The organism is Collinsella sp. HCP3S3_E11, assembly GCF_052067375.1.
In the GTDB taxonomy this organism is placed as follows: Bacteria; Actinomycetota; Coriobacteriia; order Coriobacteriales; family Coriobacteriaceae; genus Collinsella.
Genome location: NZ_JBQHQI010000011.1, coordinates 1 through 56,092, shown reverse-complemented (window position 1 = coordinate 56,092; position 56,092 = coordinate 1). Strand labels below are relative to the sequence as shown.

41 protein-coding genes, 1 tRNA gene and 1 pseudogene are annotated in these 56,092 nt (G+C 60.6%); 16 read left to right on the top strand and 27 right to left on the bottom strand.

Annotation, left to right across the window (positions count from 1 at the left end):
- Positions 1-272: 272 nt before the first annotated feature.
- The 6 genes from ACTM86_RS07125 to recJ all read right to left on the bottom strand — a co-directional run bounded on the left by ACTM86_RS07125 (position 273) and on the right by recJ (position 9,579).
- Positions 273-359: transfer RNA gene (locus ACTM86_RS07125), tRNA-Leu, on the bottom strand.
- Positions 360-398: 39 nt separating this feature from the next.
- Entirely contained in the window at positions 399-1,832 is a 1,434-nt protein-coding gene (locus tag ACTM86_RS07120; protein ID WP_441017250.1) for a transglutaminase-like domain-containing protein, read from the bottom strand.
- A gap of 253 nt (positions 1,833-2,085) precedes the next feature.
- Entirely contained in the window at positions 2,086-2,952 is an 867-nt protein-coding gene (gene fba, locus ACTM86_RS07115) for a class II fructose-1,6-bisphosphate aldolase (protein WP_154517212.1), read from the bottom strand.
- Positions 2,953-3,146: 194 nt separating this feature from the next.
- Positions 3,147-3,830, bottom strand: coding sequence for an MBL fold metallo-hydrolase (locus ACTM86_RS07110; RefSeq protein ID WP_441017253.1), 684 nt, complete (start codon positions 3,828-3,830; stop codon positions 3,147-3,149).
- 86 nt (positions 3,831-3,916) lie between these two features.
- The gene (locus ACTM86_RS07105; RefSeq protein WP_154517206.1) at positions 3,917-6,277 is read right to left on the bottom strand and encodes a RelA/SpoT family protein; all 2,361 of its coding nucleotides are present in this window, start codon (positions 6,275-6,277) and stop codon (positions 3,917-3,919) included.
- 14 nt (positions 6,278-6,291) lie between these two features.
- Positions 6,292-9,579 (bottom strand): single-stranded-DNA-specific exonuclease RecJ, encoded by a 3,288-nt coding sequence (gene recJ, locus ACTM86_RS07100; protein ID WP_154517203.1) that lies wholly within the window; start codon positions 9,577-9,579, stop codon positions 6,292-6,294.
- A gap of 275 nt (positions 9,580-9,854) precedes the next feature.
- Here recJ and ACTM86_RS07095 point away from each other — a divergent pair, with 275 nt between their 5' ends.
- Positions 9,855-10,853, top strand: a complete 999-nt coding sequence (locus tag ACTM86_RS07095) for a bile acid:sodium symporter family protein (RefSeq protein WP_441017256.1) — start codon at positions 9,855-9,857, stop codon at positions 10,851-10,853.
- Positions 10,854-10,883: 30 nt separating this feature from the next.
- Here the strand turns inward: ACTM86_RS07095 and ACTM86_RS07090 are convergent, their stop codons facing one another.
- The 9 genes from ACTM86_RS07090 to ACTM86_RS07050 all read right to left on the bottom strand — a co-directional run bounded on the left by ACTM86_RS07090 (position 10,884) and on the right by ACTM86_RS07050 (position 19,939).
- Entirely contained in the window at positions 10,884-11,681 is a 798-nt protein-coding gene (locus tag ACTM86_RS07090; RefSeq protein WP_427796206.1) for a DUF4931 domain-containing protein, read from the bottom strand.
- A gap of 3 nt (positions 11,682-11,684) precedes the next feature.
- The gene (locus ACTM86_RS07085) at positions 11,685-12,362 is read right to left on the bottom strand and encodes a copper homeostasis protein CutC (protein WP_427719718.1); all 678 of its coding nucleotides are present in this window, start codon (positions 12,360-12,362) and stop codon (positions 11,685-11,687) included.
- A 123-nt stretch (positions 12,363-12,485) separates the two neighbouring features.
- Positions 12,486-13,199, bottom strand: coding sequence for an ABC transporter ATP-binding protein (locus ACTM86_RS07080; protein ID WP_229770701.1), 714 nt, complete (start codon positions 13,197-13,199; stop codon positions 12,486-12,488).
- Positions 13,200-14,060 carry an ABC transporter ATP-binding protein gene (locus ACTM86_RS07075; RefSeq protein ID WP_154517194.1) on the bottom strand — a complete coding sequence of 287 codons (861 nt, stop codon included), beginning with the start codon at positions 14,058-14,060 and terminating at the stop codon, positions 13,200-13,202.
- Complete coding sequence (locus ACTM86_RS07070) at positions 14,050-15,129, bottom strand: branched-chain amino acid ABC transporter permease (protein ID WP_427719716.1); 1,080 nt, start codon at positions 15,127-15,129, stop codon at positions 14,050-14,052. The genes ACTM86_RS07075 and ACTM86_RS07070 overlap by 11 nt, the downstream gene beginning before the upstream one ends.
- Before the next feature lie 9 nt (positions 15,130-15,138).
- Positions 15,139-16,020, bottom strand: coding sequence for a branched-chain amino acid ABC transporter permease (locus tag ACTM86_RS07065; RefSeq protein ID WP_154517188.1), 882 nt, complete (start codon positions 16,018-16,020; stop codon positions 15,139-15,141).
- A gap of 139 nt (positions 16,021-16,159) precedes the next feature.
- Positions 16,160-17,347 (bottom strand): ABC transporter substrate-binding protein, encoded by a 1,188-nt coding sequence (locus tag ACTM86_RS07060; RefSeq protein ID WP_441017259.1) that lies wholly within the window; start codon positions 17,345-17,347, stop codon positions 16,160-16,162.
- Between the two features lie 270 nt (positions 17,348-17,617).
- Positions 17,618-18,046 (bottom strand): ABC transporter substrate-binding protein, encoded by a 429-nt coding sequence (locus ACTM86_RS07055; protein WP_441036928.1) that lies wholly within the window; start codon positions 18,044-18,046, stop codon positions 17,618-17,620.
- Positions 18,047-18,451: 405 nt separating this feature from the next.
- Positions 18,452-19,939 carry an ATP-binding cassette domain-containing protein gene (locus ACTM86_RS07050; RefSeq protein WP_390369504.1) on the bottom strand — a complete coding sequence of 496 codons (1,488 nt, stop codon included), beginning with the start codon at positions 19,937-19,939 and terminating at the stop codon, positions 18,452-18,454.
- Between the two features lie 573 nt (positions 19,940-20,512).
- On the opposite strand from ACTM86_RS07050, the gene ACTM86_RS07045 reads away from it, so the two are divergent.
- Positions 20,513-21,409 (top strand): tyrosine-type recombinase/integrase, encoded by an 897-nt coding sequence (locus ACTM86_RS07045; RefSeq protein WP_441017262.1) that lies wholly within the window; start codon positions 20,513-20,515, stop codon positions 21,407-21,409.
- A 21-nt stretch (positions 21,410-21,430) separates the two neighbouring features.
- Here the strand turns inward: ACTM86_RS07045 and ACTM86_RS07040 are convergent, their stop codons facing one another.
- The 6 genes from ACTM86_RS07040 to ACTM86_RS07015 form a co-directional block, all read right to left on the bottom strand.
- Entirely contained in the window at positions 21,431-21,910 is a 480-nt protein-coding gene (locus ACTM86_RS07040) for a DUF6262 family protein (protein WP_123219222.1), read from the bottom strand.
- Positions 21,894-23,477, bottom strand: a complete 1,584-nt coding sequence (locus ACTM86_RS07035; RefSeq protein ID WP_441017268.1) for a hypothetical protein — start codon at positions 23,475-23,477, stop codon at positions 21,894-21,896. The genes ACTM86_RS07040 and ACTM86_RS07035 overlap by 17 nt, the downstream gene beginning before the upstream one ends.
- Positions 23,470-25,641, bottom strand: a complete 2,172-nt coding sequence (locus ACTM86_RS07030; protein WP_441017271.1) for a tyrosine-type recombinase/integrase — start codon at positions 25,639-25,641, stop codon at positions 23,470-23,472. The genes ACTM86_RS07035 and ACTM86_RS07030 overlap by 8 nt, the downstream gene beginning before the upstream one ends.
- The gene (locus ACTM86_RS07025) at positions 25,641-26,189 is read right to left on the bottom strand and encodes a hypothetical protein (protein WP_441017274.1); all 549 of its coding nucleotides are present in this window, start codon (positions 26,187-26,189) and stop codon (positions 25,641-25,643) included. Before ACTM86_RS07025 ends, ACTM86_RS07030 begins: the two co-directional genes overlap by 1 nt.
- Entirely contained in the window at positions 26,173-27,333 is a 1,161-nt protein-coding gene (locus tag ACTM86_RS07020; RefSeq protein WP_441017277.1) for a tyrosine-type recombinase/integrase, read from the bottom strand. The genes ACTM86_RS07025 and ACTM86_RS07020 overlap by 17 nt, the downstream gene beginning before the upstream one ends.
- 79 nt (positions 27,334-27,412) lie before the next feature.
- The gene (locus ACTM86_RS07015) at positions 27,413-28,153 is read right to left on the bottom strand and encodes an ABC transporter substrate-binding protein (protein ID WP_441017280.1); all 741 of its coding nucleotides are present in this window, start codon (positions 28,151-28,153) and stop codon (positions 27,413-27,415) included.
- 250 nt (positions 28,154-28,403) lie between these two features.
- Here ACTM86_RS07015 and ACTM86_RS07010 point away from each other — a divergent pair, with 250 nt between their 5' ends.
- Both ACTM86_RS07010 and ACTM86_RS07005 read left to right on the top strand, forming a co-directional pair.
- A complete protein-coding gene (locus tag ACTM86_RS07010) occupies positions 28,404-29,747 on the top strand; it encodes a homoserine dehydrogenase (RefSeq protein WP_441017283.1) in 1,344 nt (447 codons plus the stop codon).
- Positions 29,748-29,961: 214 nt separating this feature from the next.
- Positions 29,962-30,711 (top strand): SDR family NAD(P)-dependent oxidoreductase, encoded by a 750-nt coding sequence (locus ACTM86_RS07005; RefSeq protein WP_427796203.1) that lies wholly within the window; start codon positions 29,962-29,964, stop codon positions 30,709-30,711.
- Positions 30,712-31,119: 408 nt separating this feature from the next.
- Here ACTM86_RS07005 and ACTM86_RS07000 read toward each other — a convergent pair whose 3' ends face one another.
- Positions 31,120-32,682: a cation:proton antiporter domain-containing protein gene (locus tag ACTM86_RS07000; protein ID WP_441017326.1), complete on the bottom strand. Its 1,563-nt coding sequence runs from the start codon at positions 32,680-32,682 to the stop codon at positions 31,120-31,122.
- Between the two features lie 184 nt (positions 32,683-32,866).
- Between ACTM86_RS07000 and ACTM86_RS06995 the strand changes: the two genes are divergently transcribed.
- The 3 genes and pseudogenes from ACTM86_RS06995 to ACTM86_RS06985 all read left to right on the top strand — a co-directional run.
- Positions 32,867-36,613 (top strand): phosphoribosylformylglycinamidine synthase, encoded by a 3,747-nt coding sequence (locus ACTM86_RS06995; RefSeq protein ID WP_441017323.1) that lies wholly within the window; start codon positions 32,867-32,869, stop codon positions 36,611-36,613.
- Between the two features lie 100 nt (positions 36,614-36,713).
- A complete protein-coding gene (locus tag ACTM86_RS06990) occupies positions 36,714-37,649 on the top strand; it encodes a DMT family transporter (protein ID WP_427728283.1) in 936 nt (311 codons plus the stop codon).
- Positions 37,650-37,778: 129 nt separating this feature from the next.
- Positions 37,779-38,318: pseudogene (locus tag ACTM86_RS06985) on the top strand (hypothetical protein); the annotation flags it as partial.
- A 306-nt stretch (positions 38,319-38,624) separates the two neighbouring features.
- Here the strand turns inward: ACTM86_RS06985 and ACTM86_RS06980 are convergent.
- Together ACTM86_RS06980 and ACTM86_RS06975 are read right to left on the bottom strand one after the other, a co-directional pair.
- Entirely contained in the window at positions 38,625-39,146 is a 522-nt protein-coding gene (locus ACTM86_RS06980) for a GGDEF domain-containing protein (protein WP_441017329.1), read from the bottom strand.
- A gap of 780 nt (positions 39,147-39,926) precedes the next feature.
- Positions 39,927-40,949 carry a 2-keto-3-deoxygluconate permease gene (locus ACTM86_RS06975; RefSeq protein WP_441017321.1) on the bottom strand — a complete coding sequence of 341 codons (1,023 nt, stop codon included), beginning with the start codon at positions 40,947-40,949 and terminating at the stop codon, positions 39,927-39,929.
- Positions 40,950-41,463: 514 nt separating this feature from the next.
- On the opposite strand from ACTM86_RS06975, the gene ACTM86_RS06970 reads away from it, so the two are divergent.
- Entirely contained in the window at positions 41,464-42,276 is an 813-nt protein-coding gene (locus ACTM86_RS06970; RefSeq protein ID WP_441017318.1) for an HD domain-containing protein, read from the top strand.
- Here ACTM86_RS06970 and ACTM86_RS06965 read toward each other — a convergent pair.
- From ACTM86_RS06965 to ACTM86_RS06955, 3 genes are read right to left on the bottom strand one after another with little or no spacing between them, the layout of a single operon-like run.
- Positions 42,273-43,478 (bottom strand): FAD-binding protein, encoded by a 1,206-nt coding sequence (locus ACTM86_RS06965; RefSeq protein ID WP_441017315.1) that lies wholly within the window; start codon positions 43,476-43,478, stop codon positions 42,273-42,275. The two genes, ACTM86_RS06970 and ACTM86_RS06965, sit on opposite strands and share 4 nt — an antisense overlap.
- Positions 43,479-44,294: an electron transfer flavoprotein subunit beta/FixA family protein gene (locus ACTM86_RS06960; protein WP_441017312.1), complete on the bottom strand. Its 816-nt coding sequence runs from the start codon at positions 44,292-44,294 to the stop codon at positions 43,479-43,481.
- Positions 44,295-44,296: 2 nt separating this feature from the next.
- Positions 44,297-45,898, bottom strand: a complete 1,602-nt coding sequence (locus ACTM86_RS06955) for an FAD-binding oxidoreductase (RefSeq protein ID WP_441017309.1) — start codon at positions 45,896-45,898, stop codon at positions 44,297-44,299.
- A gap of 344 nt (positions 45,899-46,242) precedes the next feature.
- On the opposite strand from ACTM86_RS06955, the gene ACTM86_RS06950 reads away from it, so the two are divergent.
- The 8 genes from ACTM86_RS06950 to ACTM86_RS06915 all read left to right on the top strand — a co-directional run bounded on the left by ACTM86_RS06950 (position 46,243) and on the right by ACTM86_RS06915 (position 55,912).
- Positions 46,243-46,539 carry a hypothetical protein gene (locus ACTM86_RS06950; protein ID WP_154517147.1) on the top strand — a complete coding sequence of 99 codons (297 nt, stop codon included), beginning with the start codon at positions 46,243-46,245 and terminating at the stop codon, positions 46,537-46,539.
- Positions 46,536-47,045: a hypothetical protein gene (locus ACTM86_RS06945; RefSeq protein WP_427728267.1), complete on the top strand. Its 510-nt coding sequence runs from the start codon at positions 46,536-46,538 to the stop codon at positions 47,043-47,045. The genes ACTM86_RS06950 and ACTM86_RS06945 overlap by 4 nt, the downstream gene beginning before the upstream one ends.
- A gap of 87 nt (positions 47,046-47,132) precedes the next feature.
- Positions 47,133-47,735 carry a hypothetical protein gene (locus tag ACTM86_RS06940; RefSeq protein WP_441017306.1) on the top strand — a complete coding sequence of 201 codons (603 nt, stop codon included), beginning with the start codon at positions 47,133-47,135 and terminating at the stop codon, positions 47,733-47,735.
- A gap of 280 nt (positions 47,736-48,015) precedes the next feature.
- The gene (locus tag ACTM86_RS06935; RefSeq protein WP_441017300.1) at positions 48,016-49,407 is read left to right on the top strand and encodes a hypothetical protein; all 1,392 of its coding nucleotides are present in this window, start codon (positions 48,016-48,018) and stop codon (positions 49,405-49,407) included.
- An 87-nt stretch (positions 49,408-49,494) separates the two neighbouring features.
- Positions 49,495-50,211, top strand: a complete 717-nt coding sequence (locus ACTM86_RS06930) for a DUF554 domain-containing protein (RefSeq protein WP_441017297.1) — start codon at positions 49,495-49,497, stop codon at positions 50,209-50,211.
- Positions 50,212-50,299: 88 nt separating this feature from the next.
- Positions 50,300-52,060, top strand: coding sequence for a TerB N-terminal domain-containing protein (locus ACTM86_RS06925; protein WP_441017295.1), 1,761 nt, complete (start codon positions 50,300-50,302; stop codon positions 52,058-52,060).
- Entirely contained in the window at positions 52,053-53,351 is a 1,299-nt protein-coding gene (locus ACTM86_RS06920; RefSeq protein ID WP_441017292.1) for an ATP-binding protein, read from the top strand. Before ACTM86_RS06925 ends, ACTM86_RS06920 begins: the two co-directional genes overlap by 8 nt.
- A gap of 116 nt (positions 53,352-53,467) precedes the next feature.
- Complete coding sequence (locus tag ACTM86_RS06915; RefSeq protein ID WP_441017289.1) at positions 53,468-55,912, top strand: DEAD/DEAH box helicase; 2,445 nt, start codon at positions 53,468-53,470, stop codon at positions 55,910-55,912.
- Positions 55,913-56,092 lie beyond the last annotated feature (180 nt).

Below are 56,092 nucleotides of genomic sequence, written 5' to 3'. Positions count from 1 at the left end.
AGGCCTGTTTGCTTAACGCTCCGCGCGCTCACGCGAGTTCGGCACGAAAAAGGGGGCCTCGACCCCCTTGAACGCTCTTTTGCATGTATGGTGCCCGAGGCGAGACTCGAAGGGCCTTCGCTTCGCGAAGCCCCGGGCTTCGGGCGCATGGCGCCCTCGCCACGCTCCGCTACAAACAGGCCACAGGCCTGTTTGCTTAACGCTCCGCGCGCTCACGCGAGTTCGGCACGAAAAAGGGGGCCTCGACCCCCTTGAACGCTCTTTTGCATGTATGGTGCCCGAGGCGAGACTCGAACTCGCACGTTGTTGCCAACGGTGGATTTTGAGTCCACTGCGTCTGCCAATTCCGCCACTCGGGCACGTATTGCGTGAGTTAGTTTATCACAGCTTTCCGTAGATTAGTCCGAAAATGGAACTTCGAGCATTTCGATGAGTTCGACCGTGCGGAGCATCTCGCGCTGGCGGCATCCGCGACCGTCGACCGAGGCCTCGCCCATCTGGTTATCGTAGGGGTCCTCACGCATACCGTCAAAGACGGGTTCAAACTCTGCCTGGAACCGACAGTTTGCCACCATGCGCCATGGATCGAGGTTGCCAAAGTAGTGGCGGCGGCGCCATTCCTCCCCCATCCTGCGTGCCGAGGATCCAAACGAGACATCGGCGTTAAGCCAACCCGTCTGCGGTGTATAGAACTCCGCCCAGTCATGCGAGCCCACCGAGTCGGGCGCAACGTACAGGCCGCTCTGCCAACGTGCGGGCACGCCGGCGATGCGGCACATGGTGATAAACGTGAGTGCCATAACACCGCAGTCACCGCGAAGCGAATGCGCGCAGTCATCGGCGATAGAGCCCAGAAGCAGATACGGTGGCTGGTATCGATAGTCGATATGATGCGTCAAATAATCATAGATAGCCCGAGCGCGGTCGAGCTGATCCTCGAGACCATCGATAACATGTTCGGTCAGCTGCTGCAGATACGGCGTGAATGCAATATGCGGTCGGTCCTCGGAAATATCCTTGGGCAGCGGCGCGTCCATACACGGATGCGCCGGAAGCGCTCCCCCGTAGATATCGCAATAAGCGGCATCAATCAGATAACGATAGGTCACTGAGAACGATCGATCAGCCGAGGAAACCCACGAGGCGGTACGCGCCAAAGCGTTCGCGGGAGCAAGGACCCCCTCCGGCGTCATATCGAGAATCTCGATATGAGACTGCTGGCGGCAGGCTGCGGCAACGGGAAGCCACGCGCGAACGGACTCCCCCTCCAGAGCACCGGGAACAGACACGGATGCTTTAAGCGTAATGGCACGAGACAGCCCGCCCTGTGATTCCATCTTCTTAAGCATCTGGTTGCGCAGCGCAGTTCCATCCGTAGAATCGGGACGCAGGCCCGGAACCTCCTTGGGATACACACGCAAAGAATCAAGGAAGTTGTCGAGAACGAACAGTTCACCATCGATAAAGCGCCAGTCGATGCGCTTGCGATCGATTAGGTCGTCAAACTGATCCTCGGTAAACTCCGGCCACTCCTCGCGGATCATCGCAATAGCCTGATCGCGCGACACCGAAAAATGAAACGACGTCTCGATCATGCGATACCGCTCGGCACGAACGCAAGCGGCCAACGAGGGATCAGGGCTCTGCTCCAAAAGACGGTCGCAAGCCGCAACAGCCTGCGCCAGGTACCCGGCGTCCTTGAGACGAAGGATCTCAGGTGGCAATCCAATGTCGAGATGACGAAAATCATCGCAACAAACATCAACAGAGCAACCAACGGGGCCCTCGGCAACAACCTTTCCATCGGCAGGCAAAACATTAACGACAGCCATAACCACTCCCACGCAGAACGACAACCCGAGACCATTGTACCGACATAAAAAGAAAGCCCCAACAAGGGAGCCATCAACACCGCTGAGCGGTAGTCAAATAAATAATTCAGCCCAGTAACCCTGTAGCGAGTTAACGAAGGAGGCCCCGTTTCCCCGGAGCTGATTCCATCGCGCGACTTCTGGCGAAGCCAGGTGAGCGCGAGGGAAACAGCGTAGGGGAAACGGGGCCTCCGGCGGGAAGTTAAACCGCTACTTACGCCTTGTTGACGGAGCCAAACTCCTCCATGAGCTCCTTGGTGCGGGCAACGATGGCCTCGCGACCAGGCTTCAGGAGCTTGCGGGGGTCATAGCCCTTGCCCTGCTGATCCTTGCCAGCCTCAACGTACTCACGCGTGGCGGCAGCGAAGACAAGCTGCAGGTCGGTGTTGACGTTGATCTTGGAGATGCCCAGGGAGATGGCCTTCTTGATCTGATCCTCGGGGATGCCGGTACCACCGTGCAGAACGAGGGGCAGGTCGCCGGTCTGAGCCTTGATCTCGCTCAGACGCTCGAAGGAAAGACCGGCCCAGTCGGCGGGATATACGCCGTGGATGTTGCCGATGCCGCAGGCGAGGAAGTCGACGCCCAGGTCAGCAATCTGCTTGCACTCAGCGGGGTCAGCGAGCTCGCCGTTGGAGGTCACGCCGTCCTCGGTGCCGCCGATGCCGCCGACCTCGGCCTCGATGGACATGCCCTTGGAGTGGGCAAGCTCAACGAGCTCCTTGGTGCGATCGAGGTTAAGCTGGAAGGTTTCCTCGTGAGAGCCGTCATACATGATGGACGTGAAGCCGGCCTCGATGCACTTGAAGCAGTCCTCGTAAGAACCGTGATCGAGGTGAAGGGCGACGGGAACGGTAACACCCGTGGCCTCGACGGCAGCCTTGACCATGTCGGCGCAGACCTTGAAACCGCCCATCCACTTAGCGGCACCAGCGGTGCACTGAAGGATCAGCGGAGACTTGGCCTCCTCGGCGGCCTGGAGAATAGCCAGAGTCCACTCGAGGTTGTTGGTGTTGAAGGCACCGAGAGCATACTTGCCGGCCTCGGCCTTCTTGAGCATGTCTGCTGCGTTGACGAGCATAAAAGAAACCTCCTGTAAGGTTGCTCCGATAACGCATGAGATTTTACCACGGCGTACCCGAGCGTAAACGTTCGTTTGTTCACGAATATCGTCCAAACAGACTTTTTTTGACCGTTTGCCCTACGGAATCGGCCCGTTGGGGAAAATATCTTGACGTTTGGACACTTCTCGTGCTTAAGCAGCTGACTGCAAAGCTACATCTGCATGAAAGGGTTCTGCATGAGCTCGCGCGCCATAGTGGTCGAATCACCATGACCCGTTAAACAAACGGTATCGGCTGGAAGCAGCTGGGCGAGCTTGGAGAGCGAGCGCAGAATCGCCGCCTCGTCGCCACCGGCGAGATCGGTGCGGCCGTGGCTGCCCGGGAACAGGGTGTCGCCAACAAAGGCGATGCTTCCCTGCTCGGTGGCGGCGAACAAGACAATGCCACCCGGTGTGTGACCGGGCGTCTCGATCACCTGCAGGCAGATATCACCCAATTCAATCGTATCGCCCTCAGCAAGCAATCGCGTCGGCTCGCCCGGATCGGGCGTATCGATGCCCCACATCGCTCGCTGCTCCTCGATATTCTCACGAGATACCAACACGTCCTTCGCACCTAACTCATATAGGAAACCCTTACCGACGGCGGCTCGCGCTCCGGCAACGCCACCTACGTGATCGGCATGGCCATGGGTGCAGACAGCGCCTAGCACGTGCGCGTCAGGATGCTTGGCATAGATATGTTCCACAAGACGCTCACCTTCCCAGGCCGGATCGATAATCAGGCATTCGCCGCTCGAGATTACGGCGTAACTGTTGGTCTGAATGGGGCCGTTTACAAGCGCCTCGATCGAAGCCGTACCCCGAGGGGTTAAGTCCAAAGCTGCAGTGACCATGAGTACGTCCTCCTTCTACAAGCGTCGAGGCATCAAACGATGCCTCGAACGTAGCCAATATCATTACCGTTGTGCGTTCGTCACGCCTATACGCGACGCTTAAGCTGAGCCCCACCCTCGCCAGGCATCAGACGGCGTGCGTCATAGACCGAGTCGACACTGCTGATGGATGCCAGCAGCGGATCCAGACCGCTCGCGTCCGAAATCTCGACCATAAAGCGCAGGGTCGCAATGCCCTCGCGGTTGGTCGAGGTAGCGGCGGAAAGGATATTTCCGCCTGCATCGCCAATGGCGATGGTGACATCCTTGAGCAAGCCCATACGATCCAAGCACTCGACCACGATCTCGACCTGGAAAAGCGTATCGGCAGCACCATCCCACTCCACGTCAATCATGCGCTCGGGGTGTTCCATGAGACCCTTGACGTTGGGGCAGTTGGCACGATGCACCGAGACGCCTCGACCGCGCGTGATAAAGCCCACGATGTCGTCGCCCGTCACCGGATTGCAGCAATGCGCCAGACGAACCAGCAGGCCGCTGTTGCTCTCGCCCTTGACGATAATGCCGTTACTTGCGCTCTTGCCACGCTTTTGCGGTTTGCGGTTGGAACCGCGGGCAGGCTGCTTGACGACCTCAGCGATGGCTTCGGCCTTGGTGAGCTGCTCCTCGGGCTTGGGATCCAAGATTTGCTCGACCTTATTGCCCACAGCGCGCGGGGCGACCTTGCCCGCGCCAACGGCTGCGAACAGGTCCTCGAGTTGCTTGAAGTTAAACTGCTCCGCCACGGCATTGAGTGCACGCGTGGATCGCGGCGTAGAGATGCCGTACCCGCGCTTGCGCAGGTCCTTGGCCAGCATATCGCGACCGGCAGCAGCGTCATCGTCTTTGGTCGCAGCGGCGAAGTAACGGCGAATCTTTGACTTGGCCGAAGGCGTCTTGACGATCTTGAGCCAATCGCGCGACGGCTTGGAGCTCTTGTTAGTCAGGATCTCGACACGGTCACCCGTCTTGATTTCGTGCGTGAGCGGGGCCACCGCACCGTTGATTTTGGCGCCGACGCAGTGGTTGCCGACCTCGGTATGAACAGCGTAGGCAAAGTCGAGCGGTGTAGAGCCCGCACGAAGCGCCATGACCTCACCCTTGGGCGTAAAGACAAAAATCTCCTGGTCAAACAGGTCGACCTTCAGTGAGTGCAGATATTCTTTGGCATCAGTGATCTCGTCAGAGGCTGCCCAATCGAGTGAGTGCTTGAGCCAGTTAATCTGATCGTCCAGACGCTGTGCGTCGTTGGTCTTGGAGGCAGACGATCCGCCCGATTTCTTATATAGCCAGTGGGCGGCGATGCCGTACTCGGCCTGCTCGTGCATCTCGTAGGTTCGAATCTGAATCTCGAGCGGACGGGCCGTGGGGCCGATAACCGTCGTATGGAGCGATTGGTAGTTATTGACCTTGGGCATGGCGATATAGTCTTTAAAACGACCGGGCATGGGATGCCACAAAGTATGCACGGCACCAAGCGTGGAATAGCAATCGCGCACCGAATGGGTGATGACGCGCAGCGCCACCAGATCATAAATCTCGGAGAACTCCTTGCCCTTGCGCTTCATCTTTTGATAGATGGACCAATAGTGCTTGGAACGACCGTTGATCTGAAAACCCTCAAGGCCAATGCGGTCGAGCTCATCGGTAAGCGTCTTGATAGTCTCGGCCAGAAAGCGTTCGCGAACCTCGCGTGACTCTGCCACCATGCGGGCGATGCGCTGGTAAGCGTCGGGTTCAAGGTAGAAGAAGGACAGATCCTCGAGTTCCCACTTGATAGAGCTCATGCCCAGGCGGTCGGCCAGGGGCGCGTACACATCCATGGTCTCGCGCGCCTTAAACAGGCGGCGGTCCTCGCGCAGGGCGGCAAGCGTGCGCATGTTATGCAGGCGGTCGGCGAGTTTGACGATGATGACGCGAATGTCCTTGGACATGGCGAGGAACATCTTGCGCAGCGTAAGCGCCTGCTTTTCGTCCATGTTGTCGACTTCGATGTTGGTGAGCTTGGTCACGCCGTCGACGAGCTCTGCCACGGTTTCGCCAAACAGACCCGAAACATCGGCAAGCGAGGTATCGGTATCCTCGACGGTATCGTGCAGCAATGCAGCGCACACCACATCGCAGTCCATCTTAAGGTCGGCCAAAATGATAGCCACCTCGACGGGATGGTTAATGTACATCTCACCCGAGCGCCGCTTTTGGTTGCAGTGCTTCTCGGCAGCAAAGCAGTAGGCCTGCTCCACCTTGGAGAAGTCATCCTCACTCATATATTTAAGGCACAGGCGCTCCAGCTTGTCGTAGCTGTCCGCCATAATCTCGGGCGGCAGATCATCGGCATGCGTATAGTGCTCCATCTCCGAAAAGGGCTGGAGGGCGGAATCATGGGCGGTACGGGCTGCGGCATCCATCGAGGTCCCCTTCCCTAGGCCCGCGGTACGATCGGGCGGTTAATTTTGGTAAGCATATCAGAAGCGCACGAATCGAGTGCCCAACTCCGGAAAGCCGAGAACTCCATGCGCGAGCGCAAGCCCTCCAAATAGCGGATCGACCTGCTCAACTGCACGCGCCCGGGGTTTTCGGTCATCGCGATGCGACGGGTATCGTCAAACCCCGAAACGTGACAGAAACCGAGCTCTTCGAAGATTCCCAAGCCGCTTGCCACCGAACGCTCATCGACCGGCGTGCGCGCGTCGATTGCAAGGCACATCTGCGCAATGTCGATATCGCTTGCGCAGAATGAATCGTCCCCCGTCTTGCCACGATTGGAGCGCCACATGGTCTGCAGCGCCCGATAGAGCGTGACAAGCTCATCGCGCTCGGGCGCGTAACAATCGAGCAGGCGCTCATTAATACGAGCGTCACGAGACGAATAGAGCAGGTGAATCACGGCAGGCTGCCCATCGCGGCCGGCACGGCCACTCATCTGGTTAAACTCAATCGCGCCAAACGGCATGTGGTAGAGCACGACATGGCGGATATCGGGCAGGTTGACGCCCTCACCGAAGGCCGAGGTTGAAACGATGCAGCTCAGGCTGCCATCTCGAAACGCCTCCTCGACGCGTCGGCGATCGGAACGCGCAAGCCCGGCGTTATAGAACGCGATATGGGTCGCGCAGTCGGGCACACGTTTGCGCAACGTCTTGGCAAGCGCCACGGACTGGTCGCGCGAGTTCACGTAGATGACGGTCTTCTCCCCCGTCGCAACGATCGAAACCAGGCGATTTTCACGGCTCGCAAGGTCACGATCGTCCTCGAGTTGTAGGTTCTCGCGAACGGTCTCGTCGACCACCGTGCTGGTAATCGGCAATACGCGAGCAAGCTCTGCCACAACTGGAGCCGTCGCGGTAGCCGTTGCCGCCATGACAACGGGGTCGCCCAGGGCTTTAAGAATATCGGGCATATCGAGGTATGCACTCCGGTCACCACCCTTAGCAAGACCGGCATGGTGCGCCTCATCGATAACAACGAAGCCAATACGTCCAGAACGCGCAAATCGATCGCGGTGGATAGACAAGAACTCTGGCGTCGTGAGAACGATACCGGTGCGACCCGAAGCAAGGCCGGCGAACACGTCATCGCGTACGGCCTCCACGGTCTCGCCAGTCAGCACGCCGACACCAATGCCGAGCGCGGCCATCGTCGAGGAAAGGTGATAGGCCTGATCGGCAACGAGCGAACGCAGAGGATAGACAAAAATACTCGCACGCCCGCGAAGAACCGCCTCGCGCGCGGCATGCACATGGAAAATAAGAGACTTGCCACGCCCCGTCCCCATAACGGCCAAAACGCTCTGATGGTCGGCAAGCGCGTCGAGTGCCTCGACCTGCGCGCGATGCGGCTGGTTCGAGCCGATAAAGCTATGGATAAGCGAGCGCGTGAGCTCGGTATAAGAAAGCTGGGCGAGCGTCTCGCGTTTACGCGACTCCAGGCGCAGACCAGAATCCGCCGGTTGCACGCCGCGGCGAAGCTCACATGCCGGATCGTCGATATTGGGCGCCGCGGTATCGCGCACCAAGACATCTTTGATCATGAGCTTGGGCTTCACACGTCCCTGCCAATGCTCGGCCACGGCCTCGAACACCAAGTCGACGGCGCTGTCGCAATTGATGAGCCTATCGATCTGCGGCACGCGGAACATGATGGCCGGCACACTCGCGGCACCATCGGTCGCCACAAAGCGCATGTGCTCGCCGGTTTTGCCCACCACGGCGCGATCGCACATCGTCACGCCCTCGGCGGCCAGAAGCGGCACCTTATTGCCCTGGCCAAACGGCTCAAGACGGGAAATTTGCTCGATGGTCTCGATATTTAGCTCGGAGAGATCAACGGTGGCGGCAACCTCGTCAGTGTCCTCAAAGTCCTCGGCGGGAAGCTCCGATAGCACGGCCGAAAGGCGACGGCGGAACTCATCGAGCTTGGATGCCTCGATGGTCACACCCACCGCACCGGCATGCCCGCCGCGACGAATCAGCAGGTCGGAGCAACGCTCGACGGCGTCGAACAGGTTGATCTTGCCCACCGAGCGGCCCGATCCGCGCGCAACGCCATCCTCGATCGAGAAGAGCAGCGCCGGCACGTGATAGCGATTGGTCAAGCGGCTCGCCACGATGCCCTTGACGCCCTCGTGCCAGCCCTCGCCGCCCACGACGATTGCGCGCCCGCCGTCATAAGTCTCCTCGACCTTCGCCATGGCATCGCGCGTAAGCTCGGCCTCGATCTCGCGGCGTTGGCGATTGATTTCCTCGAGCTCGGCGGCAAGCGCGCTCGCTTCGATGGGGTCGCGGGCAAGCAGCAGGTCGAGCGCCAGCTTGGGATCGGCCATGCGGCCGGCAGCATTCAGACGGGGGATGAGCGAAAACGACAGGCCGTCGGCCGTAATGGTAGAAAGGTCGGCCTTGGCAAGTGCGGCAAGCGCGATATAGCCGGGACGGGCCGTCGCGCGCATCTGCTGGATGCCCTCGGCGACCAGTGCGCGATTCTCGGGCGTAAGCGGCATCATGTCGGACACGGTGCCCAGCGCCGCGACCTCTATCAGCGAACGCCAATACGACGGCTTGCCCAAACGCTCGCCCAGGACCTGCACCAGCTTGAGTGCCACGCCGGCACCGGCAAGCTCGCGCGAGGGACCCTTGTCCTCGAGCTTGGGGTCGGTCAGGGGCACGCCCTGCGGCACCTGGTCGGACGGCTCGTGATGGTCCGTGACCACCAAATCGATCCCCAGGCTCTCCAGATAGGAGGCCTCTTCCTTGGCGGCAATGCCGTTATCGACGGTCACGATCAGCTGGGGGCGAGCGAGCTCGTTAACGCGGTCGAGCGCCGCACGCGACAGGCCGTAGCCCTCGTCAAAACGATGCGGAATAAACGGCGTGACGTTGGCGCCAAACGAACGCAGCGCCTCGGTCAACAGACAAGTCGACGTAATGCCGTCGACGTCAAAATCGCCAAAGACGGCGATGCGCTCGTGGCTGCGAATAGCACGCTCAACGCGGTCGACGACGACCGCCATACCCGGAATAACGAGCGGGTCCGCCCAGTCGCGATCGAGCGAAGGCGTCAAAAAAAGCTGGCCTTCCTCGATGGATGTAATGCCGTGCGCAACCATAATGCGCGCCACCAGCCCGGGTATGCCCAGGCCAGCCGAAAGCTCCTTTTCGAGCTCGGGGTTTTGCTGAGCGACCGCCCAGCGATGCGTTGTCTTAAGCGATGACATAGGCGCCCACCCCCGATAGGGGCAGGTCGCCGCGATACCTCTCACGGTTCATAGCGATGAGTCCTCTGTGTATGCCCGCTTCGGCAGGCAGATCTGTTGAACGGATTTATTATACCGTGCGGCGCGGACGCACAACGTCCAGCACGCCGTGGTTTCGATAAACGAGGGCGGTAATAGCCTCGAAATAATCGGGCGTTTCAGCCACACGGACGCATGCGAGCGTCTAGCATATCCATTCAAAACGGATTCACGAGCAAAGGGAGTCACAAGCGCATATGAAGCAATGGGTTGGACTGGGTAAGTTCCTCGCGGGGCATATGCAGATCATCGTTCCGATTTGCGTGACGCTCGGCGTGCTCTTTCCCCAGCAGATCGGCGTACTCAAGCCCATCGTCCCCACCCTGTTTGCCTTTATGACGTTCCAAGGTGCCCTCAGCAACACCTTCCATCAGGTAGCCGAAGTATTCCGCCGTCCGCTGCACCTGATTTTGGCGCTGCTGGTCTCGGCGGTGCTTATTCCCATAACAGCCTATGCCATGGGGTCGCTGTTCTTTGGCTCCAACCCCAACCTAGTCTGCGGTATCGTGCTCGAGTACAGCGTACCTGTGGCAGTCACTGCCTTTATGTGGATTAGCATGTTCGGCGGCAACGGCCCGCTCGCGCTCACCATCATCCTGACGTCCTCGGTTATCTCACCCGTTACGATTCCGCTCACGCTTAAGCTCTTGCTGGGCGCCACCGTCTCGATCGACGTGCCGGGCATGATGCAGAACATGGCCTTCATGATCGCTATCCCCGCCCTGCTCGGCATCGTGATTAACGAACTAACGCGCGGATGGGGACACGAGAAGCTCTCCCCCGCGCTCTCGCCCGCCTGCAAGTTCATGATGATGGGTGTTATCGCGTCGAACTCCACCGCCATGAGCGAGTACGTGCTGCACATGAACGCGGTGCGCTTGGAAGTCGCCCTCTTTATTTTGATCTTCGCCATCAGCGGCTTTGTCATCGGTATTCTGGTCGCCCGCGCACTGCATCTGCCGTATAGCGAAACGACTACCATGTGCTTTACCTGCGGCATGCGCAACATCTCTTCGGGCGCCGTCATCGCCACGCAATACTTTCCGGGCGAAGTCGTATTTCCCGTCATGTGCGGAACGCTGTTTCAGCAGGTACTTGCCTCGCTTATCGGGCATCTCTTTGAGCGTCTAACCGGCGAGGAGCGCGCTGCTCAGCGCAAGCGCGTCGAGGCCGGCCGCGACGCCATGGCACGCTAGGCTGTCCGCATTACGCGGGTGTTAGTCTTGCTATACGAGCGTTTCCAGATGCGCGCGCAGGCGCTCAGCATCGATATCGAGCGTCGTCTCGGCATTGACCTGGGCCAAACGATAGCCGACAAAGTAGGGCGAAACCACCCAACGCGGCAGCGCCTTGGCAATGGTCCGACCGCCCAGGTGATAGAAGAACAAGTTGTACGACTCTGCACGGCCACCGTGGTGCTCGTTTAGGATATAACGCAGAGCTACCTGGATCGCATCGGCGAAGAGATCCGCCTCGGCTTGGTCCCGCGTGTCATCGCTGGCGGCGATTCCCCGCGGAGCTGAAACGTTGACCTCAAAGAACCCCATAATCGGTTCGGTTGAGATGTTGACCGCAATTCTCCCCTGTTGCCAGACATTGATGCCTTCGAAATTGGCGGAAGTCAGCGAAGCATAGCCATCTTCCTGCTCCAAACCCACAATCTGCATGTGCGGATGAACGAGACTACCGCCCGAGAGCGGACCCTTGTTCTTGTACATGAGCACGCTTCGATACTGCCGTGAATCGATCATCTGCTGCCAGCAACCCAGGGCAAACCGCATCACATGATGCAGCTCGTCCGGCGCATAGGTCACCAGATCTGCGTCGTGGTCGGCCGACTCGATCAGCACGGTTTGACGGGTGGCGCGCAGGGTCTTGAACTTATTCTCGAGCCAGATACAGTCACCGTCGCGCCGGATGATATTGGCGAGTTCCTCGGTATCGCAAAAGGGGCACGCGGTGCCAGGGCGCCGGTTGTCGTCGGGCTTCCCGCTCGCCTGCTGAACGTCAAATACCAGGGGCACGGGTTATACCTCCAGCGGCACGATCTTGGTGCCATGGAGCTCGGAGACGCCCAGTGCCGCAGCCACGGTATCGCGGTTGGCCGCGGAAATGCCGCCGCCGGGAAGGATGGTCAGGCGATCGTCCGCGTAGTCGATAAGGTGCGACAGATGCTCCAGGTTGTCCTCAATCGGCGTGCCGGCGGCACCGCCATGCGTCAGGATGCGCGTTATGCCGCAGTCGGCGAGCGTGTCAATCGCGTCGAGCTGAGCCTCGGGCGAGAGCTGGTCAAACGCCATGTGAAAGGTGATGTCGATGGGCTCGCGCTTGCACTCCTCGGTCGCGCAGCCCGCAGCCATCACAAGGGCGCCCAACGCAAGTTCATCGAGCGCCCATCCGCCGGCACAAGGCTTGCAGCAGCCAAAGACCAAGCCATCGACGCCGGCGCTTACGGCAAGGCCCAAGTCCATCTCCATCATGCGCAGCTCGTCCTGGTTGTAGTGAAAGTCGCCGCCACGCGGACGGATCATGCACATCACCCGTGCATCGTGCTCGCGAGCATAGCTGGTCGTAGCGCTGATAACGCCGGCCGAGGGCGTGGTGCCTCCAACCGCAAGGTTGTCGCACAGCTCAATGCGTCCCGCACCGGCCGCAATGGCCGCCGGCACCCGCTCAAAGTTCTCGGCACAAAACTCGTACAGCATAGATAGACCCCCAGATGACACTTCTATTTCCACACGGCATTGTCGCACTTTAAATACCAAGCCAACGGATCATTTCAAAAGGGGCGCTGACCGAGTTGGTCAGCGCCCCTATTACTGGATGGATTAACCACCAAGATAAGCTTTGCGGACGTTGTCGTCGTGCAGCAGCTCTTGGCCGGTGCCGGTCATGGTGATCTTGCCGGTCTCGAGCACGTAGCCGCGTGTGGCGATGGAAAGCGCCATCTGCGCGTTCTGCTCGACCAGGAGCACCGTGGTGCCGGCCTTGTGCAAATCCTCGACAATCTGGAAGATCTGCTCGATCAGGATCGGCGCCAGACCCATGGAGGGTTCGTCGAGCATGAGCAGCTTGGGGTTACTCATAAGGGCACGACCCATAACGAGCATCTGCTGCTCGCCGCCCGAAAGGGTGCCGGCCACCTGGCGACGGCGTTCCTTCAGGCGCGGGAACTGCTCGTAAACACGTTCGAGGCCCGGGGCAACCGTGGACTTGGGCTGTGTATAGGCACCCATCTCCAGGTTCTCCTCGACCGTCATCTGCAAAAAGGCACGACGCCCCTCGGGTACCTGAGACAGGCCCTTGCCAACCAGCTTGTCGGCGGGCGTATGGATAATGTCCTCGCCCATAAACTTGATGGAGCCGGTCTTGGAGCGCAGCAGGCCCGAGACAGTCTTGAGCGTCGTGGACTTGCCGGCGCCGTTAGCGCCAATCAGGGCCACGATCTCGCCCTCGTTAACGTTAAAGGAGATGTCCTTAATGGCGTGGATGGCGCCGTACCAGACGTTGATGTTGTAGACGGAAAGCATCGGCTCTGCCATTTAGTTCTCCCCCTTATCCTGCTTGCCCAGATAAGCCTCAATAACGGCTTCGTTGTTCTGGATTTCCTCGGCCGTGCCCTTGGCGATGACCTTGCCAAAGTTAAGCACGCAGATACCCTCGCAAATATTCATGACGAGCGACATGTCGTGCTCGATGAGCATGATGGCAATGCCAAAGGTGTCGCGAATCTTGACGATGTTCGCCATGAGCTCCGCAGTCTCGGACGGGTTCATGCCGGCGGCAGGCTCGTCGAGCAGTAGTAGCTTGGGATTGGTGGCAAGCGCGCGGACGATCTCCAAACGACGCTGAGCGCCGTAAGGCAGCGAGCCGGCCTGCTCGTTTGCCAGATGTTCCATATCAAAGATAGACAGAAGCTCCATGGCGCGCTCATGGGCGGCCTTCTCGTGCTTCCAATACGTCGGCAGGCGCAGCACGCCCTCAAAGCCGGAGTAGCGCTCCTGGTTGTGCAGGCCGACCTTTACGTTGTCCTCCACCGTCATGGTGTTGAACAGGCGGATGTTTTGGAAGGTACGAGCGATACCCATGCGGTTGACCTGGTAGACGGACTTGCCCGAGGTGTCCTCACCGTCGAGCAGGATGGTGCCGTGCGTGGGCTGGTACACCTTGGTGAGCAGGTTGAAGACCGTGGTCTTGCCGGCGCCGTTGGGGCCGATGAGACCGGCGATCTCGGTCTTACCGATGGTCAGGCTAAAGTCGTCGACCGCCTTGAGGCCGCCGAACTCAATGCCCAGGTGGATGCACTCGAGCGCCGGGCGCTCGCCCAGGTCGCGGTCGGGAACGATGGCGCCAGAAGGATACGGGACCATCTTGCCCTTGTTGAACTCAAAATTACTGGGCATCGGTTGCCACCTCCTTCTTGGAAGCAAAGCGGTCCTTAATGCGCGCGAAGAACGCCTTGAGCTGCGGGTTGTTAGTAAAGACCATGACCAGAATCAACACGATGGCGTAGATGAGCATGCGGTAGTCCGAGAACTGACGGAGCAGCTCGGGGAGCACCGTGAGCAGCGCCGCCGCGATGACGGAACCGCGCATGTTGCCCAGACCGCCCAGGACCACGAACACCAGAATGAGAATCGACGTGTTGAAGTCGAACTTAGTGGCGGAGAGCTGCGAGAAGTTACCGCCGAAGAGGGCTCCGGCAGCACCGGCGAGAGCGGCGGAAACCACGAAGGCGATCATGCGGTACTGGGTGACGGAGATACCCACGGACTCGGCAGCGATCTTGTTATCGCGCACGGCCATGATGGCACGACCGGTGCGGCTGCGGACCAAGTTGAGCACAATCACGAGCGCAACCATAACCAGGATGGCGCCAGCAAGGAACGTCGAGTAGGTCGAAACACCAGATGCGCCCTGGGCACCCTTGATGATAGCGGTGCCGTCTTCGAGCAGGTGTAGGTCGTCGATCGTGGAATTGCCCGTGATGTTAAAGATCACGTGCAGGCCGCGGGAATCGACGCCCACAATGAGGCAGGTAACAATCTCTTTGATAATCTCGCCAAAGGCCAAGGTTACGATGGCCAGGTAGTCACCGCTCAGGCGAAGAACCGGAATACCGATCAGGAAGCCCAGAATGGCAGCGGCGATAGCGCCGACCACAATGCTGATGATCAGACGCACCGGGTCGGACGGAACGGCGCTCTCCAGCGCGACGGCGGTGACGATTCCCGTATAGGCGCCGACGCTCATAAAACCCGCGTGGCCCAGCGACAAGTCGCCCGCGATGCCGACGACGAGGTTGAGCGAGATGGCCATGACGATATAGGCCGTGATGGGAACCAGCTGACCGACAATCATGCGCGGAATCATGTGGTTAGACTGCATAAAGAACACGATGGCGAACGCCACAACGCACATGGCGTACGTGACAAAGTCGTGACGCGTCTGCTTGTCTGTAAGAAACTTCATAACGCTCACCTACACCTTCTCGGGTACGTACTTGCCCAAGAGGCCGGCAGGCTTGACGAGCAGGACGATGATCAAAACGCCAAAGACGATGGAGTTGGCAAGGCTCGTGGAAATATAAGCCTGCGCCATCGCCTCGATGATGCCGATGAGAATGCCGCCGACAAAGGCACCGGGGATGGAGCCGATGCCGCCGAAAACGGCAGCGTCGAAGGCCTTGATGCCAGGCATGGCGCCCGTGGTGGGCTGCAGAACCGGCGAGTAGGAGCACAGGAGCACACCGGCGATGGCGGCAAGGGCGGAGCCGATGGCGAACGTCATCGAGATGGTGCGGTTGACGTTGATGCCCATGAGCTGAGCGGCGGCCTTGTCCTCGGACACGGCGCGCATTGCCTTGCCCATCTTGGTCTTACCTGTAAAGATCATCAGACCGGCCATGATAACCAGGCAGGCGACGATGGTGACGAGCGAGACGGCACTTACGTTGAACTTGGCCAAGAACTCCGGCACCGGAAAGGTGACGAGCGAAGTGAAGTTCTTGGGCGTGGCGCCCCACAGAAGCTGCGCGGCATTCTGCAGGAAGTAGGACACACCGATGGCCGTGATCAGAACGGCCAGCGGGCCTGCTTGGCGCAGCGGCCTATAGGCCAGACCCTCAATGAGAACACCGAGAACCGTGCAGACCACACAAGAGAGAACTACAGATGCCCAGCCCGGGAGGCCGAGATACGACGTGGCGCAGAACGAGACATAGGCACCGACCATGATGACATCGCCGTGAGCGAAGTTGAGCATCTTGGCGATACCGTAGACCATGGTGTAGCCCAACGCGATGATGGCGTAGACGCTGCCCATGGACAGGCCGTTGACCAGGTATTGGATAAAGACCGTCATGTTCCACATCCCCCTTTCGAATAGGTTTCCAGTTGATGTATGAAACAGGGACGTTACGTTGTCCCCAGATACCAAGCAAGCAGGGAAGGCGAAAACCTCCCCTGCTTGGGATCAAAACCGCTCTATATAAGGCGGCCTATTAGGCCAGTACGTACTTGCCGTCGGTGATGACATACGCCGTAGGATCCTTCTGGACCTGGCCCTTGTCGTTCCAGGAGAGCTTGCCGGTCAGACCGTCAACGGTAATCTTGAGCATAGCCTTGGGCAGCTTCTCGGCGACCTCGGACGGGTCGGCGTCGACACCAAGACCGGCCTCCTTGAGGGCCTCGACCACCGCGTGCACGCCGTCGTAGGCATCGGCGGCAAACTGGTCGGGGGTATCGCCGTACTTATCCTTGTAAGCGTTGACAAAGTCGGCGTTCTTCTCGTCGTCGGCGGAGAACGGGGTCATGAGCAGCAGACCCTCGGCAAGAGAGGTGTCGAAGCCCTCGACGCCCAGGATGCCGTCCATGCCGTCGCATCCCATCATCTTGACGTCGTAGCCCATGTCCTTGGCGTTCTTGAGCAGGACGGACGCCGGCGTGTAGTAGATCGGCGCAAAGATCATGGTGGCGCCGGCCTGCTTGGCCTTGGTCAGCTGGTTGGTAAAGCTCGTAGCGGAGTCGTCCTTAAAGGTCTCCTCGTCAACAATCTCGAGCTTAGACTCAGCGGCCTGAGCCTTAAAGGAATCTGCAATGCCCGAAGAATAAGCGTCGCCGGAGTTATAGAACAGCACGAACTTCTCGTCCGCATACTTCTCTGCCAGGAACTTGGCAGCGTTGACGCCCTGGTTGGGGTCGGTAAAGCAAACCTGGAAGACGCAATCCTTTCCGTCGGTGACGTCCTCGGAGGACGCGGACGGGGTGATCATGAATGTCTTGGGGTCGTTACTGCACTCTGCGGCAACGGCAACCGACGCACCCGTGGTGGTCGGGCCGACGAGGGCCTGCATGCCCCAGTCGAGCAGGTTATTAAAGGCGTTGACGGCCTTCTCGCCGTCGGCCTGGTCGTCCTCGGCCTTGCTGGCAAGCGGCAGCTCCTTGGTGGAGAAGTCCTTGCAGCCAAGCTCGACGCCCTGGGTAACGGACTTGCCGTAAGACGCGGCGGCACCGGTCAGCGGGCCAATGGTGCCGATCTTAAACGAAGCGTCGCTCGAAGCGGAACCGCTGTCGCCGCCGTTGGAGGAGCAGCCAGCTAGAATGGACATCGCCCCCAGACCTGCTGCGCTCGCGATAACGCTCCTGCGATTCATAACAGGGTTCAATGACTTACCGGTGAGGCTCGACATGCGGCTCTCCTCTCAAATCTCGTCGGGTTTCGGTTACCCGACAGGCCATCCTCCGCCGTCTTCGGCGTTCGCAAAATAGTAGACGCTTTAGTTGAGAAAAGTGGCGATTATTTTGAACTTTTCTTTTGCCTTATCCATTTATCCATAATTATGCGTATTTCTGTCGGTTTATACAGTTTAGCGACTTTATTGTGTGAAAGTAATGTTTCCGTTCTGTTACAAGCTTTCCTGCCCTGAATAACATGGCCCCACCGGTCTCGTTATATGCACTTAGGCGGCGATGTACTTGCCGTCCTGAATCACATAGGCCGTAGCGGGCTTCTCGACTTGGCCCTCGTCGTTCCACGTGAGCTCGCCTGTCAGGCCCTCAATCTTGATCTTGCGCATAGCCTTGGCAAGGTCGCCGGCAATGTCGGCGCCGTCGACCGTAATGTCGATGTCCGCCTCATCGATTGCCTCGACAATCGCGTGGATGCAGTCATAAGCATCGGCGGCAAACTGGTTGGGCGTCTCGTTGTAGGCGTCCTTATATGCCTTGACGAAGTCGGCGTTCTTCTCATCGTCGGCAGAGAACGGGGTCATGAGCAGCACGCCCTCGGCAAGAGAGGTGTCGAAGCCCTCAACGGAGAGCAGGCCGTCCATGCCGTCGGTGCCCATGAGGGTCATTTCGTAGCCCATGTCCTTGGCGTTCTTGAGCAGGACGGACGCCGGCGTGTAATAGATCGGGGCAAAGATAAGCGTTTTATTATGTAATGGCTTAGTGTTATTGAAGACTTACTTACTCACTGTAATCATGTTAGCACACCGACCAAGGGTTTCTATGAGTCCTTATTTGTTTGTCCGTGCTAGATATTTGACGGTGACTTTGATGGGACTTTCATCTTGGTGTCGAACTCCACGACTCTGTCATCACCTTTAAGCCACTTGCAACCACAGGATAACAATAGTCGCTGTCATCACGAGCAAACCGCTTGCGTCCACCCTTTGGCAATAGTCGCTGTCGTCACGAGCAAGCCGCTTGCGACTACCCACGCGGAGTTAAACAATAATTGCAAACTGAAGCTGCAAATCCACCCGACAAGGCTCTTTTATAAAACCCATTGTTTAGACGACCAGCAATCTCATCAGGCTCTCACCTTGAATAGTTTCCCAGCCAATCTGCGTGACTGCCTCCGACAGCTGTCTATCATGCGTAACCAACAGTAACGCGCCAGAGAAACCGCTCAGCATCTCCTGCAGCGCCTCAATAGAACCCACATCAAGATGATTCGTCGGCTCGTCGAGTACGAGGAGGTTGGGATTCGTAACAAGCTGTTCAGCAAGCATGAGTTTGCGGAGTTCGCCAGGACTCAAATCGTCGCCATCGAGCAGTTTGTCAGGGTCGGAGTTCAACCGCGCCACGATGGAGAGGATGCGACCTTTCGTCTCCTGGTCCTGGTCTCGGAGATGCCTCAGTGCTCGCTCGCGTTCCTCTGGCCCGACGTCCTGGGGAACGTACGCAACTTTGACATTATCAGGAACAGATTCGATGACGCTTCGTACCACCAGGCTCTTTCCCGTTCCGTTCGCACCGGTCAACACCACGTGATCCGTTGGCGAGATCCAGAGCTCCGGCACATCTATCGAGAACTCGCCAGCAGACAGTCGCGATGCCTCCAAGTGCGCCACGCAACTTGAGCGCGCAGCGACGCCGAACTCGCCGATACGATGGTCGTATCTTTTCGAGACGGTTTTCTCAGAAAGCTCTGCCTCGGCCTTTGCGAGCCGCCCGCTCATTTTGGACGAGAGCTTCCCTGCAACGCCGTCCTTTCCAGAGACTATGGCGCGTCCGATCTTCTCCCGAGCGTCGCTGTCTTTTTTGCTCAAGCCGCGCTTGCTTCGCTTGCCCTTCTGACGTGCCGCCTCTTCGCTCCTGCGCTGGGCTTCTGCCTTCAGGCGCTTAGCTTCACGAGAGGCTTGCTCGCGATCCCTCATCGCAGAGGCGCGTTCGCTCGCCGCTTGGTCGCTTGCCTTCGAGTACCCTCCGGGTCGCATGGTCCAACGCGCGCCCTCGCACATGAGGCTCTGGCCCACAAGGCCGTCGAGCAGATCCCTATCGTGCGAGATGAGGATGCCGATGCCGCCGAACGAAGCCAGCGCCTCCTTCACGATGTCGCGCGTGGCGGCATCGAGGTCGTTGGTCGGCTCATCCATGATGAGGACATCCGGTTGTGCATAGAGGGCGCATGCGATCTGGATCCGCTTCTGCTGACCGCCCGAGAGCGTGTCGTAGCGCCAGAACCAGTCGTCTTCGATGCGGAGCAGCGCCCTTGCCCGTTGCGCCTCCTTGCCCCAATCCGATGCGAGATCGAAGAGCTTGTCAGGCTCTTGGGTCGAGTCTTGCTCGCAATACGACGCGAACAGATTCGGGCTCACCGTTCCGGAATCGGGCGCAATAGCGCGGGCAGCTATACGGGCGAGCGTGCTCTTCCCGCATCCGTTGTCGCCGATGATGCCCGTCCATCCCGTCGGGAACGTGGCGCTGACGTCTTCGATGGCAGGCGATGCCGTACCGGGGTAGGTATAGTTGATGTGGGTGAGATTCAGTTGCATGGCGAGCTCCTTTGAGAGGAGGTCGCGCAGGGGTCAGGCACGCGATGTATGGATTTGGAACGAGAAGGCACTGAAGCGATGCGGCACCCTGAAGCGCGACCGGATGTACAGAATGGTCGTATGGGGTACCCGAAACGGGCATCGCTAGTTCTTCATCTAACCTGACCTAACTCGAAGCGGCGCTTGCCAAAGGCCCCGCTGGATTATTGATATCTAGGATTATAGCATGGTAATCAGGTGGCAACTCGCCGGCGCGCCCTTGGCTCGTCGCTTCACCCAAGTGCTGATTGGTGCTGAGAGCGGAGAGACTGCGTGGCACTGCTCCCTCTAGCTGGCGCCTGATGCTGGAAAGCATCGCGCAGAAACGCCCGCCCTTCCCGCAACCCGCCAGAGCATGGCCGAAGGCGGCGGTTGGCACTGCAGCCTCCTCCCATGTTATCTTTATTGAAGATAATTAAGAAGGTGGTGCACGATGTGCAGAACATACCCGGGAAAGGAAACGAAACACAGAACCAACTCATAACAGCGACGCAGCAGCCCTCGAGTCCCGTGGCCCTGAGCGCAGACGTTGAGATGCTGCTCGAGCGCTTTTTAGTCGAGGCCGAGCTGGCCGAGACCACGAAGGAGACCTACCGCAGGACCCTGAGGGGCTTCTTCGCGTGGAAGGAGGAGCGAGGGATCGCAGACCTCGCCAGGGGAGACATTCTCGCCTACAAGCAGGACATGCTGGCGCGGGTGCGGCCCTCGACGGCGAGCACCTACCTCACCGCGGTCAAGAGCCTGTTCAAATGGCTCGAGTCCGTGAGAGCCTACCCGAACGTGGCCGCGGACATAAAGACGGTCAAGCTAGTGGGCAACATCCACCGCAAGGACGCGCTGACGCCGGCGCAGGCCAAGCGCGTGCTCCAGGTGCTGAAGGGCGACACGCTGCAGGCCAAGCGCGACTTCGCGCTGGTGAACCTGCTCATCAGAGTCGGCTTACGCTCGGTGGAGGTCACGCGAGGCCGTCTGGGTGATTTGCGCAACAGGGGCGATCAGACGATTCTGCTCGTCCAGGGCAAGGACAGGGTCGAGAAGGACGCGCTCGTGGTGCTGACCGATGCGACTCTAGGACCCATTTACGACTACCTGGCAGCGCGCAGGTGCGAGGGGCGCGAGGTCGTCGGGGAGGACTCGCCGCTGTTCGCCAGCCTCTCCAACAAAACATATGGGAAGCCGCTGTCCACGCGCAGCATACGGCAGATTGCGAAGGAGGCCCTGCGCGCGGCGGGGCTCGATAGCGAGAGGCTCACGACCCACAGCTTCCGGCACAGCGCGGTGACGTTCGCGTTGCTGGGGGGCGCCAGCCTGCAGCAGGCCCAGGCGCTCGCAAGGCACACGAACCTGACGACCACGATGGTCTATGCCCACAACGTCGACCGCGTGAGCCAAGCTCCGGAGCGTTTTGTCGACGGCCTCCTCGACGACTAGGAGCCCGAGGCCGGGGCCGCGTCATGCGAGGGGGATGCCCGAGAGGTCGCTCCCCAGCACCTCCAGGTACTCCAGCAGCTGCTGGTACTTGCCCCGGAGCAGCAGGAGCTGTTGCTGGAGCTCCGCGTTCTCCTCCTTCAGCTTCCTCGATTGCTTCCTGCTCTTGTCGAGGGCGATGTCGAGGTCCTGCAGGCGTGACTGCGCCCTCTGGAGCTCCCTTGACAGCCTGGTTATCTCGGCGTCCTTGTTCAGCTCGCGCCTGCCCTCTTGGCTCACCTTGCCCGTCGGCTTGAACTGGCAGACCCGGTTCTTCGCCAGGAGCTCCTTGACGTGCTGCTGGCTGAACGTCCCCGAGCTCAGCCCCGTGAGCGCCATGAGCTCCTTCTTGGTGACGATGCGGTGGTCCTCTTCGATCTCGTCGATGGCCCCCTGGATGAGGGCCAGCGTCTTCTCGCGCTTCGCCGCGTACATCCTCTGCATGTTCTCACTGGGCTGCTTCATCAGAGACCTCCAGGTCCTCGTCGCTGATAGCGCTCAGCACGCGCTGGGTCAGCGTTTCGTATGCGTCTATCCAAGCACCGCAGAGCTCGGCGAAGACCTCGTTGCCACAACTTAGAGCCTTCTCCTGCTTGCTGCGCCAGTCGTCGAGCTCGCTTTGATAGTAGTCGAGGTCGCCGGCGTCGGGGACGAGGTAGCTGCAGCGGAGGCACCTCGACCTGTCGGCGCTGCAGCCCCTTGCGTCCGAGCACAGGCCGATCCTGTGGACCCTCTTGGCGAAGGGCTTCGACAGGATCCTGTCGAAGCGCGCGGGGTCGTCTGTGTTGATGATCCTGCCCCTGAACACGACGGGGTCGTCCTTGCGCAGGTCCTTGACGGAGGTGTGGGTGTAGCTCTGCTCGATCATCTTGGTGTTGTGGTGGGCGGTGAGCGGCAGCAGGTCGATGGCGCGGAAGAGGCCCGAGTTCATGCGGTCGCTGACGGCGTTGTGGCGGAACTGGTGCGTCGTCGGGGAGTAGGGCTCGCCGTGCTCGTCGACGATTCCCCTGCACTTGCAGAGCCGCGAGAAGAAGCGGTTGCAGCTTCCAAGGTTCTTCGGCTTGAATGCCGACCCGTGAGTCCTATAGCATCTCTCCCCCGTCTTCGGGTCCCTTATGAGCCTGTAGGCCCGCGAGGTGAAAAGCCACCTTGCATTCTCGCCGAGGTGCGCCAGCACCTCGTCCCTCTGGGCTGCCACCAGGTCGACGAGGAGCTTCCCCATGCCCTCGTACCTGACCTCGATCAGCTTGATGTCGCTCGGGACGTAGGGTCCCGCTTGCTTGAACGACGGGATCGTCAGGGTGTAGGTGTCCGCGTCGAGCCGCTTCAGGCACCTGACCGTCATGCTGAGGACCTCCGTGGCGCGGTTGGGGATCAGGCGCAGCATCCAGTAGAGGCACCTGTAGACCAGCGGGATGCCGTCTTTCATGAAGATGACGTCGAGCTGGCCGGCCACCTCGTCGGGGATGTACTTGTCCTCCTTCTTGACGTAGGCGGGGGCCCTCTCCAGCACGAACCTCTGCATGGCGGAGCTGATGTCGGTGAACCCCGACTCCCTCGCGAATGCCTCGAGAGCGTGCCAGTAATGCAGGCGCTTTCTCAGGGAGGTCTTCCGCTCTCCCGAGAAGAGGTAGGCATAGAAGGAGGCGAGCGCCTCCGGCGGGGCTTCTGCGAAGCTCTTGCAATCGTCGGGGATGAAGTCTGCGCAGTGCTTGATGGACATGCAGATGTCTGAGCTGATGGCAGCGGGGTCCCGCCCCTTCACGAGCCTCGTCAGCGCCCATCTCTTGGCCTCCTTCTTGAGGTGTTCGTTCGAGATACCCGTGAAATATATGTTGCGCGAGCTCGGTTTGACGTTCTTGTCGGGCTTCACCTTGTCGGCTTGCCAGACGTCGTCGCTGAAGCTCGAGGCAGAGCAGTAGTCTGAGAGCATCCTGGCCGCCTGCTCGTCGGTGACGGACACGGTGTTGGAGAGGACGACTGGCTCGAGGGCCGCGGACCCGGATGTGGGGAAGAGCAGGCTGTCAGGCATGTTGCGTTCCCTCCTCAATAGCGTCGAGCACGGCCCTGTAGCGCTCGTTCAGGGTTCTCTCCTGCGCGTACTCGGTGTAGCCCTCGTACTCGTCCATCGGGATGTCCAGCTCCGCGTACTTGGCCTCGAACTGCGCCAGCAGCCTCGACGAGTCCTCGTAGAGCTCCTGCCAGCGTGCTTGGAAGGCCCTTCCCGTGCACAGCTTGGGGCAGGACGCGCAGCTGATGTTGCCGAGGTCGGCGCACCTGCCCTCCGAGGGGTGCTTTGAGCACACGCCCAGCTCCACGTTGCGGCGGTTGGTGCAGAAGTCGACGTAGAGCCAGCGGCGCTCCTCCTCCGTGTACAGGTCGAGCCTGCCGCTCTCGATCAGGAGGTTGAACTTCTGCTGGAAGAACTCGCTGTTCAGCTCTGCGAGCCTCCTCATCCTCACCTCGGCGTAGACGCGCTCGGTGGTTCTGTGGTCGACGTGGCCGAGCTGCTTTTGCACGTCTGTAAGCGTGGCACCCGACGTGATGAGCTCGACGGCGACCGTCTTGCGCGTCTGCCTGGAGCAAAACGTGTCGTAACTCTCGTCGATCGACTGCATGCCGTACCGCTCGAGCAGCCTGTTGATCGCTCCGTTGAAGGTCGTCGCGGGGAACTCGGTCTTAACCCCGTTGGTGATGCAGAAGAAGAGCGTCTCGACCCCGTACATCTCCCTGAGGGCGGAGGTCTCCTCGATGTAGGCCTCGATCTCGCCGTGGAGCCCTGGCGAGATGACGGCGAAGATCTTGTCGCCGAGGCGCCGCTTGATCCTGGATGCCGCGGTCTTGGGGGACCTCGCCCTCACCTGCGGCATGCCGCTGGCGGGGTCCTCGGCCGTGATGTCCTCGACGCGGATGCTCTTGATATCGGAGAGGCGCCACCCGGTCTCCATTGCGAGCTTGAGCATCAGCCTGCAGGCGCTCGACCCAAGCTCGTCGACGTGCTCCTCGAGGAACACCAGGATGTCCTCGGGGATCTCCGGGGTCGCCCTCGAGTAGTCAGAACCGCTCCTGACCGTCAGGTTCGCGGTCGGGTCCGTGTCAAGGCGCCCGCGAGCGACGAGGTGCCGGAAGAACCTCCTGCAGCTGGTCAGATGATGCTTGAGCGTGCCGGGTGCATAGCCCTCCTTGCTCATATGCGAGAGCGCGGCGAGGACATGCAGCTCGCCCACGTCCTCTGGGCAGGTGATGCCGTATTCGCCGACGAGGAAGGAGAGCACGGTTAGCAGATCGGCCATCGCAGCCGGGATGCGCGCCAACGCGCGATGGTCAGAGCTCGCGCGTTGGCATGCATCCTGGTAGAGGAACCTCAGATACTCCCTCGCATCCTGCTGGAACAAACCCGTCCCGTCCAGCACGGAGAAGTCGAACCGCCTGCCTGAGAACGTCTCCCCCTTGGGGAAGTAGAACCACACCTCCGACTTGTCGCTGGCCACCTCGTCGGCGTTGCCGTCGAACATGAACCTGCGCAGGCCGGCGATCTTGTTCTCCAGGTGCTCGTCAAAAGCGTTTGCGAGGGTGGGGGTCTGCCGCACCTTCTTGAACGCCGCGAACTTCCTCACGTCCTCGTCTTCCAAATGCTCCTTGAAGTCGCGACGGAATCTGTGGAGGGGCAAGATCGGCCCCCTCGGAGAGTCGGGGGCCAGGTACCTGCCGGCGAAGAACGCATCGTATGCGCCCAGGAGCTCCTCGAAGCTGACGCCGCCTGGCAGTTCCGGTGCCGGCAACTGGGAGTCACCTGCGACAAGCAGTCCAGCAGGGACGGAGCTCTTGTCAACCCGCACAGCTTTCTCGTCGTAATAGGCGCGTTCCTCCGCGCTGAGATCTAGGAATTCATATACGGTGGTCCGGTTAGAGGTCGTAGCGTACGCAGCGTACGTGTAGGGCAACATCTCCCTAGCGATTACTTCATGCAGCCTGCGATAGTCCCACCGCTTGCCGTGCCCCCTCTCTCTGTGCTTTCGGTACCTCCCGACAGGGCGCCAGGAGAACCCGAAGATGTACGCGGTCAGGCGCGGGTAGGTGAAGTGTCGGTAGTTGCGATCGGACAGCCCCGAGGCATACTTCTCTGCCATGTCGCGCACATACGCCGCGAACTCCTCCTCGCCGATCTCCTCGACAACACAGTTGTCGAGCCACATCAGGAAGGAGTCGTGAGCTCTTCTGAAGTATCTTCCGTTGAACTCCTCGCGGACCGCTGAAGGGGTTCCCGATGATTGATGGCCTCGACGGCGCGGTCCCCGATCTGCACCGGGAAGCGGTGATAGGTGTAGAAGCGCTCCATGTACGTCTCGCCAAAGATACGTATCAGGGGGTTAACGCGGTCCCTGACCTGGTAGGTCAACCCGGTTATCACCTTGCAGAGCTTCTTTATGCCGGGCTTTTCCCAGGCTTCCTCGTCCTCGTGCATGGAGACGAGCACGTCGAGGAAGTAGTCGCTCAGCTCCTCCTCCGAGAACATGGAGGTCAGGGCAAGACGACACAGGGTCCCATAGCTATATGTCCCCTTCAGCGACTCCTCCAGGCCCTCGCAGGAGGGCAGCGGCGTGCGCGACTCCACGCAGGCGGCCAAGGCAGCAAAGTCGCTCACCGTCGCCGTGTCTGCGACATGGGTGTAGTTGTTGCTGCGCTTCGCACCCCCGGAGTTGTCCCTGATGTGCTCGAGCGCCTCCTCAGGTTGCCTGATCATCGGCGCGCCTCTTCTCCTTGGCTGCTTCGAGCCTCTTCCAGTTCTCGACGGCGGTCACCCTGTCCTGCCTGTTCTTGTAGGGCTCGGCAGACTCCATGCTCTTCCAGCCCATGATGTCCAGGATCTGGTTGTCGGTGAGGGAGGCGGGGTCTAGGGCCTGCTGCCTGAGGAGCTCCTCCATCTTCGTGCTCCTGCCGGAGTGGGTGCGCACCTTGGCGGGGTCGAGGCCGGCGTGCTTGGCGGCGCGCTTGATGATCTCGAGCGCGTTGTGGTAGGCCATCGGCTTGCCGAAGCTGCCCTCGCGCTCGCGCAGGTTCAGGAAGATCTCGGTCGGTACGAGCACTCCGGAATCGATCAGCTTCCCCTCGACGGCGCTGCGCTCGTTGTAGAGGTACTCCTCCAGCAGGCGCCGCGAGCGCTCCGACAAGACGCAGACGCGCCCCTCGCCCTCGCGCCTGCCCTTGCTGCGGAACAGCTTCAAGGTGCCCTCGTCTGCGCGGTAGAGGTCGATCTGGGCGGAGAGGATCTCGTCGATGCGAAGGCCGTCGAGCGAGAGGGAGAAGACCGCCTTGTCGCGGTAGGTGCGGAGGTTGCTGAGGATGGCGTCGACCTGCTCGTCCGTGTACCACTTCTCGTAGTCCACAGGAGGCTTGCCGCTGACGAAGGACGTCTCGGCGACATAGCGCGGCGACGTGGTCACGATTCCCTGGCCGTAGAGGAAGGAGTGCGGGTTCTCCCCACTTCGCTCCTCTGCGACCTCCATCTTGACCTCCCTGCCCTGGGAGCGCAGGAAGGTGTAGAAGCTGGCCACGACCGTGTAGTAGCCCCTGACGGTGAAGCCGGACCTCTTTCCCTCCACTGCGCCGACGAACGGGATGACGTTTCCGAACTGCAGGAAGCGCAGGAAGCCGGCGAGGTGCTTGGCGGTCGCGTCGGCGTAGCCGATGTGCCAGCAGTCCTGCAGGTAGTTGAGGTACTTGCACAGCTTGTAGGCGTACTGCCTCGCCGTCTGGGGCGAGCCCATGTTCATCTTGTGGAGGAACTTGTTGGCCCAGAAGGGGTAGGCGTCCGGATGGTTGATGATCCAGCCGTCCATCGTTCCCCCGTCGGCCTTCGGGTAGAGGCATTTTTCAACGGCAAACATTTTTTGTCACCTGAACAAACATCAATTCACTGGATAACGCTTAGTTAAACATCACAATAAGTGCTCGACCTATCAACGACTAAAAATAAATCTTAGTATCTGAAATACATAATAAAATGAAGGTGGCGCCGGCCTCCTTGGCCTTGGTGAGCTGGTTGGTAAAGCTCGTGGAAGAGTCGTCCTTAAAGGTCTCGGTATCGACGATATCGAGCTTGGACGCCTTGGCCTGCTCGGCAAAAGCGTCGGCAACGCCCGAGCTATACGTATCGCCGGAGTTGTAGAACAGGGCGATCTTGGCGTCTGCATACTTCTCGGCCAAAAACTTTGCGGCGCTGGCGCCCATGGTGGGATCGGTGAAGCAAACCTGAAAGACCGTGGTCTTATCCTTGGTGACGTCGAGCGACGAGGCTGAAGGCGTGACCATGAGCATATCGTCGGCGATCTCGCCCGAGACGGCGACGGCGGCACCAGTCGTGACGGGGCCGACGAGCGCCTGCATGCCCCAGTCGCACAAGGTATTGAAGGCGTTGATGGCCTTCTCGCCGTCGGCGACGTCATCCTCGGACTTAAGCGAGAGTTTGAGATCCTTGGTCGAGAAATCCTTGGCGGCGAGCTTGGCACCTTTCTCGGCCGAAACGCCATAGGTTGCCGCGGCGCCGGTCAGAGGGCCGATGACACCGATCTTGAAGGTCTTACCGTCATCGGCGGAGCCGCCGTCCGAGCCACCCGACGAGCAACCAGCGAGTGCGGCAGCGCTGCCGAGCGCCGCGGCGCCGGCGAGAAAGTTCCTACGGCTGAGCGTGCTGTTGATGTTGAACATGGTGTCCCCCTTTTTCGCTGGCCGCGGTGCGGCCGTCTTGCGGTACGGGGCAAACCTTATGGCGCAAACGTTGACAGTTTGTTACGGAGTTCCGTTTGTAGCGAGCATGTTTCCAATGTTTCTGCAGCGTTTCGGGGGTGCCGTTTTGTGCGACTCCTGTTGCCTGGCGAGCGCGCACTCTCGGTTCACGCTAGAATGCACTCAACATTACTTGATCAATCAATCTATAAGATGCACGAAGGAGCTATCTATGAGCGAACCCCTGCGCACCGTGAACGTCGGTCTGATCGGTCTGGGAACCGTCGGCGGCGGCGTGGCCCGTCTGATCAAGAGCCACCACGATGAGTACCTGGCCGCCTACGGCATCGACCTTAAGCTGACCCGCGCCTGCGCGCTTGCCTGGGAGCAGGCCGAGGCGGCAGGCATTGAGCGCGAGGCCTTTACGAGTGACTGGCATGACGTCGTTACCGACCCCGCCGTCGATATCGTCGTCGAGCTGATCGGCGGCGAGCATCCCGCGACCGAGATCTTCACCACCGCCTTTGAGAACGGCAAGCACGTCGTCTCTGCCAACAAGGCCCTGTTGGGCCGCCACGTCGAGACGCTTGCCGAGAAGGCGCGCGCGTGCGGCGTGCAGATTAAGTGCGAGGCCAGCTGCGGCGGCGGCATCCCCATCGTGAGCACGCTTGAGCACGACCTGGTGGGCAACAAGATCCTGACCATCGCCGGCATCCTCAACGGCACCACCAACTACATCCTGTCGCGCATGGACGCCGAGGGCGCCGATTACGCCGACGTGCTTGCCGACGCGCAGGCCAAGGGCTATGCCGAGGCCGACCCGTCCGCCGACGTCGACGGCTTCGACGCCGCCAGCAAGACGGCGATCCTCGCCTCCATCGGCTTTGGCACCCGCGTGACCACCGATGATGTGTACCAGCAGGGTATCCGTACCATCGGCGCCGAGGACATCGCCCAGGCCCGCGAGCTCGGCTACACCATTAAGCTGCTCGGCATCGCCCGCAACACCGACGCCGGCGTCGACGTCCGCGTGCATCCCACGCTGATTCCCGCCGACCACATGCTCGCCAAGGTCAACGGCGCCATGAACGCTGTCTACGTGGTAGGCGACGCCGTGGGCGAGACCATGTTCTACGGTGCCGGCGCAGGCTCCTTCCCCACCGCGAGTGCCGTCGTGGGCGATATCCTGTCGCTCTCCGAGCAGATCAGCCGCGGCGTGGCTCCGCTGCCCGAGATTGAGCCCTATGGCCACAACCTCGCCTTTAAGCCCATGGACGAACTCCAGACCAAGTACTATGTGCGCCTGAAGGTCGCCGACCGCGTGGGTGCCCTGTCCGAGACGGTCGATATCTTTGCCAAGCACAACATCTCGATCTCGCTCATCAACCAGGTCGAGGACGGCAAGTCGGGCGTCAGCGATGCCTGCTCGGTCATCTTCCTGACGCACCGCGCGCTCGAGAAGGACGTCCAGGCTGCCGCGGCCGAGCTTGCCAGCGTCGACTGCGTGGCCGAGGTCGCCAACGTCCTGCGCATCGAGAACGTCGAGGCCTGGACCGAAGGCGTCATGGCCAACTAACCCAACGCTCGCCCAGCAATACGCGCTTTGAGGGCTCCCGTCCGATGTGGGACGGGAGCCCTTTTGCCTCCTGCCCTAAGCACAACGGCAGAGCACATTTGCGCGAGCCGCTCATCGGTAACGCGCGCTACCGTTCACCGATATGCAAACGCGGTCGATTTCGGCTACCGCTACGCTGTGCTGAGAGTGTCCGCCCGCGATGAGAGGAAGCACTATGTTGCTCGAGGGCAAGAAAGCAATCGTCACCGGAGGCACGCGCGGTATCGGCTATGCCATCGCCTGCCGTTTTATCGAAGAGGGCGCCGCCGTCACCGTCTTTGGCTCGCGCCAGGAGACTGCCGACGCGGCCGTTGAGAAGCTGGCGGCCGCCTATCCCGACGCCAAGGTCTGGGGCCGCTCCTGCGACCTCACCTCACTCGAGGCCGTGACCGAGGCTTTTACCCAGGCTGCAGCCGACATGGGCGGCCTGGACACAGTCGTCAACAATGCCGGTATCTCCCAGCGCTCGCCGCTTTTGGACTACACGGCCGAGGAGTTCGCCAAAGTCATGGACCTCAACGTCGTCGCCGTCTTTAACGGTCACCAGGCGGCCGCCAAGATTATGACCGAGGCCGGCCACGGCGGCACCATCACCACCACGAGCTCGATGGTCGCCAAGTACGGTCAGCCCTCCGGCGTCGGTTACCCCACGTCCAAGTTTGCCGTCAACGGCATGGTCCAGTCGCTCTCGCGCGAGCTCGCCCCCATGGGCATTCGCGTCAATGCCGTCGCACCCGGCGTAACCAAGACCGATATGGTCGCCAACCTGCCCGAAGAGGTCATCAAGCCCATCATCGCCACCATTCCGCTGGGTCGCATGGGCGAGCCCGAGGATGTCGCCAACGCCTTTGTTTTCCTGGCGAGCGACATGTCCTCCTACGTCACGGGCGCCGTGCTCCCCGTCGACGGAGCCGCCCGCTCCTAAAGGTCGCAAGCCACGACTTCGAACCTCAACGAGGCCCAACGCAAAAGGCGCGCTGCCTGCATCAACCGCAGGCAGCGCGCCTTCTTCTGTTTGTAAGGGAAACAGCGTCCCGGTATTTCAGCTCCGAACGGGACACAGCTTCCCTCAGGGCCATGTTTCGGAAAATGCGCCCCGTTTTGAACGCCAATTCTGGGACGCGCTTTCCTCAAGGCCTTTGATTCGGAAAGCGCATCCCATTTTGAACCTTCAGACTGGGACGCGCTTTCCGGCAGGAGTCCAAAGCGGAAACCGCATCCCACTCTGGGCGTCCATTCTGGGATGTGACTTCCCGATGGGGGCCGATGCGGAAACTGCGTCCCGTTTCGGGTCTTTAAAGCGGGACGCGGCTTCCCCTAGGGAAGCATCTCGTTATTTGCCGTCGTCGTCCTGGGCTTCATCGCGCGCGTAGAGCTCCAGCATGCGGCGGCGGTATTCGCGCACGGCGAGCTTGGCGCGCTCCAGGCGGCGGCGCTCACGCGGAGTCAGCTTGGACGGGTCGATCTCGTCGCCATAGGTCTTCTCAGCCAGCAAATGAGCGGCGTCCACGATGCGGGCATCGATGTGGCCGCTCGCTGCCTCGATCGAGAGGCGTTCAGCAATGGAATCAAGGGTAGGTATGCCGTCGAGCGAACGACCGTGACCATGCGAGGTCAGCAATTCGTGTTCGCGCGCGAGCAGGCTCGCTAGGTCGTGGTGAGCGCGCAGGATATCGAGTGCGTCGGCAGGGTGCTCGGCGACCTCTGCCACGGCAGTGGCCGGCGCGGCATCGACCACGCGATAGAAGAGCTGCGCGAGCAGCGGCATCAAGAACACCGTGATGGCACCGGCGGCTACCATAACCGAGGCGACGTCTTGCGACAGAGCGCCTGCGTTGACGGCCACACTCGTCACGGCAACGATGATCGGCAGGGCCGTAGTGCAGTACAGAGCCACGGTAATGCGGCCATACGCCGAAACGTCACGTGTCGCGGGACAAATGCTCATAGAGACAAGGATCGGCACGGCGCGAATGATCAGCAACGCCGCGATAAAGCCCACGAGCAGACCCGGGCGCGACGCCACGGCCGTCAGGTCAATCTTTGCGCCCGACACGGTAAAGAACACCGGAATCAAAAAGCCATAGGCCAGGCCATCGAGCTTGGTCTCGAGCGTATGGTTGCCCTCGGGGATGATATAGCGCAGGACAAAGCCAGCGGCAAAAGAGCCCAACACGATGTCGAGGTCAAAGATGGCGGAAAATGCCACGAGTGTGACCAGAATGAGCACCGTCAGGCGCACGAACGTCTGCGACGTCGTGTCGGCCCGCTCCTCGACAAACGCAAAGAAGCGGCTGCCGACGCGCTTGGAGCGGCTCGGAACCACGGCCAACAGCACACAGACCAGTGCAAACAAGCCAAGGATCACGAGCGTCTGGATACCAGTACGAGCGGAGAGCAGCACCGACATGGCGAGCACGGGACCGAGCTCTCCCCACGTGCCATAGGCAAGGATGGAGTCACCCACACGCGTGCCGGTCAGCGAACGCTCACGCATGATGGGCACGAGCGTGCCGAGCGCCGTCGAAGTAAGCGCCAGCGTCACGGCGATACCGTCGAAATGGCTGACCGAGAACCACGGGGTAAAGCGCACGGCAAGCCAGGCAATGCCAAACGTGACGACCCACGTCGCCATGCCGTAGCGTCCCTCGACGCCCGTGATGTTCTTGGGGTCGATCTCAAAGCCGGCAAGCAGGAACAAAAAGGCCAGACCGAGCTCGGACACAAGCGATACCTCGGCATCTACATGGATGACGCCGAGCATGTGAGGCCCCAGCACCGCGCCGAACACGAGCAAAAAAACCGTCTCGGGAACGGGCTTTCCGGGAATCGCCGATGCGATAAAGGGGCTTGCGAAGGCCACAAGCGCGATGATGGCGAGCGAAACGAATGCCATGTGATGCCTTTCTCTTGTTTGCGCTTCACTGTAGCACCCTCGCCGTCCTCAATACGCCATGAGCTGTCGTATCATAGTGACGTTTACAAACATGTGGCTCAAGGCGACCGCGAGGCTTGTCCCGCAAACCGACCGCTGCCGCATACCGCACCGTACGCCCAACCGATCAGGAAGGCAGGAACCAATGGTCTCTCGTATTTACGTGGAGAAGAAACCCGGGTTCGACGTCGAGGCTCAGCAGCTCAAGGGCGAGCTGACCGAAATTCTCGGCATCAAGGGCATCGAGGCCCTGAGGATCATCAACCGCTACGACGTCGAGGGCATCGACGAGGAGCTTTTCCGCTCCTGCGTTCCGACCGTCTTTAGCGAGCCCCAGGTCGATGTGACCTACGACGAACTCCCCGCAAGCGATGGCGCCGTCTTTGCCGTCGAATTCCTGCCTGGCCAGTTTGACCAGCGCGCCGACTCCGCCAGCGAGTGCGTGCAGCTCATCAGCCAGGGCGAGCGCCCCGCCGTGCGCTCCGCCAAGGTCTATATGATCTCGGGCGCTCTGGACGAAGCCGCCATCGAGGCCATCAAGCACTACGTGGTGAATCCCGTCGAGGCCCGTATCGCCTCGCTCGACCTACCCGAGACGCTGCACATGGAGACCCCCGAGCCCCAGCCCGTCGAGGTGCTCGACGGCTTCCGCGAACTCGACGAGGCCGGCCTTGCCGCCTTTATCTCCGAGCGCGGCCTTGCCATGGACGAGGCGGACATCGCCTTCTGCCAGCAGTACTTCCGCGATGAGGACCGCGACCCCACCATCACCGAGATCCGCGTGATCGACACCTATTGGTCCGACCACTGCCGCCACACCACCTTCGGCACCGTCCTGGACGACGTGACAATCGATGACGCCGTGGTACAGCAGGCCTTCGACCGCTATATGGAGATGCGCCACGAGCTCGGTCGCGACGCCAAGCCCGTCTGCCTCATGGACATGGGCACCATCGGTGCCAAGTACCTTAAGAAGACCGGCGTCATGACCGATGTCGACGAGTCCGAGGAGATCAACGCCTGCACCGTCAAGGTGAAGGTCGATGTCGACGGCGAGGACCAGGACTGGCTGTTCCTGTTTAAGAACGAGACCCACAACCACCCGACCGAGATCGAGCCCTTCGGCGGTGCCGCCACCTGCGTGGGCGGCGCCATCCGCGACCCGCTCTCTGGCCGCAGCTATGTGTACCAGGCCATGCGCGTCACCGGCGCCGGCGACCCCACCGTCCCGGTCTCCGAGACGCTCGAGGGCAAGCTGCCGCAGCGCAAGCTCGTGACCACCGCTGCCGCCGGCTACTCCAGCTACGGCAACCAGATCGGCCTTGCCACCGGTCAGGTCAACGAACTCTATCACCCCGGCTACGTGGCCAAGCGCATGGAGGTCGGCGCCGTCGTGGGCGCCACCCCGGCAAACCACGTGCGTCGCGAGTGCCCCGCCCCCACCGACAAGATCATCCTGCTGGGCGGCCGCACCGGCCGTGACGGCATCGGCGGCGCCACCGGCTCCTCCAAGACCCAGAACACCGATTCCATCGAAACCTCGGGTGCCGAGGTCCAGAAGGGCAACGCCCCGGTCGAGCGCAAGCTGCAGCGTCTGTTCCGCCGCGGCGACGCCTGCCGCCTGATCAAGCGCTGCAACGACTTTGGCGCCGGCGGCGTCTCGGTCGCCGTGGGCGAGCTTGCCGACGGCCTGTATGTCGACCTGGACACCGTGACCAAGAAGTACGACGGCCTGGACGGAACCGAGCTCGCTATCTCCGAGTCCCAGGAGCGCATGGCCTGCGCCGTCGCCGACGGTGACGTCGAGGAGTTCATGGGTTATGCCGCCGAGGAGAACCTGGAGGCGACCGTCATCGCCGAGGTTACCGCCGAGCCGCGCATGCGTATGGCCTGGAACGGCGTCGCCATCGTCGATCTGTCCCGCGAGTTCCTCAACTCCAACGGCGCACCCAAGCACCAGGTCGCCCACGTGTGTGCCCGTAGCGTGTGGCAACCCAGCTGGGCCGGCACCACGCTTGCCGAGCGCATGACCTCGCTTGTCACCGATCTCAACGTCGCCTCCAACAAGGGCCTTTCCGAGCGCTTCGACTCCACCATCGGTGCCGCTACCGTGCTCATGCCCTTTGGCGGCAAGACGCAGCTCACCCCGAGCTCTGCCATGGTCGCCAAGTTCCCCGTGGACGGCGAGACCACCACGGCGAGCGCTATGGCATGGGGCTTCAACCCCTACCTGATGGAGGCCGACCAGTTTGCAGGCGCCTACCTGTCCGTGGTCGAGTCCATCGCCAAGCTCGTTGCCGCCGGCTTTGAGCACAAGCGCGCCTACCTCTCCTTCCAGGAGTACTTTGAGCGCCTGCGCACCGAGCCCGAACGTTGGGGCAAGCCCATGGCAGCCGTCCTGGGCGCCCTTATGGCCCAGGTCGACCTGGGTGCCGGCGCCATCGGCGGCAAGGATTCCATGAGCGGCTCGTTTGAGGACGAGGCCGGCGAGCTCAACGTTCCGCCGACCCTGATCAGCTTCGCTGTCGCCGTGGGCCGTGCCGCCCGCGCCGTCTCCCCCGAGTTTAAGGGCCTCACGCACCGCGTCGTTCGCATCGCCCCCGCCACCTATGGCGAGGACTACCGCCCCGATGCCCAGCAGCTGCTCGCCGCGTTTGACGCCGTCGAGGCGCTCACCGCTACCGGCGACGCCCTGGCCGTCTCCACGCCCGGCTACGGCTGCGGCGCCGAGAGCCTCTTTAAGATGTGCGTCGGCAACCAGATCGGTATCGAGCTTGCCGAAGATGTGGACGTGGAGAGCCTCTTCACCCCGCTCTACGGCAGCTTTATCGTCGAGCTCGCCGAGGACGCCGAGCTGCCCGAGGTCGCCGACGGCGTTGTCGTCGAGCCCCTGGGTACCACCGTCGAGGGCTATGTCATCGACACCGGCTCCGAAGTCATCGAGCTCGCCGAGCTCCAGGAGGCCTGGGAGAGCGGTATCGAGGGCGTCTTCGCCTACCGCAGCGCCGGCGAGACCCCCGAGGTCGAGGCCATCGACTTCCGCGCCAAGGATATCCACGTGTACGGCGGCGCCAAGATCGCCCGCCCGCGCGTGATCATCCCTGTGTTCCCCGGCAACAACTGCGAGTACGATAGCGCCCGCGCCTTCCGCGCCGCCGGCGCCGAGGCCGACACCTTCGTGATCAACAACCTCACGCCCGAGGCCGTCGCCGAGAGCACCCACGAGCTCGCCCGCCGCATCCGTGCAAGCCAGATCGTCATGATTCCCGGCGGCTTCTCGGGCGGCGACGAGCCCGACGGCTCCGCCAAGTTCATCACGGCGTTCTTCCGCGCTCCCGAGGTCACCGAGGCAGTCCGCGACCTGCTCAAGGCCCGCGACGGCCTGATGCTGGGCATCTGCAACGGCTTCCAGGCCCTGATCAAGCTCGGCCTGGTGCCCTACGGCGACATCGTCGACGCCACGCCCGATGCGCCCACGCTGACGTTCAACACCATCGGTCGCCATCAGAGCCGTCTGGTGCGCACCCGCATCTCGTCCAACCTGTCCCCGTGGCTGTCGCAGTGCAGTCTGGACGACCCCTACACCGTCGCCATCAGCCACGGCGAGGGCCGCTTTGTCGCCAACGATGAAGTGCTCGCCCAGCTGATCGCCAACGGCCAGGTCGCCACGCAGTACGTGGGCGAGGATGGCAAGCCCAGCATGGATCTCTCCGTCAACCCCAACGGCTCCGCACTCGCCATCGAGGGCATCACGAGCCCCGACGGCCGCGTCCTGGGCAAGATGGGCCATGCCGAGCGTCGCGGCGACAACCTGTACCGCAACGTGCCCGAGCATGTCCCCGGCGATAAGTTCATGCCGATCTTTGAGAGCGGCGTAGCCTACTTCGCTTAAATACGTTCCCATCGGGTACAATCCCCTCGGGTAACAACACCCGCCACCGGCACACCCGGTGGCGGGTTCTTTTTTACTTCGCGCATACAGGAAGGACATCATGGAAAGCCGCAAGCCGTATCTCGCCACCCTGCCCGGACTCATCCTGGGCTGCCTCGTCTGCTGCGCACTCTGGGGGTCGGCTTTCCCCTGCATCAAGATCGGCTATGAGCTCTTTGGCATCCCCGCGCACGATAGCGCCTCGCAGCTGCTCTTTGCGGGCTTGCGCTTCACGCTTGCCGGCGCCCTGGTTATCGTTGGGATGAGCGCGGCCCAGCGCTGCCCACTCGTTCCACAGGCTCGCGACATTAAGCCCATCTGCATCCTGTCGCTCTTCCAGACTATCGGGCAGTACTTCTTTTTCTACCTGGGACTCTCGCGCGCCAGCGCCATGTCGAGTTCCATCATCGAGGCCAGCGCCAACTTCCTCGCCATCCTCTTTGCCGCTCTGGCGTTTCGCACCGAAAAGCTCGATGCGACCAAGGTGCTCGGCTGCGTACTGGGCTTTGCCGGCGTCGCATTCGTCAACCTTTCGGGTGCGGACGGCACCTTTGGCTTTACACTCGACGGCGAGGGATTTATCTTGGCTTCCACTATTGCGGGCGCCCTGTCGACCTGCCTCATTGGCATCTTCTCGCGCGAGCATGACGGCGTCTTGCTCGCCGGCTGGCAGTTTTTGGTCGGCGGTTTGGTCCTTACCGCCATCGGGTTTTTGATGGGCGGCGCGCTATTCCCCACCGAAATCGCCCCCGCCATCGCGCTCATCATTTATATGGCGCTCATTTCCGCCGTCGCGTACTCGCTGTGGTCCCGCCTACTCGCCGTCAACCCCGTTAGCCGCGTTTCGGTCTTTGGCTTTATGAACCCGGTCTTTGGCGTGCTGTTGAGCGCGTTGTTGCTCGGAGAGGGCGCTGGCACGAGCCCTGTTACCGTAATTGTGGCCCTGCTCTTGGTCTGCAGTGGCATCATCATTGTCAACAAACCTAAAAAGGCCTAACAAACCACCCCGTTTTGAAAAGGGCAGCTCTCACTTTAGCTTAATGGAGCACACTGTATCTCGTTGATTTCGTACCGAGTCGCGGCGGCAAACGCCGTCTTGCCGTAACGCGCCGGCGACATCGAGGGGATGCAGATGCATAAGAAACTGGTTATGGGAAACCAGGCCTTTGCGTATGCCGCGCTTGCGGCGGGCGTTCGCGTGGTCGCCGGCTACCCGGGCACGCCGTCGACGGAACTTGTCGAGACAGTTGCCAAACTCAAGGCCCAAGGTAGTGCCGAGGGTGTCCACGTCGAGTGGTCGACCAACGAAAAAGCCGCGCTCGAGGTGCTGGCAGGTGCATCGTATGCAGGAGCGCGCTGCCTTTTTACCTGCAAACAAGTTGGACTAAACGTTGCCTCCGACCCGCTCATGAGCCTCAACTACGTGGGCATCAAGGGCGGTCTGGTGCTGTTTGTTGCCGATGATCCCGGCCCCATCTCCTCTCAAACCGAGCAGGATACGCGCCGCTTTGCCGCATTTGCGAAGATCCCCGTGCTCGATCCGCAAAATCTGGAGCAGGGTTACGCGATGATGCAAGAGGCATTTGAAATCTCGGAGCGCTACCATACGCCCGTTATCGTGCGCCCCACCACCCGCGTATGTCACGCCTCAACCTATTTGGAGGTACCCGAGCATACCGTCGCACATCCCGCTGGCACCTTTGAGAAGGATCCCAAATGGGTTATCTTCCCGCGCCGTTCGTTTGCCGCCCATGGCGAGGTTAACGAGCGCCTGCCGCAGATTGCAGACGCCTACTCCAGCGGCAAGGCCGCAGACGCGTTTAACCCCATCGAAAACCATGGCGATGCCACGCCGCGCCTGGTGAGCTACCCCGCTCCGAGAAAAAGACGAGGCGCATCTTCGACAGCCGATACTAGTCCCCGAAAGCGCAGAAGGGGCGCACGACCATCGCAACGGTCGTGCGCCCCTTTTTTAGCGTATCTGGACGCCGGCTTTCTTCTTCTCGCGCTTTACGCGGTAGAGCTCCGCGTCGGCAGCACGGAGCAAGTCTTGCCAGGTATCGACGCCATCACCAACCCGTGCGTAGCCGATGGACATCCGCAACGGATACGGAACCTCGGCGCGCGCGAGCTCGTCGTTGATTGCCGCGCACAGATGCAAGATATCCTGCTCCGCTATCGCCTTTTGAAGCACCACGAACTCATCGCCGCCATAACGCGCGATAAAGCTACCAGACGCCGAGCAGACTTCTTTGAGCGCAGCGGATATGACCTGAAGAGCATGGTCGCCCTCCACATGTCCATAGCGGTCGTTAATCTGCTTAAAGCCGTCGGCGTCCATCACAAGCAGATACACGTCTTCGGCCTGATCCACATTTGAGAAGAGCGACAGTATATAGGTCTCAAAACGGTTGCGATTGTTGAGGCCAGTCAACGGGTCGGTCGAGATGAGCTGCTCCTGGAAGACAATGTAGAGCAGCAATATGCTAATCATTATGCCGACACAAAGGCCGGGCAACGAGTATACAACCTGAAAGGTACCGCCCACCAGGGCCGGAATGGCGAAAAATGCCAAGGTTCGATAGATGGTCTTCGTCTGCAGGCTCTCGACCCTGCGAGATTGCACAAACGCATGTAGGGACGTATGTATAACGTAACAGTAGCTGACAATGGGCTGGATCATATAAGCAGAGCCGCGACTATACACGCCCTGCGAATCGATATAGAACAGGGCGTGCGTCCAGTAACTGGTAAACGCCAGCACGACCACCAGAACCGTAGGCGACGCTACAAGCACCACCCTATAGCGCGAGGCCAAAAGGCGAGAACCCTGCACCGTCTCGGAATAGATAAACCAAATGAGACACACGATGGCAAAGAGCGAAAACGAAACCGCGTTGGAAATCCAGTTGACAGCAATGCCCAACGTGCCGTCCACACCATCCAATAGCACCCAGATCATATCGAATAATATGTACGCGGCAGAGGTGTAGCCAAGCATGCTAAACAATAGCTGCTGGGTGCTCGAGAACAAGGAGCGACGACTCCGCACGGCAAGCCCGATAAGAACAATCATGCTTAGCAGGAATATCTCAATCTTGAGCGCCTTAACCACCAGGCCCATCTCCCCATCATCAAACCGACAGCGCTTCTCCGAGCCGCACGCATCACCATAACTCCCCCAATCCAGAGGGGAATAAGGGAATAATACCAGAGCGCCCGGGCGCTCTCACGGCGCGAGTTGCACGCCAGCATCATTGATAGGCGCCGATGGCTACTCGCCATCGATGTCGGCCGCGACGGCTTCCTCGATGGCCTCGACACCGGCGGGCGACAGGTCTTCCTTGCCCTGGTAGAACTTCTTATCGACCCAACCGGTCAGAATCGGAGCCATGATTGCCGTGATGATGACGGCGGTGGCGATCTGAGCGTATGCGGTGGGCGCAAGATCGGCATAGCGCGGCGCGACCTCGGCAAGAGCAACCGGCGTGGTCATAGCCGTGCCGGCGATGGTGGAACAAGCCACGGCGGCTTTGCCGTTACCGCCGCACAGGCGCTCGAACGCAAAGGTGATGGGACCGACGACAAACAACGTGACAAGGCCCAGCAAGATGCCGGAAATGCCGCCGGTGATAAAGCTCGACAGGCTCATAGACGCACCGAGCTGAAATCCGATGACGGCGATCGCAGGATTGGTGCCGGGAACCAGCAGGTTCTTGATGAACGGGAAGAGGTTGCCCAAAACCATGCCAATCACGAGCGGCAGGATGGAACCGATGATGGTGCCAACGGGAATGTTGGCAAGACCAGAGACACCAAGAATGATCATGGTAACCGCAGGGCCCGCCGTGAAGAACAGGATGCCCACGGCGCCCTGCTCGGACTCGTCGCCAAACTCGCCCATGATGCCCGTGTAGAGCGCCATGTTGCAAAACGTTATGCCGCCGATGATGGAAACCGAGCTCAGGCCCAAAAAGTTGTCGTTAAAGAAATACGCAACGCTCAAGCCCAGCACGGCTGCCACCACAAGCTTAGGAATCAGTACGACGATGCCGGTCTTGATGGCACCCGGCGTGGACTTAAAGCTGATGCCGGCACCCACGAACAACAGGATCGCGGCGACGATGGTATTGGAACCGCCGCGGCAGGCGGCAGTAAAGAAGCCGCCGATCTCGAAGACCTGCGGGCAGAAGGTATTGAGCAAAAGGCCGACGATCATCGGGTAGATCATGATGTCACCCGGAATGCGCGGTACTTTGAATTTCTTTTGCTCGTTGGCGATCGCTTCCTGTGCCATGAAACCCCCATTTCCGCCGACGCAGAACAAAAGCCCACGTCATGCTTTGCTACAGTAAAGTTTGACCATGGTACCAGAAGAAGCAGACCGGCTCGGTGAGAAATCCGATTCGTTGGGCCCGGACGGTAAACGCACCCCACTCCTATACGAGGCTCAAAACGATATAGAGCCCGATACCCGAGACGCAGCACCACAACATCGACTTTGTCTTGATTGCCACCGCAACGACGCCGACAGCCGCTGCGAAAAGAGCAGGCAAATAAAGAGCGATGTGCAGACAAAACCCGCAATAGCGGTGGGGACATCGACAACGGCGCACCTATCGCAACATTGGTAAGCATCACCGGCCAGACGGTTTTAACGATTTTGAGCACCATAGCGTTCCTCGTCCCGACAAGCTTTCCGAGCCGCAGTCGACGACATGGCAGAATCATCGCCCGGCGGCAACCGAGTTCACCTACAATTGCCACCGGATCGAAAGACACAGAAAGACACAGCTTTTTAGGAAGTCGTTATGACAGCTATCGATCGAACGGGGGCAATCGCGGCCTTCAGGACCTACACCGATGCCTACGATGCCGCCAATCCGCGTATCGCGCTCAAAATCGAGCATACGTACCACGTTGCCGAGGCATGCGATGCCGTGGCACGCAAACAGGACTGGGCACCGCAGGACATTGACCTGGCGTGGCTTTGTGGGCTGTTGCACGATATGGGCCGCTTTGAGCAGCTGCGACGCTGGGACACGTTTAAGGATGCCGAGAGCATGAGCCATGCGAAGTTGGGCCTCGAGGTCCTCTTTGGCAAAAACCCTGCAGACGCGCCCGCGGCAACAAGTATCCGCGACTTTATCGACAGCCCGGCAGAAGACGAGCTCATCCGCGCGAGCATCGCCTATCACAGTGACTTTCGCCTGCCGGCACAACTCGACGAGCGTACACGGTGCTTCTGCGATATCGTGCGCGATGGCGACAAAATCGACATTATGCGCACCATCGCCGACAGCACCGTCGACACCATCCTCAAGGTGGATGAGAACGCATTTCTCGCCAGCCACTTCTCGGCGCCGACGTTGGCCGCCTTTGACGAGCACCGCTGCGTCGCACGTGATGAACGCGACGAGCCCGCGGACTACCTGGTAGGACTCATCTGCTTTATGTTTGAGCTCGTCTATCCGGCGAGCCGCGCGCTGGCGCGCGAGCAGGGCGATATCTACCGCCTGCTCGACGCGCCCTTTGGTATTACGCAGCCCTTTACCGACCCCGCCACACAGGCAACCTGGAGCCGTCTTAGGGAAGAGATGCGCGACTGGCTGGCGCGCGCCTAGCGCTCAAGCTGGGCTAGCAGCTCCTCGACGACCTCGACGGCATCACCGACAACCTTGTACTGGGCAGCACCAAAGATGGGGGCATCCGGGTCCTCGTTGATGGCGATAATGCATTCCGCCCCACCGATGCCGGCAAGATGCTGGATGGCGCCCGAAACACCGATACTCACAAGCATCTTGGGCGAAACCGATACGCCCGTCTGGCCAATCTGATGGCGATACTCCAACCAGCCGGCCTCCACGACGGGTCGCGTGCAGCCAAGCTCGGCTCCCAGAGCCTCGGCGAGCCTTCGCATCAGCGGCAGGTTTTTCTTGGAACCAATGCCGCGACCTACCACGACCAGGCGCTCGGCATCGGCGATTGAAGCCTGCTGTCCCCACTCCTCGGCGGGAATCGAGATCTCGACACGAGCCTTAGCATCATCCGCAAGTGCTATCTGGGTGATCGTGCCGGAGCGGCCGTAGTCAAAGTCGGGCGCCTTAAAGATGCCGGGGCGCACCGTTGCCATCTGGGGACGATGATTGGGGCAGACGATGGTGGCCATCAGGTTGCCGCCAAACGCCGGACGCGTCTGTTGCAGCAGCCCCGTCTCCGTATCCATCGAAAGCACGGTGCAGTCAGCCGTAAGGCCCGTCTGCAAACGCACGGCAACGCCGGGTGCCAGTTCGCGGCCAAAGGCGGTCGCTCCGTACAGAATGGCCTCGGGCTTGCGCTCTGCCACCAAATCGCAGATGAGGCGAGCGTAGACCTCCACATCGTTCTGGCGCAGACGCTCGTCGCGACAGATCAGGACCTCGTCTGCACCGGCGCAAACCAGATGCTCGAGGTCACCGAGAGAACCCTCGGGGCCCATGCCGACCAGCGCCACCAGGCGACAGCCGCGTGTATCCGCAAGCTCGCGGCCCTTGCCCATGAGCTCGAAGGCAACGGGAGCCACCGTATCGTGCTCGTCGGTCTGCGCGAATACCCAAATGTCTCGATATGCATCGAGGTCAACCGCGCCGGCGGCCTCGTCGCGCTCGATCGAAATGGCATTGACGGGGCAAGCGTCGACGCACCCGCCGCATAGGATGCAGCCGTCGGTTACGCGGGCGCAACGGTTGGGCCGCTCGCCTTCCACTACGATGCCGCCCGAGGCACAGGCGCGAACGCAGCGACCACAGCCGATACAGGCTTCGCCATCGATAATCAGTCCGCTCATCTATGCCATCCCCTCGATAATCTTGGCAAGTTTCGCCGCCTGCTCGGACGCCGTTCCGTCAACGGCCTCGCACGTTTGGTCGCGGTCGGGCACAAACGATCGCACGACCTGTGTCGGCGAGCCGGCAAGACCGCAGCGCGCGGGGTCGGCGTTCACGTCGGCAGCGTTGACCACGCGCACGTCCGCCTCCTCGGCCGCACGAATACCGGCGATACTCGGCATACGCAGTTGGCCAATCTCCTTGGCAGTCGTCATCGCGCACGGCATCTCAAGATAGACCGTCTCCTCGCCGGCATCGCAGCCGTGAACAAGCGCCAGTGAACCACAGGTCGTAAAGCCCGCACTCTGCACGCAGCTCACGTCGGTCACGCAGGGAATTTCGAAGGCACCGGCAAGCTCGGGACCAATCTGGGCCGTATCGCCGTCCACCGCCATCTTGCCGCAGATGAGCAGGTCGAAGTCCTCGTCGAGCGCCTCGATGCCGCACTTGAGGGCATAGGTGGTTGCCAGGGTATCGGCACCTGCAAAGGCGCGATCGGTTAGCAGCAGTGCGTCATCGGCGCCTCGGGCGATGCAGTCGCGCAATAGCGATTCAGTCGCGGGGATGCCCATCGACGCCACCGTTACGCGCACGTCCATGCCAAAGCCGATAAAGTCGTCCTTCAGCGCCAGCGCGCATTCCAAAGCGCTCGCGTCAAAGGGATTAATGACCGCCTGCTTGCCATCGCGCACGATGGTATTGGTCTTGGGGTCCATCTTGACCTCGGTGCTGCCCGGCACCGCCTTGACGCACACCACCATATGGAAATCGCTCATCTTCACGCGCCCCCTTTCTGGACGAGCTCATCCAAGAGCTTCTCCGAAAACAGGTTACCGCGGCCCAACTGCCCGGCAGGATCGAGCTGGAGCTTGAGCCGCGCCGACTCGACCATGGCCTCGTGACCGTACATCGTCTCCAAGAAGCCCGCCTTGATCTTGCCGACGCCGTGTTCGGCGGAGACGGCGCCGCCCATGGCCGTGACCTCGGAAGCCCACTGGGCAAAGAGCTCTTCGCCGCGGCGGTAATCCTGCGCATCGCGCGGCAGAATGTTCACATGCAGATGGTTGTTACCGATGTGCCCCCAGGCGGCAGATTCAAGCCCACTTTCGGCCAACGTGCGGCGATAAAGGGCGATGACATCGGCCAAGTGTGCGTTGGGCACCGACATATCCGACCCCAGCTTGGTAATGGTGGGGTCTGTGCGGCGACGCTCGTCGATGAGCATGTTGACGCTCTCGGGCACCGCATGGCGGAAGAATCGCTGACACTCGCGATCGACCTCGGTGCGCGCGACCCATGTCGCATCGTCGCTGCCGCCCGCAAGCTCCAGTACCCACCCCAAGTGATACAGCTCCTCAGTCGCCTGGGCTTCGTCGTCGCAGTCGAGCTCCACGTAGACACAGACCTTGGCGTCTTTGTCGAGCGCCGGCAGCGAGGCGAACGCAGTCGACTGCTCGCGCTGACGACGCAGGATATCCAGGGCGCCCGCATCGAAATATTCGATGGCAGCCGCGTGGGACAGGACGGGACGTACAGAATCGGTGAAGGACACGGCCTTGTCTTCGCTGTCAAAGAAGCAGCTCACGCCCCAGACGACCGCGGGCGCCGCCTGCAGGGCAATCTCGAGCTCGGTGATGACGCCGAGCGTGCCACACGCACCGATAAACAGATCGATGGCATCCATATCGTCAGCAACGAAATAGCCCGAAGCATTTTTGGTCTTGGGCATGGTGTAGTCGGGAAGGTCGAGCTCGAGCGTGCGGCCCTTCACCGTGACGAGCGAGAGGCGACGACCCTGTGCAAAAACCTCGCCACGGTGAAGCTCGAGCAGGTCGCCATCGGTCAGCACGACATGAAGGCCCGTGACGTGAGGGCGCATGGGGCCGTAAGCGTAGCTACGGGCGCCGGAAGCGTTGCATGCCGCCATACCGCCCAGGCAGGCAGATGCCTCGGTGGGATCGGTAGGAAAGAATTGCTCGGGAGCTTCCTGGAACTCCTCGTAGGCCTCAAGCGATGCCTGGTCCCAGCCGGCAGTCGGCAGCACTTTCTTGCCCAGTTGCTTACGCAGCTCAGACAGCACGACGCCGGGCGCCACGCGCAAAAGAAAGCGGCCCTGCTCATCGCGGCGAATGCCTAGGTAGCGATTCATGCGGGAAGTATTGAGAATGTGACCGCCATGAGGCACGGCGCCGGCGGCAAGACCGGTCCGGGCGCCCTGAACCGTCACCGGGACACGCTCGGCATGGAGCTTTTCCATAATGGCGCGGACCTCGTCCTCCGTTGTCGGAAACGAGATGCTCGAGGCCTCGCCCGATGTGCGAGACTCATCGCGACCATACTCTTCGAACTCGTCGGTGAAGGGTTTGATGGTTGCAGACACGCGAACTCCCCCTTTAGCTAACTACAGTGTTTGCAGGGAAATGTTACCGCATCGTTTCACCGACATGTTCGAGACCGTCTCCATAATTGACGTTTTTAACGTTCGCGCAATTCGGCGAACGGTGGAATTTTCGAGACAAGCGACGCTTTTGCCACACGTTGCCGCGCAGCCACAACATGTGCATTTATCAGTCAAAAATAGTTGAGATTTTTTTCACATGCTTTTACCTGCGGGGATATCGGCTCGTCAAGCAATTGGTTAGTTATTGGGCAAGTTGCGGCTGATACGGTCGGTATCGACAGCCAAACCAATAGGAGTTTTGGCCCCAGAGCAGGGAGGTTTCCATGGCATATTACTGGCCCCAATACGGTTTCGCCATCGAAGTCGATGACGACCCCTATCTCTTGCCTTTCGACGAAGATGCATTTCCAGGTACGGAGGTCTACCACGTCACCACCGATGTAATCTGCGACCCCGAGTCGTTCTCGGCGCTCGCCCACCACATCGCGCGTATCCACAACATCGAGCTCCCTCACGACTTCGACGAGCTCATCTACTCTCGCCGCCTGATGCTTCACATGCTCTTTGGAGCGGACCCGTCCACGTTCGCACGTGTCTACACCACCAAGGACGCCGCATGAGTGCGAAGAAGCCGCCCCGCCTTGCAGGACTGGGGCGTCGCAAGAAACTCGTCGTTGTCTGCCTGGCTGTCGTCTGCGCCCTCATCGCCGTAGGGCTATACGCCTGGCAGTCGCAGCCCGTGCCCGAAGCGGGCGCCTCAGTCACGACGGCAGAAGGTAAATCGCGCCAAGAAATCCAGGATGAGCTCGACGCCATCGTCCGCGACAACATGATGACGATCTCGGTCGCGCCGGTCGCACAGTTGCAGGAAGGCGGCAAGTTGCGCGTCAACGTGCAAAACGTCCAAGACAACAAGTTTCCCCAGCGCTTCCGCGTGATTCAAAACGACGAGACCATCTATGAGTCCGGTGTGGTCGAAGCCGGCAAGACGGTTGAGACCTGCCCCGCCGGCGATATCCAAGAAGGCGAGGCATATATCGAAATTCAGGCACTCGATGCCAAGACCTACGACACCCACGGCAATCCGACGCGCGTCAAAGTGCGGGTGGCACAGGCAAAAGGCTAGTGGCCGACGCGCTCGCAGGGGCAGCACCCTGTCCCCATTCGTCCAACCATCACGGAAACAGTCCGTGACGAGCAGAAAGGATCGATTATGAACACACCCATGAACCTGAGCGGAGCCAGGGCACTCGCCGTGGGCGCAGGGCTTACGCTCGCACTTGCGATGGGCGCCGCGCCAACGGCGGCCATGGCAGAGGTGCGCGTTGGAACCACCGATGTGACGGTGAAGGCCGACATTAGCAATGTTTCGTTTAAGGCGCCAACGGTCATCCCCTTTGCCGCCAAAGCCGACGGAACGCTTGTAGGACCCTCCGACGAGACGATTACCATCGACAACCTCTCGGCATATGGCATCCACGTCACCAACATGAAGGTCACGGCCAAGAACGACTGGACAATCGTTGCAGACGCAAAGACGGGCTCGGCCCAGAACTCCATCGATTTTAAGGTTGGCCCCGATGAGGCAGAACAGGATGCCAGCTCGGCGACTCAGACTACGGGCCTCGATCTTTCCAAAGACGCAAGCTTCGACATGAAGTACAAGGACATTGCCGACGGAACGGACAAAATTAGGCTCAATGTGAGTGGCCACGTCGCCCGCGTCACGCGTGACATCTACCACGCCACCGGTACGGGAGATCAAGTGGCAAGCATCACCTGGACGGTCGAGCCCGGTGCGCACGCCACGTCCTAAGGCGATTGCACTGGCCGCCATCGTCAGCATCTTGGCGTCCGCACCCGCAATGGCCTTTGCTCAACAAGAGCAAGCGCAGGCAGCCACAGAAGTGACCGTCGATCTTTCGGGCCTTAATCGCGGCAGCTGTCACGAGCCGCTCGTCCAGACGAGCGACACCCGGCAACTCATTGCGGTAGGCGTCGCCACGGTGGGAGCAGGACTGACGTGCCTTGGCCTGCACATCAAACGCAACCAATAGCCAAGCACGACCGGAGTACGCGGAATAGATAGGAGAACCATGGCACCCAAAAACCTTTTGCCCGTTGCCGCGCTCTGCAGCGCACTGGCGAGCGGTACGCCTCTCGCCGCTTGGGCGACGCCCGCCACGGCAAGCTCCTTACCGCAAGCTCTGAACCCCGCGTCGAATTCGTCGGGTATCATCGCCTGCCAACGTTTTTCGCTCGCACATGCCACGGTCCGAACCTCGGGATGCCTTCACCGCAATGCGGTCGACTCGATAGTCGTGGATATCAATCGACCGGACAAGGAGAACGGCCCCCAGACAGGTTGCGCCATCTGCACATGGAAATCGGCTGCAGTCGACGCCGATGGCGACCCATGCGACTTAGAGCTGCGCATCGATATTGCCTCGGTCGATGACTCGGCGAACGGGGCAAAGGTCGTCTTCGACAGCGCGGCCCATGAAGAAGAAGGGGGTGTATGCCTGGGCTGCGTTCCCTCGAATGTCGATGGCGCGCAGCCCATCATCTCCTTTACGGCGTCGCTGCGACTGACCAAGGCGGACACCGAAGCCATCGCAACGGGAGATGCGCCTTTGCTGTTCTACGCTGGCGACGCGGACGACCAAAAGGCTCAAAGCACCAGGCAGAAGGGCTCGCTTAACCTCACGCGCGGATCAGAACCCGCCCCCATCAATATCGATGCCCAGGAGCCGGGCGTGCAGCGCATTCTCGCCGATCCGGCGCTGCTCCAAATGACGTGGCACGGAGTGGGGTCCGTCGAGATTGCCGCTCCTATATCGAGCGATAATGACAAATCCCCCAAAGACGAGGTCGCAGACGCACCGGCACATGTTGACGATGCATCATCAGAAGACAACGCTGCGGTTCCTCTCGAGAAGCCAAGCGGCAGCGCCACCGAACTAGGCGATTCCCAACCGAAAGAGAGCCTGGACTTTGCCGCTCCCCCAGGTGTCGACGAAGGCAACTGTTGCATGATGGTCGCGCTCGACCACACGGAAACCGTCGATGCTGCAAGCATTGAGCCAGTCGCTGCCAATGCGCCCCGCCGCAAAAATATCCTCATCGCATTCCCCAACACCGTCGAGCTCGTCTTTTTGCCTTCGGGCGAAGTCGTCGCGCCTACGGCACTTACAGCAGTGGGAGCAAAGAGCGCATCGAACGATATCCAAGCTATCTCGGCACTTGATGCCACAACGACCGCCAAGTTACACCTTTATTCCGTTGCAGCAGACGGAACGCGAACCGAAGAATTCGACGGAACCAAGCTTTTGGTTCCTCGTCGCATCGGTATCCAAGAAGACGTCCCCTATCAAATGGAACTTGAAGGGTTCGATCGCGCACGAGATGCCGACATCATTGCCGCAGCCATCGAATCCCCACAGCACCTCATGACGCTGCGCTTCGACTTTAGCCCCATCCTGTCCTAGATCGCTAACTGCCGCTTGGCTCGGATACTGAGCGCCCCTCCCCGTTCTGCTACGATTGCCGCGTTGGCATCAATTACAGGAGGGTTTATGCCGGGTTTAGGAACGATCATCAACGTCGCGCTTTTGATCGCGGGCGGTCTGCTTGGCCTTATGGGCGGGCGCTTCATTACGCCTCGCATCCAAGACACACTCATGAAGGCGTCGGGGTTGTGTGTTCTGTTTATCGGCCTGGGCGGCACCATGCAAAAGATGCTCGTTATCGATGGAGAGGCGTTGGCGACCACCGGCACCACCATGCTTATCGTCTCATTTGCCCTCGGTTCGCTCATCGGCGAGGCCATCAACCTGGAGGCCGCCATCGAGAACCTCGGCGAATGGCTCAAGCGCAAAACCGGCAGCGAAGGCGACAACGAGTTCACCAACGCCTTTGTCTCGGCATCGCTCACCGTGTGTATCGGTGCCATGGCCATCGTAGGATCGATTCAGGACGGTCTGCTCGGCGACTGGTCCACGCTTGCCCTGAAGGGCGCGCTGGACTGCATCATCGTCTGCACCATGACGGCCTCGCTTGGCCGCGGCTGCATCTTCTCGGCCCTGCCCGTTGCCGCATTCCAGGGCACGATCACGCTTTTTGCCGGCGCGCTCTCCCCCATCATGACCACCGCAGCCCTCGACGGCCTTTCGCTTGTGGGCTCTATGCTCATCTTCTGTGTTGGGGTTAACCTTATTCGACCTCAGACCTTCCGCACGGCCAACATGCTCCCCTCCGTCGTCGTGGCGGTCATCTACGCCCTCTTGTTCTAAATCTATCTACGTAGCGGTTTCTCGAACACCTGTTTGATGCTGTGCTATGATATGAGGTCACCGAAGCTGCGTTAGGAGAGGAGAAGCGGTGGCCGACCAGGACGTCAAGATGCTCATCGAGCGCATTATGGCCGAGGCCCGGACCCATCAGTCCGCCCACTTCTCAAACGAAATCTATGCTGACGAGCCGATTCTCAAGACCGGTCGACAGATGCAGAACTTCCTCCCCGACCAGTACCGCAAGATGCGCGAGATATCGCGCTGGCAAGATGATCCCAAAGGCGGCGCGGGACGTTGGCTATCGGAGGCGGAGCTCTTTTACCGCCAAGGCCTGCTGATGGCCGACTTCGAGGACGATTGTCCCTACAACGGCACCTTTAAGTCGTACTTTCCCACCTACAATGCCATGAGCGATCGACAGTTGCGCGGCTACTTTACCTGGCGTGCCCAAGTGCGCCGCGGAACTGTCGAGGAAACGTCTACATCCTTTGCCTTCCTGTATCTCTATGAGCTGATCTGCGGCATTGGCGTAGATGACCCACTCGATGGCTTTAGCAAGATCAAGGCCTTTTGGAATGCCTATCGTGCCTTCGAGCCCGGCATCGACCGGTTTGCACGCGTGTGGTTGCAAGATTACGCCGTTTTCCACGGGCTCGACCCCAAACTGCTTCGCGACTCTAAAACCGTCATGTTCGATAACGCCCTTATCGAGCTGCGGCGCGCGGCTCGAGACCTTGCACCTGCACCGACGCCGCCGGACCTGGCGCCTGCGCGTCGCAAGACCTCCGAGCCTACGCTCCCCCTCCCGCCCGACGAGGCGGGCGAGGAGCGACTCATGGCCGCCATCAACGCCCTCTCCACGTATAACCTCGATAACTCTAGACTCGATCGCAGCCACCATCGCGACCTACGCCACGTGGCATGTGCCGTGTACGTACGCATGGCGCGCTACTATGACACGCATCGAAAGACCGGTATCGTGGCGAGCTTGTTTGGGGAGGAGACGGCCATGCCCTATACCATGTTTGCCTCGGCCGTGTTCTTTGCGCCCGAGCGCCACGAGGACTGCGAATACCGTCTTGACCCCATCCATATCTACCGCTGCCAAAACGGTTTTTGGGAATGTATGCGAATTCACGGCAGTAGGCAAAAGAGCAGCAAGCTTGGTGAGATGATGCGCGCCTGCGACCAACGTCTGCGCCTGGCCCTAGCCCCCGCCCACCCCCTGAAGGAGGAGAAGGTCCCCAAATATCTGGCAAAAATCATCGATGACGAGATCGTGGCATGGCTTTCGTGGGATGCCGCACACCAGCCCGTCAAGATCGATATCGATTTGAGCCAGCTGGGGCACATTCGGAGCGCCGCCGCGCAAACGCGTGAAGCGCTTTTGATTGATGAGGAGCGCGAGGACGGCATGCCCGTGGAAGCCGAGGCAACGCTTATCGAGCAGCTGGGCCGCGAGTCTGCGCCCGGCATGACTGCCGAACCTGGCGAGATGACCATACAGCAAGACGAACCCGACGAGCCGACTGTCTCCGCCGAAGAGTTTGGCGTCATGGCACCGCTCCTCGTGTCTGCGCCCGCACCCGTAACGCCCGCGTCTGCCGAAGCTACGAACAAACTCGCGCCCGCCGAAGATGCCTTTCTTCGCGCGCTCCTCGAGCAAAACACAGCGCAAGCGACATCGGCAGTGGAGAGGTCGGGCCAGAGCGAGGATATGCTCGTCGACAGCATCAACGAGACGCTCTTTGACCTGGTGGGAGACACCGTTATCGAGTTCGGCGCGGCAGGACCGCAAATTATCGAGGATTACGAAGCAGACGTGAGAGGATACCTAGACCATGAGTGATACCGCATCCGCAGCACCCCGCGTGCCCAAGCGCGTCGCTGCCGTCATTCTCAACTCACTCAAGGGCGGTGTGGTCCCGCGCATCGGCCTTCCCTATATCACCGTAGGGCGCGAGGTCGAGATCCGCGCCCTGCTCACCGATTTGAGTCTCATTGCCGACGGTGGCGCGAGCTTCCGGTTTCTGGTCGGTCGCTACGGCGCAGGCAAGAGCTTTTTGCTCCAGACCATCCGCACGCACGCCATGGGCGAGGGGTTCGTCGTCGCCGATGCCGACCTGTCGCCCGAGCGCCGCCTGCAGGGCGGTCAGGGGCAGGGCCTTGCCACCTACCGTGAGCTCATCCGCAACATATCGACCAAGACGCGCCCCGAGGGCGGTGCGCTCAACCTTATTCTGGATCGCTGGGTCGCCTCGTGTGCCGACGTCGACGAGTCGGTCGTCAATGCCCAACTGGCCCCGCTCGAGGAGATGGTCCACGGCTTCGACTTCGCCCGCATGCTCCGCCGCTACCGCACGGCCGTATCCGAGGGCGATGAAGAGGCCATGAGCCGCATAACCAAATGGATCCGCGGCGAATACCGCACCAAGAGCGAGGCTCGCGCCGAACTGGGTTCCTCAACCATCATCAGCGATGACGACTGGTACGACTACGTTAAACTCATTGCGCGCTTTTTGGTCTGCAGCGGCTACAAGGGCATGCTGGTGCTCATCGACGAACTCGTGAATCTGTATAAGATTCCCAACGCGATCACGCGCCAATACAACTACGAGAAGATCCTGACCATGTACAACGACACGCTCCAGGGCAAGGCGCAGTACCTGGGCATGATCATGGGCGGCACGCCAACCTCCATCGAAGACCGCCGCCGCGGCGTGTTCTCCTACGAGGCCCTGCGTAGCCGACTCGCTCAGGGCCGCTTTGCACGCGAGGACCTTAAGGACATGCTCGCGCCCATCATCCGTCTGCAGCCACTCACCTACGAAGAGTTGCTGGTGCTGATCGAAAAACTCATGCAAATTCACGCCGGCTACTTTGGCTGGACGCCCACGCTTACCGAGAGCGACCTGGTGGACTTCCTCAAGATTGAGTTCGGTCGCGTGGGAGCCGACACGCATCTGACGCCGCGCGAAGTCATTCGTGACTTTATCGAGCTGCTCGACATCCTATGCCAAAACCCCGACGCCAACGTGGCCGAGCTGCTGCAAAGCGTCGGCGGTGACGCGCCAGCAGCCGCAACAGACGACACCGGCACCGCAGGCGCCGACCGCAACTTCGCCGAATTCGCCATCTAACCTGCCAAAAAGGGACAGGTTTATTTTGGCAGGTTTTATCTGGGCAAACATTGAAGCAGTCATGCAGCAAGCCATTGCCCGCCGCGTTGAGAGATTCGCTTTTGAAAGGAGGCCCCGTGAACGCCTTTGACCGCTACGCCCCGTTTATCCAAGACTTCATCTACTCCCACGATTGGGAGAGTCTCCGCTCCATTCAGGTTGCGGCGGCAGATGCCATCTTTAACACACAAGACAATGTGCTCCTGACGGCATCCACGGCTTCCGGCAAAACCGAGGCGGCCTTCTTTCCCATCCTGACCGAGTTTTGGGAGAGGCCGCCCGCGAGCGTGGGCGCCCTCTACATCGGCCCCCTCAAGGCGCTCATCAATGATCAGTTCGTCCGCCTTAACGACCTCTGCGAAGAGGCCGATATCCCTGTCTGGCACTGGCATGGCGATGTCTCGCAGTCGCACAAGGCTAAGCTCATCAAAAAGCCGAGCGGCATCTTGCAGATTACGCCCGAGTCACTCGAGGCGCTCCTGATCCATAAGCACATGGCGATCCCGCGCATGTTTTGCGACCTGCGCTATGTGGTCATCGACGAGGTCCACTCGCTCATGCGCGGCGACCGTGGCGGGCAGACGCTCTGCCTTATCGAGCGACTCTCGCGCATGGCCGGCGTGCAGCCTCGACGCATTGGCCTTTCGGCCACCATCGGCGACCCCGAGCGCACGGGCGCTTTTCTCTCACAGGGAACGGGACGTGACTGCGTTATCCCCCGTTTTGAGGAACCGCGCCGCGTGTGGCGCATCTCCATGGAGCACTTCTACAACTCGGGTCCCCAGGCACAGCAGCGGGGATTCGAGAGCATGGGTCCTCAAGAGGCCGAAGTGCTTGTCTCCGAGCGCATTGAGGCAGCGGCACCCACGGCGCTGCCGGCCGACACCCAAGGCATGAGCCACAGCGGACAGCCCACACAGGAGGAGCGCCGTCAACGTCGTGAGCGAGCACAGGGTAAGGCTACCTCCGGGAACCGCTGCACTTCTTCGGCCCCCGAGGGCGAAGTCGACATCCCCCGGGCCGCCGAGCAAGCGCTCCTCAACCCCACCGACACCGCACCCGACAACGCCGATCCCGGCATGGGCTATATCTTCGAACACACCCGCGGGCGCAAGTGTCTGGTCTTTGCCAACTCGCGCGAGGAGGCAGAGGCCGTATGTTCCATGCTGCGCAGCTACTGTGAGAGCCGACACGAGCCTGACCGTTTCCTCATCCATCACGGCAATCTTTCGGCATCGTTGCGCGAGACGGCAGAAGAGCTCATGCGCGATGAGGAGCAGGCACAGACGACCGTCACCACCTCTACGCTTGAGCTTGGCATCGATATCGGCCGTCTGGAGCGTGCGTTTCAGATCGATGCGCCATTTACCGTCAGTTCCTTTTTGCAGCGAATGGGCCGCACGGGACGCCGCGACCTTCCGCCCGAGATGTGGTTTGTCATGCGCGAGGAAGAGCCCGAGCCGCGCACGATGATGCCCGAAACCATTCCGTGGAAGCTCCTGCAGGGCATCGCACTCGTACAACTCTATCGCGAGGAAAAGTGGGTCGAGCCGCCCGAGCTCGATCGACTCCCCTACAGTCTGCTCTATCACCAGACTATGTCGACGCTTGCCAGCACCGGAGAGCTCACGCCGGCAGAACTTGCCCAGCGCGTGCTCACGCTCAGTTATTTCCACCGCGTCTCAGCCGATGACTATCGCGTGCTGCTGCGTCACCTCATTAAGATCGACCATATCCAGGTCACCGAGGGCGGAGGACTCATCGTGGGCCTCGCTGGCGAGCGCATCATCAACAATTTTAAGTTCTACGCCGTGTTCCAGGAAAACGAGGAGTTCACCGTCCGCAGCGAGTCGTCCGAACTGGGCACGATCGTCAATCCCCCACCGCCCGGTGAACGCATCGCCATCGCCGGGCACTGCTGGATTGTCGAGGAAGTGGACTGGAAGCGCCATACCGTCTTTGCCACGCAGGTCAAGGGCCGTGTACCGGCTTACTTTGGCGACTGCCCCGGCGACATCAACACGCATGTACTCGAGCGCATGCGTAAAGCGCTCAACGAACATGCCGCGTATCCGTATCTTATGGGCAACGCGCGAGCCCGTCTGGCGCAGGCTCGCCATACGGCCGAGATTTCGGGTGCGGGCACTAGGCCACTCATTAACCTGGGCGGCGACACCTGGGTGCTCTTCCCCTGGCTGGGCAGCTATGCCTTTTTGGCGCTCGAGCGCATGCTCAAGATTAAATGTGCCGCGGAGCTGGGCCTTCGCGGACTCGACCCGTCGCGCCCGTACTTTATGCAGTTTAAGATGAAGGCCGACGAAGAGACGTTCTTTGAGGTACTCGCCGCCGAGGCCGAGAAGGACTTCGATCCCATCGAGCTCGTCTATCCCGGCGAGGTGCCTTACTTTGATCGTTACGATGAGTTCGTTCCCGAAGAGCTCGTGCGTAAGGGCTTTGCCGAAGGCGTGCTCGACATAGATGGCATGAAGCAGCGTGTCCGCAGCTGGCGCGACCACGCATAAAACGGGGCTGACTATATGAGCAGTCAATTTGGGACGGGGCTATTTTAGCTGCCCTTGCAGGTAAAGCGAGGTACCGTCAAGATTCTTTCGCAAATTGATTTAGCCGTCCTCGGCCCCGTCCTCTTCTAGCCCTCCGCCTTTCCCCTCAGCTCGTCCATCTCCTCCAGCTTCGACATGTCC

Coding starts and splice junctions, on each gene's coding strand:
- ACTM86_RS07060 (WP_441017259.1), bottom strand. CDS start 17,347: ATGTCGAGCCTCACCGGTAAGTCATTGAACCCTGTTATGAATCGCAGG.
- ACTM86_RS07110 (WP_441017253.1), bottom strand. CDS start 3,830: ATGGTCACTGCAGCTTTGGACTTAACCCCTCGGGGTACGGCTTCGATC.
- ACTM86_RS06990 (WP_427728283.1), top strand. CDS start 36,714: ATGGAAAGCCGCAAGCCGTATCTCGCCACCCTGCCCGGACTCATCCTG.
- ACTM86_RS07095 (WP_441017256.1), top strand. CDS start 9,855: ATGAAGCAATGGGTTGGACTGGGTAAGTTCCTCGCGGGGCATATGCAG.
- ACTM86_RS07030 (WP_441017271.1), bottom strand. CDS start 25,641: ATGTGGCTCGACAACTGTGTTGTCGAGGAGATCGGCGAGGAGGAGTTC.
- recJ (WP_154517203.1), bottom strand. CDS start 9,579: ATGTCATCGCTTAAGACAACGCATCGCTGGGCGGTCGCTCAGCAAAAC.
- ACTM86_RS07080 (WP_229770701.1), bottom strand. CDS start 13,199: ATGGCAGAGCCGATGCTTTCCGTCTACAACATCAACGTCTGGTACGGC.
- ACTM86_RS07070 (WP_427719716.1), bottom strand. CDS start 15,129: ATGAAGTTTCTTACAGACAAGCAGACGCGTCACGACTTTGTCACGTAC.
- ACTM86_RS07050 (WP_390369504.1), bottom strand. CDS start 19,939: ATGCAACTGAATCTCACCCACATCAACTATACCTACCCCGGTACGGCA.
- ACTM86_RS07025 (WP_441017274.1), bottom strand. CDS start 26,189: ATGATCAGGCAACCTGAGGAGGCGCTCGAGCACATCAGGGACAACTCC.
- ACTM86_RS06930 (WP_441017297.1), top strand. CDS start 49,495: ATGCCGGGTTTAGGAACGATCATCAACGTCGCGCTTTTGATCGCGGGC.
- ACTM86_RS06920 (WP_441017292.1), top strand. CDS start 52,053: ATGAGTGATACCGCATCCGCAGCACCCCGCGTGCCCAAGCGCGTCGCT.
- ACTM86_RS06940 (WP_441017306.1), top strand. CDS start 47,133: ATGAACACACCCATGAACCTGAGCGGAGCCAGGGCACTCGCCGTGGGC.
- ACTM86_RS07065 (WP_154517188.1), bottom strand. CDS start 16,020: ATGACGGTCTTTATCCAATACCTGGTCAACGGCCTGTCCATGGGCAGC.
- ACTM86_RS07040 (WP_123219222.1), bottom strand. CDS start 21,910: ATGAAGCAGCCCAGTGAGAACATGCAGAGGATGTACGCGGCGAAGCGC.
- ACTM86_RS07005 (WP_427796203.1), top strand. CDS start 29,962: ATGTTGCTCGAGGGCAAGAAAGCAATCGTCACCGGAGGCACGCGCGGT.
- ACTM86_RS06970 (WP_441017318.1), top strand. CDS start 41,464: ATGACAGCTATCGATCGAACGGGGGCAATCGCGGCCTTCAGGACCTAC.
- ACTM86_RS06975 (WP_441017321.1), bottom strand. CDS start 40,949: ATGGCACAGGAAGCGATCGCCAACGAGCAAAAGAAATTCAAAGTACCG.
- ACTM86_RS07085 (WP_427719718.1), bottom strand. CDS start 12,362: ATGCTGTACGAGTTTTGTGCCGAGAACTTTGAGCGGGTGCCGGCGGCC.
- ACTM86_RS06980 (WP_441017329.1), bottom strand. CDS start 39,146: ATGATTAGCATATTGCTGCTCTACATTGTCTTCCAGGAGCAGCTCATC.
- fba (WP_154517212.1), bottom strand. CDS start 2,952: ATGCTCGTCAACGCAGCAGACATGCTCAAGAAGGCCGAGGCCGGCAAG.
- ACTM86_RS06960 (WP_441017312.1), bottom strand. CDS start 44,294: ATGAGCGATTTCCATATGGTGGTGTGCGTCAAGGCGGTGCCGGGCAGC.
- ACTM86_RS07010 (WP_441017283.1), top strand. CDS start 28,404: ATGAGCGAACCCCTGCGCACCGTGAACGTCGGTCTGATCGGTCTGGGA.
- ACTM86_RS07000 (WP_441017326.1), bottom strand. CDS start 32,682: ATGGCATTCGTTTCGCTCGCCATCATCGCGCTTGTGGCCTTCGCAAGC.
- ACTM86_RS07105 (WP_154517206.1), bottom strand. CDS start 6,277: ATGGATGCCGCAGCCCGTACCGCCCATGATTCCGCCCTCCAGCCCTTT.
- ACTM86_RS06945 (WP_427728267.1), top strand. CDS start 46,536: ATGAGTGCGAAGAAGCCGCCCCGCCTTGCAGGACTGGGGCGTCGCAAG.
- ACTM86_RS06995 (WP_441017323.1), top strand. CDS start 32,867: ATGGTCTCTCGTATTTACGTGGAGAAGAAACCCGGGTTCGACGTCGAG.
- ACTM86_RS06950 (WP_154517147.1), top strand. CDS start 46,243: ATGGCATATTACTGGCCCCAATACGGTTTCGCCATCGAAGTCGATGAC.
- ACTM86_RS07045 (WP_441017262.1), top strand. CDS start 20,513: ATGCTGCTCGAGCGCTTTTTAGTCGAGGCCGAGCTGGCCGAGACCACG.
- ACTM86_RS06935 (WP_441017300.1), top strand. CDS start 48,016: ATGGCACCCAAAAACCTTTTGCCCGTTGCCGCGCTCTGCAGCGCACTG.
- ACTM86_RS07015 (WP_441017280.1), bottom strand. CDS start 28,153: ATGTTCAACATCAACAGCACGCTCAGCCGTAGGAACTTTCTCGCCGGC.
- ACTM86_RS07075 (WP_154517194.1), bottom strand. CDS start 14,060: ATGCCCAGTAATTTTGAGTTCAACAAGGGCAAGATGGTCCCGTATCCT.
- ACTM86_RS06965 (WP_441017315.1), bottom strand. CDS start 43,478: ATGAGCGGACTGATTATCGATGGCGAAGCCTGTATCGGCTGTGGTCGC.
- ACTM86_RS07035 (WP_441017268.1), bottom strand. CDS start 23,477: ATGCCTGACAGCCTGCTCTTCCCCACATCCGGGTCCGCGGCCCTCGAG.
- ACTM86_RS07020 (WP_441017277.1), bottom strand. CDS start 27,333: ATGTTTGCCGTTGAAAAATGCCTCTACCCGAAGGCCGACGGGGGAACG.
- ACTM86_RS07120 (WP_441017250.1), bottom strand. CDS start 1,832: ATGGCTGTCGTTAATGTTTTGCCTGCCGATGGAAAGGTTGTTGCCGAG.